Source organism: Brevundimonas sp. Root608 (assembly GCF_001427825.1).
GTDB lineage: Bacteria > Pseudomonadota > Alphaproteobacteria > Caulobacterales > Caulobacteraceae > Brevundimonas.
Genome location: NZ_LMGT01000001.1, coordinates 1,152,407 through 1,198,906, shown reverse-complemented (window position 1 = coordinate 1,198,906; position 46,500 = coordinate 1,152,407). Strand labels below are relative to the sequence as shown.

At 65.9% G+C, this 46,500-nt stretch carries 45 protein-coding genes and 1 tRNA gene (1 of these 46 running past the window's edge); 15 read left to right on the top strand and 31 right to left on the bottom strand.

Annotated features, from left to right (window positions below):
* The 6 genes from ASD59_RS14540 to ASD59_RS05705 form a co-directional block, all read right to left on the bottom strand.
* On the bottom strand, nt 1-99 hold a 99-nt coding region (locus ASD59_RS14540), incomplete at its 3' end, for a hypothetical protein (protein WP_235561733.1).
* Between the two features lie 153 nt (nt 100-252).
* The gene (gene mmsB, locus ASD59_RS05725; protein WP_082560088.1) at nt 253-1,296 is read right to left on the bottom strand and encodes a 3-hydroxyisobutyrate dehydrogenase; all 1,044 of its coding nucleotides are present in this window, start codon (nt 1,294-1,296) and stop codon (nt 253-255) included.
* The gene (locus tag ASD59_RS05720) at nt 1,238-1,999 is read right to left on the bottom strand and encodes a class I SAM-dependent methyltransferase (RefSeq protein WP_055829534.1); all 762 of its coding nucleotides are present in this window, start codon (nt 1,997-1,999) and stop codon (nt 1,238-1,240) included. The genes mmsB and ASD59_RS05720 overlap by 59 nt, the downstream gene beginning before the upstream one ends.
* 63 nt (nt 2,000-2,062) lie before the next feature.
* Complete coding sequence (locus ASD59_RS05715; RefSeq protein WP_235561723.1) at nt 2,063-2,824, bottom strand: class I SAM-dependent methyltransferase; 762 nt, start codon at nt 2,822-2,824, stop codon at nt 2,063-2,065.
* A gap of 85 nt (nt 2,825-2,909) precedes the next feature.
* Entirely contained in the window at nt 2,910-3,959 is a 1,050-nt protein-coding gene (locus ASD59_RS05710; protein ID WP_055829530.1) for an enoyl-CoA hydratase/isomerase family protein, read from the bottom strand.
* Nucleotides 3,960-3,983: 24 nt separating this feature from the next.
* Nucleotides 3,984-5,123, bottom strand: coding sequence for an isobutyryl-CoA dehydrogenase (locus tag ASD59_RS05705; protein WP_055829527.1), 1,140 nt, complete (start codon nt 5,121-5,123; stop codon nt 3,984-3,986).
* 305 nt (nt 5,124-5,428) lie between these two features.
* Here ASD59_RS05705 and hemB point away from each other — a divergent pair, with 305 nt between their 5' ends.
* Both hemB and ASD59_RS05695 read left to right on the top strand, forming a co-directional pair.
* Entirely contained in the window at nt 5,429-6,433 is a 1,005-nt protein-coding gene (gene hemB / locus ASD59_RS05700) for a porphobilinogen synthase (RefSeq protein WP_055829524.1), read from the top strand.
* Nucleotides 6,430-6,759: an MmcQ/YjbR family DNA-binding protein gene (locus tag ASD59_RS05695; RefSeq protein WP_055829522.1), complete on the top strand. Its 330-nt coding sequence runs from the start codon at nt 6,430-6,432 to the stop codon at nt 6,757-6,759. Before hemB ends, ASD59_RS05695 begins: the two co-directional genes overlap by 4 nt.
* Here ASD59_RS05695 and ASD59_RS05690 read toward each other — a convergent pair.
* The 6 genes from ASD59_RS05690 to ASD59_RS05665 are packed head-to-tail and all read right to left on the bottom strand — an operon-like array spanning nt 6,756 to nt 11,895.
* Nucleotides 6,756-7,829: an alpha/beta fold hydrolase gene (locus ASD59_RS05690; RefSeq protein ID WP_055829519.1), complete on the bottom strand. Its 1,074-nt coding sequence runs from the start codon at nt 7,827-7,829 to the stop codon at nt 6,756-6,758. The two genes, ASD59_RS05695 and ASD59_RS05690, sit on opposite strands and share 4 nt — an antisense overlap.
* Before the next feature lie 18 nt (nt 7,830-7,847).
* Nucleotides 7,848-8,660: an MBL fold metallo-hydrolase gene (locus tag ASD59_RS05685; protein WP_055829518.1), complete on the bottom strand. Its 813-nt coding sequence runs from the start codon at nt 8,658-8,660 to the stop codon at nt 7,848-7,850.
* Nucleotides 8,657-9,445, bottom strand: coding sequence for a TatD family hydrolase (locus tag ASD59_RS05680; RefSeq protein ID WP_055829515.1), 789 nt, complete (start codon nt 9,443-9,445; stop codon nt 8,657-8,659). Before ASD59_RS05680 ends, ASD59_RS05685 begins: the two co-directional genes overlap by 4 nt.
* The gene (locus ASD59_RS05675) at nt 9,442-10,422 is read right to left on the bottom strand and encodes a DNA polymerase III subunit delta' (RefSeq protein ID WP_055829512.1); all 981 of its coding nucleotides are present in this window, start codon (nt 10,420-10,422) and stop codon (nt 9,442-9,444) included. The genes ASD59_RS05680 and ASD59_RS05675 overlap by 4 nt, the downstream gene beginning before the upstream one ends.
* Nucleotides 10,419-11,045: a dTMP kinase gene (gene tmk, locus ASD59_RS05670; protein WP_055829510.1), complete on the bottom strand. Its 627-nt coding sequence runs from the start codon at nt 11,043-11,045 to the stop codon at nt 10,419-10,421. The genes ASD59_RS05675 and tmk overlap by 4 nt, the downstream gene beginning before the upstream one ends.
* Before the next feature lie 37 nt (nt 11,046-11,082).
* Entirely contained in the window at nt 11,083-11,895 is an 813-nt protein-coding gene (locus ASD59_RS05665) for a septal ring lytic transglycosylase RlpA family protein (RefSeq protein WP_055829507.1), read from the bottom strand.
* Between the two features lie 95 nt (nt 11,896-11,990).
* Between ASD59_RS05665 and ASD59_RS05660 the strand changes: the two genes are divergently transcribed.
* Nucleotides 11,991-12,080 (top strand) — tRNA-Ser (locus ASD59_RS05660).
* A 384-nt stretch (nt 12,081-12,464) separates the two neighbouring features.
* Here the strand turns inward: ASD59_RS05660 and ASD59_RS14195 are convergent.
* The 6 genes from ASD59_RS14195 to ASD59_RS05640 all read right to left on the bottom strand — a co-directional run bounded on the left by ASD59_RS14195 (nt 12,465) and on the right by ASD59_RS05640 (nt 17,510).
* Nucleotides 12,465-12,938: a hypothetical protein gene (locus ASD59_RS14195; protein WP_055829503.1), complete on the bottom strand. Its 474-nt coding sequence runs from the start codon at nt 12,936-12,938 to the stop codon at nt 12,465-12,467.
* 202 nt (nt 12,939-13,140) lie between these two features.
* Nucleotides 13,141-13,920 carry a recombinase family protein gene (locus ASD59_RS13865; RefSeq protein ID WP_235561732.1) on the bottom strand — a complete coding sequence of 260 codons (780 nt, stop codon included), beginning with the start codon at nt 13,918-13,920 and terminating at the stop codon, nt 13,141-13,143.
* On the bottom strand, nt 13,917-14,048 hold the full coding sequence (locus ASD59_RS14535) for a recombinase family protein (protein WP_235561734.1): 132 nt from the start codon (nt 14,046-14,048) through the stop codon (nt 13,917-13,919). The genes ASD59_RS13865 and ASD59_RS14535 overlap by 4 nt, the downstream gene beginning before the upstream one ends.
* Nucleotides 14,045-14,215 (bottom strand): DUF2924 domain-containing protein, encoded by a 171-nt coding sequence (locus ASD59_RS14530; RefSeq protein WP_082560087.1) that lies wholly within the window; start codon nt 14,213-14,215, stop codon nt 14,045-14,047. Before ASD59_RS14530 ends, ASD59_RS14535 begins: the two co-directional genes overlap by 4 nt.
* Before the next feature lie 284 nt (nt 14,216-14,499).
* Nucleotides 14,500-17,019 (bottom strand): ATP-binding protein, encoded by a 2,520-nt coding sequence (locus ASD59_RS05645; protein WP_055829496.1) that lies wholly within the window; start codon nt 17,017-17,019, stop codon nt 14,500-14,502.
* Between the two features lie 167 nt (nt 17,020-17,186).
* Entirely contained in the window at nt 17,187-17,510 is a 324-nt protein-coding gene (locus ASD59_RS05640) for a hypothetical protein (RefSeq protein ID WP_055829493.1), read from the bottom strand.
* 33 nt (nt 17,511-17,543) lie between these two features.
* Between ASD59_RS05640 and ASD59_RS05635 the strand changes: the two genes are divergently transcribed.
* Entirely contained in the window at nt 17,544-19,409 is a 1,866-nt protein-coding gene (locus tag ASD59_RS05635; RefSeq protein WP_235561722.1) for a flavin-containing monooxygenase, read from the top strand.
* Nucleotides 19,396-20,289, top strand: a complete 894-nt coding sequence (locus ASD59_RS05630) for an alpha/beta hydrolase (RefSeq protein WP_055829487.1) — start codon at nt 19,396-19,398, stop codon at nt 20,287-20,289. The genes ASD59_RS05635 and ASD59_RS05630 overlap by 14 nt, the downstream gene beginning before the upstream one ends.
* A 6-nt stretch (nt 20,290-20,295) precedes the next feature.
* On the opposite strand, the gene ASD59_RS05625 is transcribed toward ASD59_RS05630, so the two are convergent.
* From ASD59_RS05625 to ASD59_RS05605, 5 genes are all read right to left on the bottom strand, one after another.
* Nucleotides 20,296-21,081 carry an enoyl-CoA hydratase/isomerase family protein gene (locus ASD59_RS05625; RefSeq protein WP_055829478.1) on the bottom strand — a complete coding sequence of 262 codons (786 nt, stop codon included), beginning with the start codon at nt 21,079-21,081 and terminating at the stop codon, nt 20,296-20,298.
* The gene (locus ASD59_RS05620) at nt 21,078-22,268 is read right to left on the bottom strand and encodes a lipid-transfer protein (RefSeq protein WP_055829475.1); all 1,191 of its coding nucleotides are present in this window, start codon (nt 22,266-22,268) and stop codon (nt 21,078-21,080) included. Before ASD59_RS05620 ends, ASD59_RS05625 begins: the two co-directional genes overlap by 4 nt.
* Nucleotides 22,265-22,702: a Zn-ribbon domain-containing OB-fold protein gene (locus ASD59_RS05615; RefSeq protein ID WP_055829471.1), complete on the bottom strand. Its 438-nt coding sequence runs from the start codon at nt 22,700-22,702 to the stop codon at nt 22,265-22,267. Before ASD59_RS05615 ends, ASD59_RS05620 begins: the two co-directional genes overlap by 4 nt.
* Before the next feature lie 10 nt (nt 22,703-22,712).
* Nucleotides 22,713-23,210 carry a MaoC family dehydratase gene (locus tag ASD59_RS05610; protein WP_235561721.1) on the bottom strand — a complete coding sequence of 166 codons (498 nt, stop codon included), beginning with the start codon at nt 23,208-23,210 and terminating at the stop codon, nt 22,713-22,715.
* A 78-nt stretch (nt 23,211-23,288) separates the two neighbouring features.
* Entirely contained in the window at nt 23,289-23,756 is a 468-nt protein-coding gene (locus ASD59_RS05605) for a MaoC family dehydratase (RefSeq protein WP_235561720.1), read from the bottom strand.
* Nucleotides 23,757-24,036: 280 nt separating this feature from the next.
* On the opposite strand from ASD59_RS05605, the gene ASD59_RS05600 reads away from it, so the two are divergent.
* From ASD59_RS05600 to ASD59_RS05555, 10 genes are all read left to right on the top strand, one after another.
* Complete coding sequence (locus tag ASD59_RS05600; protein ID WP_055829464.1) at nt 24,037-26,514, top strand: TonB-dependent receptor; 2,478 nt, start codon at nt 24,037-24,039, stop codon at nt 26,512-26,514.
* Complete coding sequence (locus ASD59_RS05595; RefSeq protein WP_055829461.1) at nt 26,514-27,857, top strand: MFS transporter; 1,344 nt, start codon at nt 26,514-26,516, stop codon at nt 27,855-27,857. Before ASD59_RS05600 ends, ASD59_RS05595 begins: the two co-directional genes overlap by 1 nt.
* Nucleotides 27,858-27,882: 25 nt before the next feature.
* A complete protein-coding gene (locus tag ASD59_RS05590) occupies nt 27,883-29,586 on the top strand; it encodes a class I adenylate-forming enzyme family protein (protein WP_055829460.1) in 1,704 nt (567 codons plus the stop codon).
* Nucleotides 29,583-30,341, top strand: a complete 759-nt coding sequence (fabG, locus tag ASD59_RS05585) for a 3-oxoacyl-ACP reductase FabG (RefSeq protein WP_055829457.1) — start codon at nt 29,583-29,585, stop codon at nt 30,339-30,341. Before ASD59_RS05590 ends, fabG begins: the two co-directional genes overlap by 4 nt.
* Before the next feature lie 51 nt (nt 30,342-30,392).
* A complete protein-coding gene (locus tag ASD59_RS05580; protein WP_055829452.1) occupies nt 30,393-31,058 on the top strand; it encodes a TetR/AcrR family transcriptional regulator in 666 nt (221 codons plus the stop codon).
* Nucleotides 31,059-31,657: 599 nt separating this feature from the next.
* Nucleotides 31,658-32,998, top strand: coding sequence for a type II secretion system protein GspD (locus tag ASD59_RS05575; protein WP_082560058.1), 1,341 nt, complete (start codon nt 31,658-31,660; stop codon nt 32,996-32,998).
* Between the two features lie 245 nt (nt 32,999-33,243).
* Entirely contained in the window at nt 33,244-34,323 is a 1,080-nt protein-coding gene (locus tag ASD59_RS05570; RefSeq protein ID WP_055829445.1) for a S8 family serine peptidase, read from the top strand.
* 1,549 nt (nt 34,324-35,872) lie between these two features.
* Entirely contained in the window at nt 35,873-37,822 is a 1,950-nt protein-coding gene (locus ASD59_RS05565) for a potassium transporter Kup (protein ID WP_055829442.1), read from the top strand.
* Between the two features lie 289 nt (nt 37,823-38,111).
* Entirely contained in the window at nt 38,112-38,609 is a 498-nt protein-coding gene (locus ASD59_RS05560) for a CorA family divalent cation transporter (RefSeq protein ID WP_055829439.1), read from the top strand.
* 2 nt (nt 38,610-38,611) lie between these two features.
* Nucleotides 38,612-39,088 carry a hypothetical protein gene (locus tag ASD59_RS05555; protein ID WP_055829438.1) on the top strand — a complete coding sequence of 159 codons (477 nt, stop codon included), beginning with the start codon at nt 38,612-38,614 and terminating at the stop codon, nt 39,086-39,088.
* A gap of 94 nt (nt 39,089-39,182) precedes the next feature.
* Here ASD59_RS05555 and ASD59_RS05550 read toward each other — a convergent pair whose 3' ends face one another.
* From ASD59_RS05550 to ASD59_RS05515, 8 genes are all read right to left on the bottom strand, one after another.
* Nucleotides 39,183-39,494 (bottom strand): Hpt domain-containing protein, encoded by a 312-nt coding sequence (locus ASD59_RS05550; protein WP_055829435.1) that lies wholly within the window; start codon nt 39,492-39,494, stop codon nt 39,183-39,185.
* A complete protein-coding gene (locus ASD59_RS05545) occupies nt 39,491-39,868 on the bottom strand; it encodes a response regulator (protein WP_055829431.1) in 378 nt (125 codons plus the stop codon). Before ASD59_RS05545 ends, ASD59_RS05550 begins: the two co-directional genes overlap by 4 nt.
* Nucleotides 39,862-41,913 (bottom strand): ATP-binding protein, encoded by a 2,052-nt coding sequence (locus ASD59_RS14190; protein WP_055829428.1) that lies wholly within the window; start codon nt 41,911-41,913, stop codon nt 39,862-39,864. Before ASD59_RS14190 ends, ASD59_RS05545 begins: the two co-directional genes overlap by 7 nt.
* On the bottom strand, nt 41,910-43,358 hold the full coding sequence (locus ASD59_RS05535; protein WP_055829425.1) for a glycosyltransferase family 2 protein: 1,449 nt from the start codon (nt 43,356-43,358) through the stop codon (nt 41,910-41,912). Before ASD59_RS05535 ends, ASD59_RS14190 begins: the two co-directional genes overlap by 4 nt.
* Nucleotides 43,355-44,416, bottom strand: coding sequence for a HEAT repeat domain-containing protein (locus ASD59_RS05530; RefSeq protein ID WP_055829421.1), 1,062 nt, complete (start codon nt 44,414-44,416; stop codon nt 43,355-43,357). Before ASD59_RS05530 ends, ASD59_RS05535 begins: the two co-directional genes overlap by 4 nt.
* Nucleotides 44,416-45,480, bottom strand: coding sequence for a YaiO family outer membrane beta-barrel protein (locus ASD59_RS05525; RefSeq protein WP_055829418.1), 1,065 nt, complete (start codon nt 45,478-45,480; stop codon nt 44,416-44,418). Before ASD59_RS05525 ends, ASD59_RS05530 begins: the two co-directional genes overlap by 1 nt.
* On the bottom strand, nt 45,461-45,874 hold the full coding sequence (locus ASD59_RS05520) for a response regulator transcription factor (protein WP_055829414.1): 414 nt from the start codon (nt 45,872-45,874) through the stop codon (nt 45,461-45,463). The genes ASD59_RS05525 and ASD59_RS05520 overlap by 20 nt, the downstream gene beginning before the upstream one ends.
* Nucleotides 45,875-46,123: 249 nt before the next feature.
* Nucleotides 46,124-46,500: the 3' end of a M16 family metallopeptidase gene (locus tag ASD59_RS05515; protein ID WP_055829411.1), read on the bottom strand. The gene runs 2,467 nt beyond the window's last position; 377 of the gene's 2,844 nt are visible here — the last part of the coding sequence; the start codon falls outside the window, past its right edge; the stop codon is at nt 46,124-46,126.

The window sequence follows — 46,500 nt, the reverse complement described above, 5'->3', positions numbered from 1 at the left end:
CTGGCCGCGCACGCGCTTGAGGTCGGCGAAGACGCGATAGCGCCCCTCGCCCCTGACCTGCTCCACGGCGGTCCCGAATGCGGCCTTGTAGTCGTACAAAACGAACAGCTCTGCGCGGTAAAAATGCCCCCGTCTGATGCGCCTTGACGGTGGATTTGTCCACGCGAACGGCCCGACAAATCGCCGCAAGACCTTAATTGATAACGGTTCGCAGAATTTGCCCCATGGGGTCCGGCGGCTCCTGCGGCTCCGTCACCCCTTCGGCAGATCGTCCAGCTTGCCGCGCAGCATCTGCAGGATGGCCGAGAAGTCGCGGCCGCCGTAGCCGAGGCCGTTGAACATCTGGAACAGCGCCTCGGTCTGGGCCCCCAGCGGCGTGGTCGCCCCGACCTTGGCCGCCGCGTCCTGCGCCAATTTCAGGTCCTTCAGCATCATGGCCGTGGCGAAGCCGCCGTCATAGTTGCGGTTCGACGGCGCCGTCGGCACCGGGCCGGGCCACGGGTAGTAGGTGGTCGTCGACCAGCTCTGGCCCGAAGACTTGGCGACGATGTCGAACATCTTCACCGGATCGAGGCCCAGCTTCTCGGCCAGGCCGATGGCTTCGCAGGTCCCCAGCATGGTGATGCCGAGGATCATGTTGTTGCAGATCTTGGCCGCCTGCCCCGCCCCGTGGTCGCCGGCGCGGAAGGTCGCGCGGCTCATCGGCTCCAGCGCCGCCTCGATGCGGGCGAAGTCCGGCTCGTCGCAGCCGACCATGAAGGCCAGGGTGCCGGCGTCGGCCGCCATGGTGCCGCCCGAGACGGGGGCGTCGGCGAAGGCGTAGCCGGCGTCCTTCCCGAGACCGGCGACCTTGCGGGCCGTGTCGACGTCGATGGTGGAGCAGTCGAGCAGCAGGGCGCTGGTCGGCGCGGCGCCGATCACCTGTTCCGAATAGACCTTCAGCACATGCGGACCGGCGGGCAGCATGGTGATGACGACGTCGGCGTCCCTGACCGCCTCGGCCACGGACCCGACCGGGGTGCAGCCCGCGGCGGCGGCGCGATCCAGAGCGTCCTGCGACAGATCGAAGGCGGAGACGGCGTTGCCGGCCTTCGCCTGGTTGGCCGCCATGCCTCCGCCCATGTTGCCGAGGCCGATGAAGGCGATCCTGAGGGTCATGGCGTGGTCTCCCGAATGATTTTCGGGAGCGTTAGCCCGTCCCCTGCCCTGTCGCCAGCGGCGCCGGGCGGATTTTCGCTCAGCCCGGCTTTCTGAATCGCAGCATGAACTGGCTGGTCCGGCCCCGGATCGCCGGATTGAAGACGTTCGCCGTTCGCGGATCTTCCGGATTGGCCAGAACCCCGCTCTCGCCGTCCAGCACGAAGCCGGCTGCCTGGACCTCCTGCTTGACCGCCTCGATGTCGATCCGGTGCAGGGTGTGGGCCGCGCCGAGGCCCGAACCGGCCGCCGCGTCATGGTCGATGATCACATAGCGGCCGCCCGGCTTCAGCGCCGCGAAGGCCGCCGCGTTGATCCTGGCCGCCGTGTCCGTCGGGAACGGCTGCAGGTGCAGGTCGTGGTAGTTCTGGGCGGTGAAGATCAGATCCAGCCCCGCCGGAAAGCCGGGCGCGCCGATCGGCGAGCGGACGCCGTCCACATTCGGCAGGGCGTCCGCCGCGCTCAGGCTGTCGCCATAACTGGCCTGGAAGGCGATGAACTCCTCGGGTTGCCAGGCGGTGACATGGCCCTCGGGCCCCACGGCCGCCGAAAGGAGTCGGGTGAAATAGCCGCCGCCGATGATCATGTCGGCGACCTTCTCGCCTGGCTTCACTCCGGCGAAGTCCAGCGTATAGGCCGCATGACGCGACTCATCCCTCGCGCGATCCGCGTCAGTGCGGATCGGATCGGCCAGGGCGGCCGCATAGCTATGGGGGAAGAAGTCGACCGCTGGAGCGACCGTCCAGCCGGCGGAAGACAGGGCGACGACCGCCACGGCGGCCATGAACAGGGAACGACGCATGGGAAATCCTCCTGACGCGCTATGGCGGCGCTGGCCGGAAGCTAGACCTTGAAGCGTCCCCCGTCAGCCCGGTTTGCGGAAGCGATAGACGAACCGGTCGGTGCGGCCGCGGATGCTTTCGTCGAACACGCTCAGGGAATGATCGTCGCCCGGAACGCGAACCGCGTCGCTCTCGCCGTCGAAGACGAAGCCGGCGGCCTCGACCTGTCGACGCAACTCGGCCGCCTCGATCCGGTGCAGGGTTCCGGCGACGCTGATTCCCGCCCCGTCGGCGGCCTGATGATCGAGGATGACGTAGAGGCCGCCGGGCTTCAGGGCCGCGAACACCGCCGCATTCATGCGCGCCACGTCCACGCCGAACCGGGGGATGGTGAAGTCATGGTACTCCTCGCCCATGAAGACGACGTCCAGGGGCCGGTCGAAGGTCATCGTCTCCAGCGCGCCCGTCACCCGGCTGACGTTCGGATAGGTCGATGCCAGGGTGTCGGCGAAGGCGTTCTCGCGTTGCGCCGTCTGATTGGGCACGAAGGCGTAGACTCGGCCGCCGGGACCGACGGCCGGCGCGAACAGACGAGTGAAATATCCCTCCTCCGGGCGGATGTCGGCGATCGCCTGCCCCGGCGCCAGCCGCATCAGGGCGAGCATGTCGGCGGGTTTGCGCAGCGGATCCCGCGCGACCTCGGCCGGCAGACGCCGGGGGTCGGCGACGGCCGCGGCGTGGCCGGCTTCCAGCCCCGCCCGGGCCTCGCCGCCGGGGAAGACGGTCTGGCCGTCCGTCAACGCGCAGCCGCCCAGGGCCGCCGAGGCCGCAAGCGCAATAGCCAAGGTCCTGATCATCACGATCCCTCCTGTTCCCGCGCCAAGCTACGCCCCGGAACCGGCGCGGATGCAAGACCTCACAGCCGGCGGCTCAGGGCAGCGGCGACCATTCCTCCGCCGCCGGCAGGGGCGCGAACAGGGCGTCCAGCGTCGCTTCGGTCACCCCGGCCAGATCGGCCGGCGACCAGTTCGGCGTATTGTCCTTGTCGACGATGACGGCGCGCACCCCCTCCTGGAAGTCGTGGCTGCGCACCACCCGGCCGCCGAGCCGGTATTCCATGGCCATGTTGTCGGCGAAGGTTCCCAGCGTCGCCCCGGTGCGCAGCTGGCGCAGGGTGATCTTCATCGACTGCGGCGACTTGGTCTTCAGAACGGCCAGCTGGGCCAGCGCCCATTCGGACCCGTCCGCCTCGAGCGCCGCGAAGATGGCCTCGACCGTGTCGAAGGCGAACAGCCGGTCGATGGCCTGGCGATGGGCCGCCGTCGGCGCGGCGCCGGGATCGGAGGCCAGAGTGTCCGCGACGGTTTTCGGTGCGGCGGGATGGGCGATCAGGGCGCTCTTCAGCGCCTCGACCCGGTCAGAAGGTACGAAGTGCGTATGGATGCCCAGGGCCACCGTGTCCGCCGCCTTCAGCCGCGCCCCGGTCAGGGCCAGCCAGACGCCGGTCCGGCCCGGCAACCGCGGCAGGAACCAGCCGCCGCCGACGTCGGGGAACAGGCCGATGCCGGTTTCGGGCATGGCGTAGGTCGTGCGCTCGGTGGCGATCCGCACCTCGGCCGGCTCGGAGATGCCGACCCCGCCGCCCATGACGATGCCGTCGACGATCGCGGTGATCGGCTTCGGATATTCGAACATCAGGTGGTTCAGCCGGTACTCGGTCCGGAAGAAAGCCATGGCCTCCGACGCATCCCCCGCCCCGCTCTCGGCGATCATGCGGATGTCGCCGCCGGCGCAGAAGCCTCGCTCGCCCGAATGGTCGATCATGACGGACTGCACGGCCGCGTCCTCGCGCCACGCCAGCAGCGCGGCCGTCATCGCCTCGCACATGTCCCGGTTCAGCGCATGCAGCGCCTTGGGTCGGTTCAGGGTGATGCGGCCCACGCCGGATTCGACGCGGGTCAGGACTTCGGAATCGCTCATGGGGGCCGCTCTACGGGCGCCGGGTCACTGCCGCAACATCTCTCGCGCCGTGATCACCCGCATGATCTCGTTCGTCCCCTCGAGAATGCGATGGACCCGCAGGTCGCGGACGATCCGTTCCAGCGGATAGTCCTTCAGATAGCCGTAGCCGCCGTGCAGCTGCAGGGCCTCGTCCGCGATCTCGAAACAGGCGTCCGTGGCGAACCGCTTGGCCATGGCGCACCATTTCGTCGCCTCTGGGTGGCGGGCGTCCAGGGCCCAGGCGCCGCGAAGGACCAGCAGGCGCGCCGCCTCCAGCTGGGTCGCCATATCGGCCAGCTTGAACTGGACATTCTGGAAATCAGACAACGGCTTGTTGAATTGTTTTCGCGTGGTGACGTAGGCCTGCGCCGCCTCCAGCGCCAGCCGCGCCCCGCCCAGCGAACAGGCGGCGATATTCAGCCGGCCGCCGTCCAGGCCCATCATGGCGTAGCGGAAGCCGTCGCCTTCCTTGCCCAGCAGATTCGCCGCCGGGATGCGGCAGTCGTCGAAGGCGACGATGGCCGTGGGCTGGCTGTTCCAGCCCATCTTCTTCTCCTGTGCCCCGAAGCTCAGGCCCGGCGCGTCCTTGTCGACGACGAAGGTCGAAATGCCCTTGGGCCCGTCCTGCCCCGTGCGGGCCATGACCACATAGACGTCCGATGTCCCCGCCCCCGAGATGAAGGCCTTGGATCCGTTCAGCACCCAGTGGTCGCCGTCCAGCCGGGCCGTGGTGCGCAGGCCCGCCGCGTCAGACCCTGAACCCGGCTCGGTCAGGCAGTAGCTGGCGATCCGCTCCATCGACACCAGCGAGGGCACATAGCGGCCGCGCAGATCGTCGGAGCCGAATTTGTCGATCATCCACGTGGCCATGTTGTGGATCGAGATGAAGGCCGCCGTCGACACGTCGCCCCGCGACAGCTCCTCGAAGATGAGCGCCGCCTCCACGCGGCCCAGAGCCATGCCGCCGTGCTCCTCGCCGGTGTAGATGCCGCAGAAGCCCATCTCGGCGGCCTGGCGCATGACGTCGACCGGGAAATGCTTGGTCTCGTCCCATTCGGCGCTGTGCGGAGCCAGCTCCGCCTCGGCGAACTGGCGGGCGGCGTCCTGGATGGCGCGCTGGTCGTCGTTGAGGGCGAAGTCCATGAAAGCTCCTGGGTCGTGGTCGGCCTCTGCCGGGCCGCTCGCGGTGCTTCTATCCAACCCCTGCCGCGGCGTCACCCTCGGCCTACGTCCGTTTCTGACGCAGGGCGTGCCAGATTGCCTGCGAGGGCGGCTGTGACCGGCGGGGAATGAACGGATGAGACGCATGAGACTCTTGAGACGCCACGCTCGCAGCGCACGGTTCGCACGCCTTGCACCGCGTTTTCGCGCGGGGACCCACCGCTCCGGACCCGCCAAACGCTTCGGCCCCTGTTTTCCCCGGCCGCCAAGCCGCCTATGACCGCTGCATGACCCAGCCGTTCGCCCCCGCCGCCTTCCCCTACGCCCGCCCCCGCCGCCTGCGCAGCAGCCCCTGGGTCCGCCGGCTGGTCGCCGAGACGACGCTGACGCCCGCCGATCTCGTCTGGCCGCTGATCGTCCATGACGGCGCCGAGGACCGGGTTCCGGTCGCCTCCATGCCCGGCGTCTTCCGCCTGTCGCCGAAAGCCGCCGCCGCCGCCGCCGTCGAGGCGCGCGATCTCGGCATCCCCGCCGTGGCCCTGTTCCCCAATGTCGACGGGGCCCTCAAGGACGCGATCGGCACGGGCGCGACCGACCCCGACGGCCTGATCCCCGCCTGCATCAGGGCCATCAAGGACGCCGCCCCCGAGATCGGCGTCATCACCGACGTGGCGCTGGACTGCTACACCGACCACGGCCACGACGGCGTGGTCGAGGACGGTCGCATCCTCAATGACGCCAGCCTCGAGCGGCTGGCCGAACAGGCCTTCATCCACGCCCACGCCGGGGCCGACGTGGTCGCCCCCTCGGACATGATGGACGGCCGCGTCCAGGCCATCCGCGAGGCGCTGGAGGCCAACGGCTTCCACGACACCATGATCCTGTCCTACGCCGCCAAATACGCCTCGGCCTTCTACGGCCCCTACCGCGACGCCGTGGGGTCGGCGAAGGCCCTGACCGGCGACAAGAAGACCTACCAGATGGACTACGCCAATTCCGACGAGGCCCTGCGCGAGGTGGCCATGGACATCGCCGAAGGCGCCGATGCCGTCATGGTCAAGCCGGGGATGCTGTATCTCGATATTATTCAGCAGGTTAGAGAGACTTTCAAAATTCCGACCTTCGCCTATCAGGTGTCCGGCGAGTACGCGATGATGCGGGCCGCCATGGCCAATGGCTGGCTCGACGAGGACCGCGCCATCCTCGAATCCCTGCATGCTTTCAAGCGCGCCGGGTGCGCCGGGATGCTGAGCTATTTCGCCCCGCAGGCGGCGCGGCTGCTGGGCGGATGACGCTCGACGACTTCACGCGCGTCGCCCTCAGCCTGCCCGAGGCGGTTCAGGGCGCGCACATGGGTCGCACCGACTTCCGGGTGGGCAATCGCATCTTCGCCAGCCTGCATCCGGACAAGGACGCCGGCATGGTGCTCCTCAAGCCCGAGGAACAGGCGATGCTGGTGGAGGCGGAACCGGCGATCTTCGCCCCGGTCCCCGGCGGCTGGGGCAAGAGCGGCGCAACGCTGGTGTTCGTGGCCGGGGTGGACGAGGCGACCCTGCGCGACGCCCTCACCCGGGCGTGGCGTCACCGCGCCCCGCGGTCGGCGATCGCGGCGCTCTAGGGTTCCGACCGCCCCAGCAGGTCGACCAGGTCGTCCTTCCAGAACACCGCCCAGGTGTGGGTCCCGTGCCCCTTCCCCCCGGCGCTGTTGGGGATCAGCCGGTAGCGGACGCCGGCGATGCGCGGCATGAACTGCTCCGCCAGGCCCAGCTCCGGCGGATTGATGAAGTCGTCGGCCGAGTTGATCCAGGTCATGGGCGCGGTGATTCGCTCCAGCCCGGCAGAGGGATCGTAATCGAATGAGGCGTTGACCTGATACCAGAGGTCGTTGGCGTCCAGCGCCGGGATGCGTCGCGCCTGCTGCGCCGCCAGCCACTCATCGACAGCGGCCGGGGTCGCCAGATCCTGCTGCATCGCCATCGGCGCCGAGCCCGCCAGCAGCAGCAGGTCGACCGCGGCGCGCAGCCCCTCGACGGGCTGGGCGGCATAGTCGCCGCCGGCCCAGACCGGGTCGCTGCGGATCGCATCCTTCAGCATGGTGCGCCACAGCCGGTTGCGGCCGACGATGGCGGTCGGCTGGCAGGCCATGGGCATCAGGGCCTGAGCGAAGTCCGGATGGGTTTCGGCCCAGACGAAGATGTGCATACAGCCCATCGAGGTTCCGAGGATGAGTCGCAGGCGATCGACGCCGAGGCCCTCGGTCAGCAAGCGGCGCTGCGCCTCGACCATGTCCGCGTAGCCGTACTCCGGAAAGCGGGCGCGCGAGCCGTCCGACGGCTTCGACGAGCCGCCGTGGCCGAGGTTGTCGGGCATGACGATGTAGTAGCGCGCGATGTCCAGCGGCTGGCCGGGCCCGAACAGCTCGCCGGCGAACTGGGGCGACAGGAACTGAGCGCCTGTCCCGCCCGTCCCATGCAACAGCAGCACGGCGTTCTCGACCCGCCCGTCGGCGCCGCGGCGCGGCTGGCCCAGAGTCCGGTAATGCATGCGCAGTTCGGGCAGGGCCTGGCCGGAGGCGAGGACGAAGTCGGCGACGCTGAAATGCCCCTCCGCCGGCGCAGGCTGGGCCGCCGCCACCGAGGACAGCAGCAGGGCGGCGAGGCCGCACAGGGCCGGAACCAGGCGTTTCATCGCGTCAGGTCTCCATCGTCAAAGCGAAAGCCGCGCCGACCAGCCGTCATGGGCGACGTCGACGTGCCCGGGCACAGCAGCCTTCAGGGCGTTGTAGTCCAGATCAAGGTGCAGGTTGGTCAGAACGGCGCGTTTCACGCCCGACCGCGCGATCCAGTCCAGCGCCTTCTCGACATGAGCGTGGGTCGGGTGCGGGGTCCAGCGCAGGGCGTCGACGATCCACAGAGCGCAACCCCGCACCGCCCCGATCGCCGCCTCGTCGAGGTCGGACACGTCGCTGGAATAGGCCACCGGCCCGATGCGGTAGCCGACGGAGCGGATCGGCCCGTGGGCCTGGTCGAAGGTCAGGACCGGGATGGCGCCGCCTGCGCCCTCGACCGACCAGGCCTCGCCATGCGGCGGGATTAGCTTGTCGTCGAGGATGGCCGGATAGCCTTCCACGCTTTCGAAAATGTAGCGGAACCGTTCGTGGAGGGCGGCGTAGGTGGCCGCATCCATCCAGGCCGGGAGCCGCCGACGGGCCCGCTGGGCGAAGACCCGCAGGTCGTCGATGCCGTGGGTCTGGTCGGCGTGGTCGTGTGTGTAGAGCACCGCATCGATGTGGCGGACGTCGGCGGCCAGCACCTGGGCCCGCAGGTCGGGCGACGTGTCGATCAGCACGCTCGTCACGCCGTCCGGCCCGTGGCGGCGGACCAGCAGCGAACAGCGGGTGCGGGCGTTCCTCGGCTCGGCCGGATCGCAGGCGCCCCAGTCGCCGTCCCCGCGCGGCACGCCCCCCGACGAACCGCAGCCGAGGATCACCACCTCCAGCTCGCCCGTCGCCCCGGTCATGCCCCCTCCGGTCGCGGGATGCGGTCGAACAGGGCGAAGAAGGCGTCGGTCGTGCGGGCCTCGGCCTCGTCCCGGCTCCAGCCGCGGATCTCCGCCAGCTTGTCCAGCACATGAACCACCCAAGCCGGCTCGTTGCGCCGCCCCCGGTGCGGCATGGGCGCCAGATAGGGGCAGTCGGTCTCGACGATGATCCGGTCCGCCGGCATGGCCGCCACGATCTCGCGCACATCGCTGGCCGCCTTGAAGGTGGCGATCCCGGACACGGAAAACCATGCCCCCAGCTCCGCCGCCTTTTCCGCCAGTTCCGGGCCACTGGTATAGCAGTGCATGAGGAACCGGAACGGTCCCTCGGCCTGTTCCTCGGCCAGGATGGCGGCCATGACGTCGTCGGCCTCGCGCGTGTGCACCACCAGCGGCAGGCCGGTCCGGCGCGCGGCGGCGATATGGGTCCGGAACACCGCCGCCTGAACGTCGCGGGGGCTGAGGTCGTAGTGGAAATCCAGCCCGCATTCGCCGATCCCGACCACCCGCGGACGCCCCGCCAGCTCGACCAGCCGGTCGGCGGTCAGGTCGACGTGATCCTTGGCCTCGTGCGGGTGGGCCCCGACCGTGCACCAGATGTCGTCATGGGCCATGGCCAGGCCGTGGGTGGCCTCGAAGGTCGACAGCTTGTCGGAAATCTCGACCATCAGGCCGACCCCGGCCGCGCGGGCCCGGGTGATGACCGCGTCGCGATCCTCGTCGAACTGCGGGGCGTGCAGATTGACGTGACTGTCGATGATCATCCGCCGCCCGCCTTGGTGCGCTGCAGGTCGGCCAGGGCTCCGGCCAGGACGTCTCCCCGATCCAGATTGATGGCGGCGGTCCGGTCCGGCAGTTCGGACAGGCGGCTCCACAGCTCGGCCCAACGCGCCCCCGAGGCCCCCTCCTCCAGAGCCCGCACCTTCACGGCCGCGATCAGCCGGTCCATCAGAGTTTCGAACCGCTCCTGCCCTTCCGCCCCGCGGAACCGGTCGGCCACGGCCAGGGCCTCGGCCCGGTCCACGGCCGGCGCCGCGACCCAGGCCTGGGCCAGTTGGTCTGCCTCCAGCGTGGCCCCGGAGGCCAAGGCCAGCGCCTGTCCCGGCGAGCCGGCCGCCATGGCGGCGATGCGCGCGGCCTCGGCCGAAGACACGCCGGTCTGGTTGCGGACCAGTTCCTCCAGCGCATGCAGGGGCCAGACCGGGAAGGCCAGACGGCGACAGCGTGAGCGGAGGGTCGACAGCAGACGCCCCGGCGCATGGGTCACCAGGAACAGCACCCCGCGCTCCGGCGGCTCTTCAAGAACCTTGAGCAAGGCATTGGCCGCATTCAGATTCAGGTCATCGGCGGCGTCGATGATCGCCACCCGATAATGGGCCTGCGAGGGACTCTTGGAAAAGAACTCCGGCAGGTCGCGGGCCTGATCGACCGAGATGGACTTCTTCGTCTTGCCGCCCTCGACGGCGCGTTCCAGCACCAGCAGGTCGGGATGGGACTGGGCCGTGACCAGACGGGCGACCGGATCGTCCGGCCGGGTCCCCAGCAAGCCGCGCGATGGATCCGGCGCCGCTCCCAGCAGACGGCGGGCGGCGCGGTAGGCGAACGTCGCCTTGCCGGACCCCTCGACGCCGCAGAGCAGCCAGGCGTGGTGGAGCCGACCCTTGTCGAAGGCGTCCAGAAACGCCGCCTCGGCCGCGGCGTCCGGAATCAGGTCGAACCGGTCGCGCGGATGCTCGCTCACAGCAGCCGCGCCTCTATCGCCGCCCACACGCGGGCCGCAACGGCGTCCTGATCCCCGTCGGCGTCGATGACGACGCAGCGCTCGGGATGGCGCGCGGCGATGTCGAGGAAGCCGCGCCGCAGACGCTCGTGGAATTCCAGCCCCTTTGACTCGAAGCGCGTTTCGAACAGCCCCCGTCCGAAGGCGCGCTCCAGACCGATACTGACCGGCAGGTCGAAGATCAGGGTAAGGTCCGGCTGGGTGTCGCCGACAATGGCGGCATCGAGCGTTTCGATGAACGCCGCGGGCGTTCCGCCGCCGACGCCCTGGTAGGCGCGGCTGGAATCGGCGAAGCGGTCGCAGACCACCCAGCGTCCCGCTTCCAGCGCGGGCCGGATGGTTCGCTCCAGATGGTCGCTTCGGGCGGCGAACATCAGCAGCGTCTCGGTCATGGGCGACCAGCGGCCAGCGTCGCCATTCAGGGCGATGTTGCGGATGTCCTCGGCCCCCGCCGACCCTCCCGGTTCGCGCGTCTGGACCACCTCGAGATCACGCGCGCGCAGGCGTTCCACCAGGCGCGCGACCTGGGTCGACTTGCCGGTCCCCTCACCGCCTTCGAATGTAATGAATCTGCCCTGGGTCACCGGCGCACAATGGCGGCGCCGGCCCGGTTCGCAAGCCTCAGCGCGCCGATATCAACAGGGCGTCGGCGTATCCGCGCGCGATGACCGCCTGGCGGGCGTGTTCCGCGGCGTTGGCGTCGGGCCACGGCCCCACCAGAACGCGGAACAGCCCTTCGCCGCCGCCGGACGAGACATCGACAGTGGCGCGATGTCCCAGCCGATCGGCGACGCGTCGCGCCGCCCGGCGGTCCGGAAAGGCGCCGGCCTGGATCCAGTAGGCGTCGTCGCCGGGCGCGGGTTCAGAAGGCGGAGCCGCAATTGGCCGCGGCGCCGGCGTCGCGGCGTATTGCAGCGCTGTCCCGCCACCGATGCGGGGGGCCCGACCCAGATAACGCACCCTCACCTCGCCCACCCCCGCCGACAGCAGGCCCAACGCCGAGGCCGAGCCGCGCGACAGGTCGATAATCCGGCCGTCGACGAACGGGCCGCGATCGTTGACCCGCGCAACGATGCGGCGGCCGTTGGCCAGGTTGGTGACCTCCACCAGTCCGGGCAGCGGCAGCGTCTTGTGCGCGGCCGTCAGCGCATGCATGTCGAATCGCTCGCCGGTCGCGGTCGGTCGGCCGTTGAACTGGTCTCCGTACCAGGACGCCATGCCGGTCTCGTCGTAGCGGGGTTGTTCTTCCGGCTGATACCAGCGTCCGCGGATCTGATAGGGGCGCATGGTCCCCGCGACAATCGGCGCGGGATCCGTCACGACCGGGAGACGGCCGGCATCCGGTCGCGCGCCGCCGGCGCAGGCGGCCAGAAGCGACAGCAGCGCAACGGCCAGGGCGCCCCTGACCAGCTTGATGGTGAGTTTCGTCCTCATCGCCCCGTCCCTGAACGCCGGAAGGATGCCCCGAGACATTTCCGCTTTGGTTAACAGGACGTTTGGCGCTATGCGGCCCATGCGCTCGATACGACGGACAGGTGGCCGAGTGGTTTAAGGCAGCGGTCTTGAAAACCGCCGCAGGTGAAAGCCTGCCGTGGGTTCGAATCCCACCCTGTCCGCCACCGTTTCGCCGAGCCGGCTCTGAAGGGTAGTTGGCCCTCCAAGCCACGGTATTGCCGCGCCAAAAGCCTGCGCATGGGTGAGCTGCGCCGCCGTTCCTGCGCTGGATAGCCCGTACCAGGCGCGTATTCGCGCTTCCGTCTCTGCCGGTCCGCGGCCGCACACCCTTTGAGCAATGCGAGTTCCGCCTGTTCTGACGAAAAGCACGCTCAGGATCGCCGGCCTAAAGTCGCGGATTCCGGCGGAAAGCGCCTGACTGCCGGCCCGCAGCAAGGTTGCGTCGCTCGAGGAGTCGCAAAATTAACAGGTGATAACAGGTCCAGTTTGGGCGGAAAACACGTCCTGCAACGCTCAAAACCACGCCCAGTTTCGCATCAAGCAGGCGGCTAAGCTGGCTGGCCGAAGCCCAGCAGACGTCGTTGTGCATCCCAGCTGCAAGGCACTTCGCTCTCTCGAAGAACCTCGAGCGTGAGACCGACGGGCTGCTGGCCATCCATGATGGCCTGCTGGATGTCGGGGGAGAGGAAGGCGAGGCGGACCAATTTGCGGATATAGGGATCGTTGATCCCGGCCATCTCCCGCCATGCAGGCCTCCGGAGCATCACGTCAGCGCCCGCTTGTCGGAGTTCACGGTGTCCCCGCCGCAGTCCGGCGACCAGCACCTTGTCGATTCTCCTGCGGTTCGTCGGCGCGTCGATGGATGCGGTAGTCCATGATCTTCCGCCTCGCATGGCCAGATTCACAGGGAGCGTCAGCATCAACCCGTCGGAGGTCTCGATGAGCTCATGGCGCGACCGGCGACACAGCCGGCTTTCGAGTCCGGGCGCAAACAGGAGCCGGACGGAGTGATCGATGAGCATGACGGATGTGAGGAGTGGGCGCAGGGAGGACCATTCGCCGAGGCTGTTCCCGTGACCTCGCGGAGCGCCTCCACAATCGTTGTCTCAACCAGAAGAGCCGATACGCGAGGATGGCTTTGACCGGATCGAGTTTCCCCGCGCTGAACGGCCGTCGATACATAGTACCGGTAGGTCCGCTCCTCCTGCCGCGTCGCCACGGGGCTCATCGGCCGCCGGTGGCATCTTTCAGCAGGCCGGTTAGCAGCGCCGGTGATGACTGACGCCTGGCGCGCCTCGCACCCCCATTGGCAGCAAGCGTAACGCCTACGGCGTCAAACGTTGGCCGATTGATGATCGGCTCGTGCAAGCCGGCAAACACCTTCTCGCGGTGCTTGATGTCGCCGACGTAGATCGGATTGCGCAGCATGTGGAACAGGGCCCCGCGGTTGATCGGCAGCCCGCCGGTCCGGTTGCCCTTCCCGGAAACCCTGACCTTCGATGTGACCCCCTGCTGTTCGAGTTCCAACTTGAGCTGATGCACCGAGCCGAGCTCGAGATAGCGCGCGAAGATGCGGCGCACGGTGGTCGCCTCGTCGGGCACGATCTTCAAGGTCCGCTCGTGGCCGGCGTAGCCAAGGGGTGGTGCGCCCCCCATCCACATGCCCTTGGCCTTGGACTGGGCGATCTTGTCCCGGATCCGCTCGCCTGTGACCTCGCGTTCGAACTGAGCGAATGACATCAGCGCGTTCAGAGTCAGCCGGCCCATGCTGGTCGTGGTGTTGAACGCCTGGGTCACCGAGACGAACGAAACCCCCTTGCGGTCGAACTGGTCGACGATCCGGGCAAAATCCGGCAGCGACCGCGTCAGGCGGTCCACCTTGTAGACCACCACGACATCGATCAGGCCGGAGCCGATGTCGCGAAGCAGGCTGACCAGACCCGGGCGTTCCATGTTCCCGCCGGAGAAGCCGCCATCGTCGTAGACGGTCCGGACCGGCTTCAGCCCTCGCCCTTCTGCGAGACGATGTAGGCGGCGCAGGCCTCGCGCTGGGCATCCAGCGAGTTGAAGCTCTGCTCCAGACCCCCCTCGGAGCTTTTGCGGGTGTAGATGGCGCAGCGCAGCGCCTTCAACGCACTGCCTCCTTGCCCAGTCCGAAGAAGCGAGGCCCGTTCCAGCGGCTTCCCGTAATCTGGCGAGCGATTTCGGAAAGGCTTTTCCAGCGCTGGCCTGCGTAGAGAAACCCGCCGGCGCCATCGATCTGACCGGAGCGCTCTACCTGCCCAGCCAACAACTGCATCTGACCGGCGGCGGGCGGCTGGGTGCCCAATTGATGACCTGCGGATGATTGTCGTGAATCGGCTTGATCTGAACGGTAACCGCCGCATTTGGCTCAATGGGGGGGGGGGGGGCGCGGGCGGGGGTGTGCCTGATAGAATAGGCGAGGCAGGTGTTAGACTTGGGGTGGAACCCGTAGCCAAATCTGCTACGGAAACGTGTCGGGCCGATAGGGGTGCATCCGCGCGCGGGCAGCACGCCGTCCATGGCGCTAGCCTGTCTAACGGCCCGGCCCATGCCACGTTTTCACACCGCTGACGCCGATGGTTGGGATTTAAGAGCGGCGCCCAGAGTTGGCGAAGGCGACGCTTCATGATCGGAAACGCGGGTCGCCGCGGCCTCGATGCTTTCGAACAACGCCCGAACGTTGAGGGGCTTCGCGAGGTGGCCGTCCGCACCCGCTTTCGTGCCCGCGGTCACATGCTCCGGCAACACGTTGGCCGTCAGCATGATGATCGGGGTGCGCGGCCGGGTGCGTGACGCCTCTTCCCGGCGAATTTCATGGACCGCCGTGAGGCCGTCCATGACGGGCATCTGCATATCCATGAGGATCACGTCGAAGCACTGCGCCCGGAAGAGTTCAAGCGCCTGGCATCCATCCTCCGCCATCGTCAGTTCGATCCCGGTGTCGGCGAGCATCAGCTCCACCACCCGGCGGTTGGTGGGATGGTCATCGGCCAGCAGCACCCGTAGCGGGATCTCCCGAATGGTAACCTCGGGGGAAGCTTGCGGCGCTGGCGAGATGGCCGCCACCTCCTCGAACGGAAGGGAGAGCCAGAACCGCGATCCGCGACCCGGCTCGCTGGCGCAGTCAAGCTCGCCTCCCATGAGCATGGCCAGTTCGCGACTGATCGCCAGACCCAGCCCGGTGCCCCCGAAACGCCGTGTGATGGTGCCGTCGGCCTGCTGGAAGCGCCCGAACAGTTGCGCCTTCATGGCGGGATCAAAGCCGATGCCGGAGTCCTCGATATCGATCCGCAGCAGTCCAGGGCCGTCAACGCTCAGCGAAACCTTGACCGCACCGTCCTCGGTGAACTTGATGGCGTTCGACACCAGATTCCCGACGACTTGGCGAAGACGGACGCCGTCGCCCCAGACGCACAGATCGCGGACATCTCCGCTATCAAAAGCCAGATCGACGCCCTTGGCCGCTGCCTGGAGACGATAGAGCCCGACAACCGAACGTATTAGGTCGACGATGTCCACCTCGACCCGCTCGATCTGAAGCTTGCCGGACTCGATACGGGCGGAATCGAGGATGTCTGCCAGCAGATGACTGAGCATCTGGCCGGACGTGCCGATGATCTCCACCATCTCCTTTTGCGCCGACGCCAGGTCCGTGGCGCCGAGCAGATCGGCCATCGCCACGACCCCGTTGAGCGGGGTCCGGATTTCATGGCTCATGTTCGCAAGGAATTCGGTCTTGGCGAGATTCGCCGATTCCGCGGCGTCCCGGGCAACCCGTTCCCGCTCCGCGGTCGCAAGCAGTTGCCTTTCTGCCTCCATCTGCGCGGTAACGTCGATAAGCGCTCCGATAAGCGCCGCCCTTCCCTCGAATTCTGTGGCGACGATATAAGGCGCGATGAGCAGTTCACGACCCTCCGCGGTAAAGTGCCGCCACACCCGCTCGGCCGAATAAACCTTCCCTAATCCTTCCGACTTCAACGCCAGGAACGCCTCCCACTCCTCGATCGGAAGGATATCCGCCAAGGACATCCCGACGAAGTCGTCTCGCGCGTAGCCGTATTGTCTTACAGCCGCCTCGTTTACGTCGATGAAAGTACCCGTTGACCTCTCGATGATGGCGAGAGGGACCGGGTTTGCGGAGAACAGCAGTTCGAAGGACAACTCGCGCCGTTTCAACTCCGTAATGTCGATGACGCTGCTCAGAACGCCCCCCGACGTAAGGTTGCGATCCTGCACTTGGAACCAGCGACCGTCGCTCTGGAGCTGTTCGTGCGGGTCCGCGTCGGCCATTCGTCGCCCCCTCACCCGCTCCTCGATCCACGCAGTTTCGCGCCCAACGATCTCGGGTTTGCCTCCTTCCGCTAGCACCCCCTGCAAGAGCTGTCGGTACGGTCGCCCCTTCTTCAGGTGCATGGCGAACGAGCCCGCTGACCCGGCATATCCACTGTTCCACGCGGCCAGCCGGTCCTCTCCGTCGTACAAGGCCACTCCCACGGGCAGAGCCTCCACCATCTCGCTCATCAGCACGCTGGCGCTAACCGCTTTGGCTGACGACCGCTCAGCTCGCCGGCGGGCCGCCTCCAGGCTGCGGCGGGCCGCCAGCAGCTCGATCTCGTCACCAACCAGTCCCGCAACGTCGGCCAAGGCGGCCGCGAGCGAGGCGTCGAATGGCCGCGGCGCCGGGTCCACAATCGTTACGCAGCCGATGCGATATCCCTGAATTGTGATCGGGGCGCCCGCGAAAAAGCGGATGTAAGGCGGACCGACGACCATGGAGCCATCGGCAAAGCGCTGATCCTTGCGGCAATCCTCAATCCAGAGGACGTCCGGCGAGAGGATCACCCAAGCCGAGGCGGTCTCGTGGCGCGGCTGGTCGCTCGCCGCAAGGCCTTCGGCAGCTGCGTACCAAACCGTATCGTCTTCGACGAAGGCGACGGATGCACTCAGGCTCGCCGTTAAGCGACGAGCGAGGCGGGTCGCGCGTTCCAGATGAAGCGATTGCTGGATGTCGCGAAGCTTCAGGCGCCGAAGCGCCTTGAGACGACCAGCCTCATCTTGAGGCTTGGGAGCGGGATGCACGCCATACTCCTGACAGTTGCTCCCGGATGGTGGCTGCATGCGGTGCACATGCCGTTAAAATTGGCGAGAATTCCGCATCTTCGTTGCAGGTCGGGCGGAGGACGTAGCACTCCCGCCTGACGCTAGCGTCGTCTATCGACCCGTAGACCATTGTCCGCTCCCGACCCTCAGGCGACATTCCGGTGATCCCGCGAAATGCTGCAAAACTGAAAGGCGTCTGCCACCCACAGGGCTGCCAACCCGGCGATCATGGTCACCATAAAGGTCACGTGTGACCCGTGGAGCGGGAGCAAAAGCAAGCACGCCCCGAAGCCCCCCGCTCCAATCCAGAGACGCCGTCGTTCGAGAACGCGGAACTGCCGCACAATCTCATGGCTCGGCAGGCCATCCCGTTCGAAATAAGATGCCAAGTGCGAAGGGAAAAGGAAAAACGCGATGGCGTAGACGGGGACCAAGAAAAGGATCAGCCGTCCGATTTCGACATAGGTCATCGCCACAGTAGCTCTGTAGGTGAGGCCGCGCCAATGTCCGCTTCCGGCAAAAGCTTTCTGCCCAAAAGCAGACGTTGGTCCCTCGCCTCGCCTAAACGCCATTCGCTGAACCGGGCCAGAGACTCGAACCTCACACGCATACCAGCTCTTCTGCCGCGCCCAGCGTCGAGACTGGTTGCCATCAGACTGACAGCACCCAAGCAGTCCTCCATAATCAACACCATCGTTGACGAGCATTGGTCACCGTGGCAACCTCGAAGGAGGGAGAGCGCTATGGTTGAAGCCGTTCATATCGACGTCGTCGTGATAGGGGCCGGACTGGCCGGCCTGCGCGCCCTTCACACCTTCCGGGCACAAGGGTTCGGGGTTCAGGTGCTGGAAGCGTCCGACGAGATCGGCGGCGTCTGGAACTTCAATCGCTATCCGGGAGCCCGCTGCGACGTCGAAAGCTTCGACTATTCGTACCGCTTTTCCGAAGAGCTGGAACAGGAATGGCGATGGACCGAGCGCTACGCGAAACAGCCGGAAATCCTGCGCTATATCAATCACGTTGCCGACCGTTTTGACCTGCGCCGCTCTGTCAGCCTGAACACGCGCGTTCGGCGCGCAGAGCTGGACGCTTCCACGGGCCGCTGGCTGATCGAGGCGGAAGACGGGCGGCGCTGGTCCGCCCAACGGTTCGTCATGGCCGTGGGTCAACTGTCCACACCCAAGGCGACGACCTATCCGGGACAGAAGGCGTTCGAGGGGCAGATTTTCTACAGCGCCCGCTGGCCACGCGAGCCGGTCGATCTGCGGGGCAAGCGGGTGGCCATTATCGGCACCGGTTCATCCGGGGTACAGATGACACCGATCATCGCAGCCCAGGCCGAGCACCTGACGGTCTTCCAGCGGACAGCGAACTATTCCATTCCCGCCGCCAATGCGCCCGTTTCGGACGAGGAAGATCGGGCGGTGAAGGCCAACTACCGCACACGCCGCGAGGCCGCGCGGAACTCCCCCAGCGGCCTCGGTTTTGCGCCCGATCCCCGGTCCGCCGCCGAGGTCGATCCGGACGAGCGCGAACGGGCCTTCGAGGCGGCCTGGAACCGTCTGGGGTTTGGCTTTGCCCTGACGTTCAAGGATATCCTGCTGAACCAGGCCGCCAACGACATCGCCTCGGCCTTCGTGCAGAGAAAGATCGGCGAGCAGATCGAGGACCCGGCGCTGCGCGACAAGCTGGTGCCAAAGGGCTTCCCTTTCGGAACGCGCCGGCCTTCCGTCGATGGAGGCTACTTTGCCACCTTCAACCGGCCAAACGTGTCTTTGGTGGACATCAGCGAGACGCCGATCGAGCGCTTCACCCCGACAGGTGTTCGCACGACGGCGCAGGATATACCGTTCGACGTGGTGATCTATGCCACGGGGTTCGACGTCTTCACCGGCTCGATCCTGAAGATCGATATCGTGGGCCGGGACGGCAAGACCCTGAAGGACGCCTGGGCCGGCGGTCCGGCCAGCTATCTGGGCATCGGGGTCCACGGCTTTCCCAACCTGTTCTTCGTCGGCGGACCCGGCAGCCCGTCCCTTCTGAGCAATGTCATACTGTCGAGCGAGGAACAGATCGACTGGCTGGCGGCCCTCTTCGACGCGGCGCGACAGCAGGGCGTATCGGAGATCGAGGCGACACAGGCGGCCCAGGCAGACTGGGTGGACCACGTCAACGCCCGCGCCCATGAGACCCTCTATATGAAGACGCCATCCTACTACATCGGGGCCGAGATGCCCGGTAAGCCCCGCGTCTTCATGCCCTACTCCGGCGGTGTCCGTGGCTATCGCCGCATCCTCGAAAAAGCGGCGGCGCAAGGCTACGAGGGCTTCGACCTGCGCGGCAGCGAGACGATGCGTGCCGCTTCCTGACGGGTCGCTGGACCCCGATCTGGCCAAGTGGCTCACGGACCCGCGCGTTGCCCTGAGCGTGCCCACGGATCTGACGGCGTTTCGGTCGGGAGCCAACGGCTATCTCGCGCGTGCGCCCAGACCGGACGTCCACGCCGTCGAGGACGTGGAGATCACCGGGCCGGGCGGACCCCTGGCTCTACGTGTCTATCGGCCAGCGCCGGGGCCGGATCGGGCTATCGTGGTCTTTCTGCATGGCGGAGCCTTCGTTTTCGGCAACCTCGAAACCCACGACGCCGTGTGCCGACGCCTTGCCTTGAGCAGCGGCCTGACCCTGGTCGCGGTCGATTACCGGCTGGCCCCGGAGCATCCGTACCCTGCGGGCATGGACGACGCGGTCGCCGCCCTGGACTGGGTCAGAACGCGCTTTGCCGGCCTCCCCGTCGAGCTGGCTGGAGACAGCGCAGGAGCCTGGCTGGCCCTGGCGACCGCGCTGGGGTCGGCGGCCGTCGGACAGCCGGTCAAGGGTCTGGCCTTGCTCTATCCGGCGGTGGACCCTGGCTGCGCCAGCGCATCCCAGTTGGCTCTTGGGCAGGACCACATGCTGACGCGGACGTTCATGCTGTGGGCATGGCAGGCCTACGCCAGGGACGGCATGGTCGACCTGATGGGTGGCGACCTGTCGACGCTGCCGTCCACCACGGTCATTACGGCTGGCTTCGATCCCTTACGGGACGAGGGACAAGCTTTGGTCGAGCGAGCACGGAAGGCGGGCGTAGAGGTCAAGGCCTACCATTATCCGGACATGATCCACGGGTTCGCGGGCCTCCCACAGGGCAGTAGACGCAGCGACGACGCAATCGCGCGCCTTGCGGAAGGGCTGGTCGCTGCCCTGACCTGAGCGAGGTCAGAGGCCGCCGAAGTCGGGCGGACGACGGGCGACAAAGGCGGTGATACCCTCCCGGCCCTCGGGCAGGCCGACGGCCTCTGCGATGCCTTGCGCCTCCAGTTCGAGCTGCGTCTCCAGCCCGTTGGACAGGGCCTGATGCAGCAGGGCCCGCGTGCGGGCGAAGGCGCGCCGCGGACCCTGTGCGAGCGTCTCGGCGAGTGTGAAGGCCTCGTCCTGCAAGGCCTCGTCGTCGATCGCCTGGGTGATCAGCCCGATCCGCTCGGCCTCCACGGCATCGATCCGCGCGCCGGTCAGCGCCAGCCGCTGCGACTGGCGGTATCCGACCAAGCGTGGCAGGAGCCAGGTCGCCCCGCCATCGGGCGTCAGGCCGATCGCGCCATAGGCCATAGCGAACTTCGCCGATCGGGCCCCCAAAGCGACGTCGCCCAGGATGGCCAGGCCAAAGCCGGCGCCGGCCGCTGCGCCGTTAATCGCCGTCACCAGAGGCTTGTCCATCCGCGCCAGTCGCGCAACCGCCATATGCAGGGACGCGGTCAGGCCTTGCACGAGAATCGACGCACCCGGACCGGCGGCCGCGAAGGCCTTCACGTCGCCGCCAACGCAGAATGACTTCCCCTGCCCGGTCAGCACCACCGCCCGTATGTCGTCGTCGGATGCACAGGCCAGGGCGGCTTTCAGCAGGCCGTCGGCCATCTCCTGGTCGATGGCGTTGCCGGTGTCGGGGCGCGAAAGAGTCAGGACCGCGACGCGATCCCGGACCTCGATCTGGACAGCCTCGCTCATCGTTTCAGGACAACGGAGCCGCCGTTGGCCCCCAGGCCCAGCACGGCGGACATGGCGATGCGGGCGTCCGGCACCTGGCGCCCCCCGGCCTGGCCGCGGAGTTGCCACCCCAGTTCGCAGACCTGCATCAGCGCCTGGGCCGTCGTGGCCTCGCCGAACGACAGGAAACCGCCGCTGGGGTTGATCGGGAGCGAACCGTCGATCTCGAACTCGCCATCCGCCAGTCTTCTGTCGCTTTCGCCCGGAGCGTGGAAACCGAAGAACTCCGGCCATGCCAGAATGTGCCAGGCGGTATTGTCGGCGATCTCGATCAGGTCGATGTCCCCGGGACCAACGCCGGCGATCTCCCAGCCGCGGCGCACGGCCGAGACCACCTCGCTCGTATGCGGCACGCCGGGCCTCGGCGTGGCGGACACTGTGGGAATTCGCGCCGCTGGATCGCCGAATGTCCCGGTGGCGATAGCGCTGGCGGCGACCTGGATCATGGGGCCGCCGGCGCGCCGCGCCTGGGCTTCCGTACCCAGGATGACCGCGGCCGCCCCGTCGCTCACGGCGCAGATTTCAAGCAGATGCAGCGGATCGCTGACGACCGGCGACGCCAGCACCTCGCCCACCGTCGAGGCCGTTCTGAAGCGGGCGTTCGGATTGTGCACCGCGTTGCGGCGCATCAGGACGGAAGCGGCCGCCAGGGTTTCGGCGCTGGTGCCGAAGTCATGCATGCGCCGGCGGGTCTCCATCGCCCAGTAGGCCGGATTGGTCGCCCCCATGGTGACCCAGCGCAGATAATCGCTGTCGCTGATGTCGTCGGCGCTGCCGGGCGGCCGCGGGATGAACCCCTTGGGCATCCGCTCGGCGCCCATCGCCGCCATCACGTCATACTGGCCGCTGGCGACCATCATGTGCGCTGTGTGGAAGGCAATGGCCCCCGCCGCACAGGCGCCGCCGACATTGACGCAGGCGATTCCTCGCTCGGCGACGGCCTGGACCGCCTCGTTGGCGTGAAGACCCCAGCCCATCCCGCCTTCGAACCGCGAACTGGCGGCGACCAGACCCTGAAGGTCTTTCCAGTCGAGGGCGGCGTCCTTGAGCGCAGCGCCCATGGCGTGGAGCGCGAGCGCGATCTGGGTCTTTTCAGGCCACTTGCCCCAGGGATGGGCCCCGACGCCGAGCAAATAGACCGGTCTCATGACACGGCTCCGCGCCCGAGGTCCGCTACGAAAACGTGCGTCGTGACTTCGCCGCTCTCATTCGTGTTGTACAGCGTCCGAACCGCGAGCCTGACGGGCATGCCGATATGGATGTCCTCGACGGGCACGGACAGCACCGCCATCAGGCGCAGGCCGTCCGCAAGATCCACCAGACCGATCGCATACGGCGCCCACGGTTCCATCTGGAACAGCGGAGGCGGGCGGTAATTCTGGACGGTGTAGCTGTAAAGCTCTCCAAGACCGCCGATCAGCGCGGGTGCGACGTGTGGGTCATGGCATTCGGGGTTCCGGCAGTTGGACGAAGAGGGGAAATAGACCGCCCCACACCCCACACAGCGGGAACCGTTCAGACGAGGGACCTCTGCCTCCACCTCGAACAGGCCTTCGACGACGGGGACGGCCGAGAAGGTCATTTCCGGAGCCTCACAGGGAAAGAATGTCGCGCGTTTCACGGAAGTAGAGGACGCCGGTTTTGACATCCTCGACCGTCACGGCATGGCGCACATAACGCCGCTCGCGCTTGACGTATTTGTCAGCCGCCCGCGTGGTGATGCGGACAGTAGCGCCGACAGGAATGGGCTCCAGGATTTCGGAGTCGTGGAAGGTGTGGATAGAGCCGATGGCGAACGGCCGAGCGGGATCGAACTGCACGGACAGCACGAAGTGGGACACCAGCAACGGGGGGACTATGGCCCCGCCGAAGGGCGATTCCCCCTCCGTCCGCCAGGTATTCATCTTCCAACCCTCGTACCAGGGATTGAAGTCCTCCACGCCGTCCGCATAGAGGATGACCAACTCGGGCGTGATCTCGAGTTCGCGGACCAGTTCGTCGCCGATCTCGACCATGTTCCAATAGGGCTCGGCGACGGAGGCCAGCCCGTCGATGAAGTCCCGTGTCTGCTCGATCTGGATCGGCGACATGGGCCGCAAGGCATCCGTTTGTGAAATGCTGCTCATTGTACTGCCTGTAAGACTTCGGTTGCGGCGAGGGTCCGCCGATCAGACCCCGACATCGACTTCGACCCAGCCGACGGTCTTCTTTTCACCGGCCTCATTCCGGGCCCAGGTGTCGACGACAAACCGGTAGCCGTCGCCTTTTGGAATCTTCTCGCGCACCACGCCGTGGGTGCTGATCACCTCGTCGGCCAAGGTCGAGGCGATGTATTTGCAAACCACGCGTGCGTTGCGGAACAGGTCCTCGCCGAAGTGGTTGACGCACATCTCGGCGATGTAGGCAGATGACATCTCGCCCGTCTGGATCGGGGCGGCCAGACCCGTCGACGCCGCATAGACCGGGTCCCAATGGTTGGGGTTGAAACGCCCCCACAGCCGCGACCCCATTAACTGGATCGCCGCCTTCTTCTTGAGGCTTTGCAGTTCAAAGCCTACGGGCGTTTCCGTCGTGATCCGATGCCGGAATGCGCTGCCGGGTGATCGGGAGGTCATGGGTAGGGTCTCCGAGAACATGCGTCACTCTTCAAACGGATTGGGCGGGCGAAGACTCCAGTCCCGCTGGCCTAGCCCGCGAAGCACGTCACGCTGCACCACTTCAAATCGTTCGTCAACGCATACGTTGATAACGTTCAAGCCGGGCGTCATTGGGCTTATCATGGCGATCAACGGCAATGTTGATTTTCGTCAACACCCCTATTGACACCTGCCGTATCATGGTTCCCTCTGACGTCGTCGCATACAGGCCGCGTCAGATGACCTGATCACGACAAGGGCAGGAAACCCGGGGAGAGACATGAACAGGACGACCATGAAGCTGGCGCTGCTGGGCGGGGCCGCGAGTTCAGTACTGATATGCACCGCAGGATCGGCCTTTGCACAAACGGCGCCCGCGACGCAAACCGCGGAACCTGAAACCACGTCGCAGATCGACGACGTCGTGGTCACGGCCCGGCGACGCACCGAGACGCTGGTCAGCGTCCCCGTCGTCGTCAACGTCCTGACCACCGAAGTCCTGGAGCGCAACCGGGCCGACAGTCTGGCCAGCATCGGCGAACTGACGCCGACAGTGATCGTCGGCGCCTACAAGTCCAACGGCGGCGGTTCCGTCGGCATCCGGGGCGTCAGCTCGCCGGCCAATCAGACCGGCTTCGAGCAGGCGGTGTCGGTCGCGATCGACGGCGTGCAGACCAGCGACGGCCGAATCACACAGGCCGGCTTCTTCGACCTGCAACAGGTAGAAGTGATGAAGGGGCCACAAGCCCTGTTCTTCGGAAAGAACAGTCCGGCGGGCGTCATCTCCGTCAAGTCGGCGGATCCCACCGCCGACTTCATGGCCTCGCTTCGCGCCGGCTATGAATTCGTCGGCGACGAGGCCAGTCTGGAAGGCGTGGTTTCGGGCCCGCTCAGCGAGATTTTCGGTGCCCGTATCGCCGTCAAATACCGCAATCTCGACGGATGGCTGCGCAATACGGCGCAGCCGATCGCCAATCCGTTCTACCTAGCGTCTACCGGAGCGCCGATCGGCGCCGCGCAGCTGCCGGGCGCCTCAGACAGCCGCCCGGGCGATGAGGAACTGCTGGGTCGGCTGACCCTCACGGCGGACTTCTCGCCCAATTTCGACGCCCGCCTGAAGCTGTTCGCAAGTTCATCGGAAGGCAGCGGCCCCGGCGTCGGGACCCAGAACATCGGCCCCTGCACGGGCCCCAACCCCCGTGTCTACGGCTTCGCCGATCCGTCCGGTGAATGCGTCGCGGACCGCAACACGTCCATAGGCGACCTGCCGGACGCCATCGCCCGCACTATGAGGGGCTATCAAGGAAGCGGAGCGCCTTACGACGAGCTCGACATCATGACCGGCGCGCTCGACCTGAACTGGCGGTTCGGCGACCTGAGCCTGGCCTCGACGACGGGTTACAATCGGACCGAATATCAGTTTCTTTCGGGACTGGATCAAACCGCCTATTCCCAACTGGCCTTCTACAATCTGCAGACCAACGAGGAGATCAGCCAGGAATTCCGCCTGACCAGCGACTTCCAGGGGCCGGTCAACTTCATGGTCGGCGCCTACTTCCAGAAGACCGACCTCTTCACCAACAACGATACCAAGCTGCGCGACAGCAACTATAGCGCGGCTTCGGGTCGGTTCTCGACCTATGAGGATCTGGCGACGCAGGAGGGCGACACCCAATCAGTCTTCGGCCAAGTGCTGTGGGACCTCACCGACACCGTCGAACTGGCGGGCGGCCTTCGCTGGACCCGCGAAAGCAAGGATTTCCGCAAGCGCAATCTATACGGCATCGGGACCTTCAATACGGCGGCCAGGGTCTACGCGGGCTCTGACACCGTCGGCGAGATCCAGGGGACTTTCGAGGACGAGAACGTCTCGCCCGAGGTCACGCTGACCTGGCGGCCTGACAGCACTCATACGGTCTTCCTGGCCTACAAGACTGGCTACAAGTCCGGCGGGTTCGGCCTGACCAGCCCCCTGCAGGTGACAACGGTCATCGGGGATATCGACTTTGGTCCGGAAACAGCCAAGGGCTTCGAGCTGGGCGGCAAGGGTATCTTCATGGACGGACAGCTGCGCCTGAACGCGGCAGCCTTCGCGTTCGATTTCAGTGATCTGCAGGTTAATACCTACGACCCGGCGCGCATCGCCTACACAATCAACAATGCGGGCACCCTGGAGCAGCGCGGCATAGAGGCCGACGCCAACTTCTCGGTGACAGACACCTTCTCGGTTCGGGGTGCGATCGCCTACGTCAACGCCCAGTTCAAGGACTTCGTCGGCCAGTGCTATAGCTACGCCTTCCCCACAGGTTCGACGCGAGCCACGGCGACCCCTCCGCCAAACTGCTCGTTCGTGAACACCACAAACCTGACCCTGCAGCAGGACTTCAACGGCCGCGCTCCGGCCCGCTCGCCGGAATGGGCGGGCAGCGCCGGCTTCACTTGGGACGTGCCGCTGGGCAGCTACAATCTCGGGGTCACGGGCGACACCTTTTACACCAGCGAATATTACGCCTCCGAAGCCATGTCGCCCGGGTCGATCCAGGACGCCTTCTGGCGCTTCAACGCTGGCCTGACCCTCAAACCCGCCGATGAAGCCTGGTCCCTGCAGCTGATCGGCCGCAATCTGACCGACGAATACTATCTCCAGTATGCGGCGGACCGGACCGGCGGCGCGAGCGTTCCGGGCGCGTTCGGCGAGCAGCGCGGCGTGGTCTCAAGAGGCCGCGAGATCGCACTCCAGTTCTCGTACACCTTCTGATGGCTGCGGAACCGAAACCGGCGTCCGCCGCAAGGCCCGATCTCGGCTATGCCTGGTACACGGTTTCGGTTCTGACGGTCTGCTACACGCTGTCCTTTATTGATCGGCAGATTTTCGGACTGCTGGTCGGTTCCATCAAGGCAGAGTTCGGCGTCTCCGACACCCAAATCGGCCTTCTGAGCGGCCTCGCCTTCTCGCTATTCTACACCTTGGTCAGCCTGCCGCTGGGCAGGCTGGTCGACCGATACAGCCGTCGCATCATCATCGGGGCCGGTGTGTTCTTCTGGAGCCTGATGACCGCCGCCTGTGCGATCGCCCCCGGTTATGGCGGCCTGTTCCTCGCCCGCATGGGCGTGGGAATCGGGGAGGCCACCTTGGCGCCTGCAGCGGTTTCCATGATCTCTGACTCCTTCCCGAACGATCGTCTGGGTTCCGCGATGAGCCTCTACGGTATCGGCATCTACCTGGGCTCCGGTCTGGCGCTTCTCCTTGGCGGTGCGGTAATCGCGGCCGTGTCACAGATACCGGCGATCACTCTGCCGGTGTTCGGAGAAATCGCCTCCTGGCGAGCGACCTTCATGATCGTCGGCCTACCGGGTCTGTTCATCGCGTTCTGGGCTCTGTCGCTGCGTGAACCCGCCCGCAAAAACACTCTGAAGGCGATGGACGGTCAGACTGCGCAACTGACAATCCAAGAAACGCTCGTGGAGGTCGGCAAGCGTTGGCAGGCCGTAGCCGGCATCGCGCTGGGCCTCATGTTCCAGGCCGTCGCGCTTTACTCCTACATGCTCTGGTCCCCTGCCACGCTTCAGCGCACCTTTGACTGGAGCCCACAGGTCACCGGCCTCGTTATGGGGATCGTAGTGCTGATTGGGGGCACGGCCGGCATGCTGGCGGGCGGCCGATTCAGCGATCGGGGTCTGCGCGGCGGACGTCGCGACGCGGCACTCCGGGTGGCGGCTCTCAGCTCGCTCGGAGGTTTCGCCGTCTTCGCTCTATTGGGGCTCGCTCTGCAAAATGACTGGGCCACAGTGAGCGTCTTCTTCCTCGGTGTGATCCTTTTGGCCATGCCCGCAGGTAGCTGTTACGCAGCGGCGCAGATGGTGTTTCCGAACCAGGTGCGGGGCCAGGTGATGGCGTTGATCCTGTTCATCGCCAACCTGGGTGGCCTGACAATGGGCCCGCTTCTGCCGGGCCTTCTCAACGACTATGTCTTTCGGGACGAAGGTGCGCTGGGCGTCTCCCTTGGCATCACCTTGGCCGCGTCGACGTTGGCAGCGGCTTTGGTGTTCGGCTGGGCACGGCCTGCCTACCGGCGGCACCACGAAGCTCTGAACCCCTAACCGTACCGGCAAAGCCCCCCATACAATGCCGCCCCCCCGCCCCCTTCCATCGGTTCAAGACCGCCAGGCGGCGCTGTCGCGGCGCTTCCCCGAATGGCGGCCGCTGACCTTGGCTGAGATGTTGGATGCCGCGGCAGAAGAATTCCCGGACCGTCCTTATCTGATCACCGACCAGCGGACCTGGACCTATCGGGAGATGGCGCAATGGGTGCGTCAACTCGCGGGCGGATTGGTCACCGCCGGCGTACGGCCGGGTGAGCACGTTGCCCTCGTCATGGCCAACTACCCCGCCTTCGCCGCATTGAAGTTCGCCATCGCAGCGGTCGGGGCCGTGGCTGTGCCCGTCAACATCCTGAACCGCCGCGACGAACTGGCCTATGTGCTGCGCCAGTCGCGGGCCGTCATGCTGGTCACGATGGACCGGTTTCGTGACCTCGATTACTTGGGGATGCTGGATGAGATCGCGCCGGGCTGGGAAACCGGGGGGCGCGGCACGGCCCTGCCCGACCTGCGCTCGGTCGCGGTCTTCAAGGCGGAGGGCGATGGACGAGTGGGCGCGACCACGTTTGAGAATCTTCAGGGCGGCGCGGTCGATCTGCCACGAGGCGACCCTGCGGCGCCCGCCGACATCATCTACACCTCCGGTACGACCGGTTCGCCCAAGGGCGTGGTGCTGACCCATGACATGCTGCTGCGCGCGGCCTTCGGCAGTGCCTATGCCCGTGCGTTTGAGGATGGGCGCCGCATCCATTTCAGCCTGCCGATGAACCACGTGTATGGCTATGTCGAAGGCCTTCTCGCGGCCCTGTTCGTAGGCGGGGCGATCGTGCCGCACCTGAAGTTCGATCCGTGCGAAACGCTGCGGGCCATCGAGCGCCACAGGGTGACCGACCTGCTGTTGATCCCGACGATGACGCTCGCCGTCCTGGATGCCCTGGCCGACACGCCGGTCGATACCGCGTCGCTCAAGGGGATGCTGTCCTCGGGAGGGCGCACCCCGCCCGGTCTGTGGGATCGTATTCTGGCGACCTTCGACAGCATCGAGATCACCACCGGCTATGGCATGAGCGAATGCACGGCCTCGACCACGGTAACCCGGCCGGATGATCCCAGCGACCGCCTGAAGACGACCAACGGTCGTCTGCGCGACGTAGGGTCGGCGGGCGATCCAGCCATCGGCAACCGCATCGTCGACTATCGCGTGGTCGACCCACAGTCCGGCGCGGTGCTGGCGCCCGGTGAGGTCGGCGAGCTGATGGCCAGAGGTCCCGGCGTCACCACAGGATATTTCGACAAGCCCGAGGCGACCGCCGAAGCCTTCGATGCCGAGGGCTGGCTGCACACCGGCGACCTCGGCCGGATCGATGCGGACGGCTACCTGAGCCTGGTCGGCCGGGTGAAGGAAAGCTATCGCTGCGGCGGCGAACAGGTCACCCCCTCCGAGATCGAGGACGTGCTGATGGGGCACCCTTCAGTCTTGCAGGCTTACGTGGCACCCGTGCCAGACGACCGCATGGGCGAGATAGGCATTGCCTTCATCGTGACGCGCCCGGGAAGCGGGCTGGAGCCTCAGGTCCTGATCAACTGGTGCGCCGAACGGCTCGCACGCTTCAAGGTGCCGCGCCATATCCTGGCGATCAAGGTAGAAGACGTGCCGCTAACGCCGTCAGGGCGACCCCGCAAATTCCTGCTGTCGCGCCTGGCCATCGAACGTCTGGGCCTGTCATGAGCGAACCCTCCCGCGTCGCCCTCGTGACCGGAGCCGCGCGCGGCATCGGCGCCGCCATCGCCGAACGCCTGGCCCGGGACGGCTGCGATGTCGCCGTAATGGATCTTCAGACGCAAGCCTGCGCTGACACCGTTCAGCGAATCCAGGCGCTCGGGCGTCGGGCCATGGCCGTGGCCGTCGATGTCTCCGATGAAACTTCCGTCCAGGCCGCTGTCGCAACTGCCGAAGCCGCGCTGGGGCCGCCCGCCGTTCTGGTCAACAACGCCGGCGTCCTGCGCGAGAAGACCTTGGCCAAGATGACGCTGGATGACTGGCAGGTTGTCCAGGATGTCAACCTGCGCGGGGCGTTCCTGATGTGCCGCGCGGTCCAGCCCGCGATGCGCCGCGAAGGCCACGGGCGGATCGTCAACCTCGCCAGCATTGCCGCCTTGGGCGCTTACGGACAGGCCAACTATGCCGCAGCCAAGGCCGGGCTGATCGGCCTGACCAAGACCTTGGCGCTGGAAATGGGCAAGTCCGGCATCACCGCCAACGTCGTCGCACCCGGCTTTGTCGTAACCCCGATGACGACTGCTGTAGCCGAACGGCTGGGGGTGACCTTCGAGGCGATGGTCGCAGACATTGTGCGCGATATCCCCGCCGGTCGCCCGGGCCAGCCCGAAGACATCGCTAATGCCGTCTCCTTCTTCGCCGACGCACGCTCGGGGTTTGTGTCAGGTCAGGTGCTGTTCGTGGCGGGCGGTCCACGTGGTTGACGACCTGAACGGTTTGGACTTTCGGCAAGCACTCGCTAATCAATCCCCGACATGAGTCCGACAAGCGACAAGACCAGCGGCATCGGCAAACGCCGGAAGGCGGCAAAGGAAGAAAGCTCCGACGCTTACAAGCGGCGTCGCCGCGAGATCGCGGAGGCGGCCGTTCGCGTCTTTGACCGCTTGGGTCTGCAGGGCGCGAGCATCAGCGCTGTGGCTGCCGAACTCGGCATCGATCGCGCTTCGGTCTACTACTACATCTCGTCCAAGGAAGAGTTGTTCGACGAAGTGCTGAGGGCCGTTGCGGAACGGAACTCCCAGATCGCCACCGATATAGCGGGCAGCACGCTGCCAGCGCCTGACAAGCTGTGGAATCTGATCGTCGCGATCATGGAATCGTACGGCGAGCACTATCCCCTCCTGTTCATCTACATCCGCGAGAACCTCAGCCGTGTGTCCGGAGCCCGTTCGAAATGGTCCTCGGACATGCGCCAGGTGAACCGCATCATCGAGAATGCTTTCATCGAGATCATCGAAGAGGGCTATACTGACGGAACCTTGCGCGACGTCGGCCCCTCGCGCATCGTCGCCTACGGGATGTTGGGCGTCGTCGGCTGGACCCACCGCTGGTTCCGCCCTGAGACCTCACCCCAGACTGCCCGCGAAATCGGCGAAACCTATGCCAACATGATGGTCTCCGGGATGCGGGCCGAGCCTTAGGTTTGCGCGGCTCTGTCGGCCCAATCATAACCGCTCAGTGTTCCGGGGCACATGGTGCTGTCAGTTTAACCGCGCCAAGCCGAAAGCCGCCCTACCCCGCCTGAAGTCAGGCAACCGCGGTCGCCGCGTCGGCGCGGAAACGTCGCGGCCAAGACCAGACACAGAGCCAGCTAGCGAACGTCCGCTTTGGGTCGAAAGCGGAAGGTCGGGCCGGGGTGGCCAAGCAGCCAGTAAACCCTCGCCCCTGATCGCCGCTGGGTGCTCTCCCAGATTACGCGTTCGCTACCGTACTAACCCTAGAGATTTACGGGTATCGGGTTGCGCTTGGTCCTGCGTGCCATAAGGTGAAACCCTGAGGGATCGGGTAACAGCATTTGCAACAGTACGTCTTGGTAGTTTCCCGCTGGGCAGCCAGTCTCATTTTGGCGCTCAGCGTGCTCTTCTGCACGACTTTAAGTTCAGCGCAGACGCCATCTGTGCTTGAAGAGCTAACGCTTGTCACCCAGAGCGCAGACAGGGCGGCGTTCCTGCTACGCTTTTCCCCCGCCGAACCCCAACACGCGCCAACAAGTACTAACCTGCGGCGGCCAGAACTTCGGATGCGCGCGACTTTGAAAGCGCCGCGAGTGGTTTCGCCGCGCCTGCCGAACGGCCTTGTTCGACAGGCGAGCTTCGAAACGGCGAACGGCGACCTGCTCCTGCGATTTGACACGGCCGAGCCCTCCAGGGTTCGAACTGAACCGGCCGGCGAGGGACGGCTTCAAGTTACCATCACGCGGATAAGCGACGAGGAAGCGACCGGCACGCGCCCGCTTGGATCGACCGGTGAAGCCGTCGTGCCGGCGACGGACCTCCCAGCCTATGTGGCCAGCGGGAGCTTGGTTTCGGGCGAAGCCTCGGAACTGGTGCCCCTGCGTTATGCGGACGTCAGCGAGGTGATTGGCCTGCTTGTCGAGGGCCAGACAATCGAGCCGAACAACGTTTTCATCCGACGGGAGCCCGGCTTCGGGTCCATCGCCTCGACCACCCAGCAAGGCTTCAACAACAACGGAAATCAGGGAGAGCGGGAAGCCGTTCCTCTGGGCGAATCCTTCCCCGGCCAGGGATTGGCGATCGACCGCCGGCTTAACGCCATATGGATCACCGGGTCGCCGGAACGGATCGAACGGGTCAAGGCGCAGATCGAACTGATCGACATCCCGGTCGACTCCGTGATCTTGGAGACCCAGTTCGTCGAACTAACCGAGCAGGGGGTGCGCAACCTCGGCATCGACCTCAACAACCCCGCCGGGCAGATTGCCGTCGCCACCCTCCAGACCGGCGCAAACCTCCCCTTCGGGACGGATCCTGAGCTGGTTCTGGCCTCGGGTCAGCTTCAAGCGACCATTTATGCGCAGGTTCTCGCCGGCGAAGGACGCATCGTCTCGCGGCCGCGCATCGCGGCTCAGAGCGGGGCTACTGCGAAGATCATCACCGGCGACGCCCTACCGATCCTGACCTCGATCGCGCTTTCCGGAGTCAATGCCGTCTCACAACAGGTCCAGTATGTGAACGTCGGCGTCACCCTCCAGATCGCGCCGCGGGTCAGCTCCGACGGATTCGTGACCTCGCAAATCTACTGCGTGGTCTCGTCAGTGACAGGGTTCTCGCAGGGCTATCCGACCATCAGTCAGCGAGAGGCCGAAACGTCCGCCTCTGTACGGGACGGCGAGACCTTCGTGATTGGCGGCCTGACCCAGGAAAACACGCTCACCACCACCTCAAGCGTTCCGGTGCTCGGATCCGTCCCGATTCTCGGCAGCCTGTTCCGCGTCAACAGGTCCACGCGGTCGAAAACCGAGCTCTACATCATCATCACGCCTCGCATCGTCCGGCACCGCCGGTTCGATGCTCAATCCGAGCCGGCGCCCAGCTTCAGAGAGATTTCACCGACCTCGTAGTGCTGCTCCGTGCGTATCTGACTCATCACGAAGCGTACCCGCTTCGTGATGACTCTCGACTATTCAGGAATGGGTTGTGTAGTTGAGGGTTTTTACTCTTCACCGATGAAATTAGAGTCGACAGACGAGAACGTCCTTCCTAGCATCGACTTGATTGCACAGGCATTTGGCCGCGATCATTAACGCTGAGAGGGAGTTCAGGGGTGATTAAACTTACAGTACTCGGTATTGCTGGCGTCTCGCTGATGGCTTTGGCCTTGCCGGCCCAGGCGCAGGTGGCGGGAGACGCAATCCCCGGCAGCTACGTTTGCGTCTTCAATAAGGGATCGGTTTCCCGCGGGAACGCGCAGGCGGAAGCCAACAGAGCGGTTCAGGCCGGCGGCGGCCGGGTGAAACATGTCTACAGCGTCGCCCTGCAAGGGTTCTCGGCGGACCTGCCCCCGCAGGCCCTTGAGCGTGTCCGCGCCGCAAATCCGAACATCGCCTACTGCGAACAGGACCAGGTCTTCACCATTCCGCCGGTGCGCGCCGAAGCTAGACCCGGCGGCGGCGGCGGCGTCCAGCCGGCTCAGGAAACGCCTTGGGGTATCGCTCGGGTCAACGGCGGCGCCGCAGGGACTTTCGCCACCGCTTGGGTGATCGACACCGGGATCGACCTCGATCACCCGGATCTGCGTGTCGACGTGACGCGCAGCCGCAGCTTCCTGTCCAATGACGCCTCGCCCGATGATTTGAACGGCCACGGCAGCCATGTCGCCGGAACGATCGCGGCGCTCGACAACGCCATCGGTGTGATCGGTGTCGCGCCCGGCGCTTCTGTTGTCGCGGTGCGGGTCCTCGATCGTCGCGGCAGCGGCAGCACCTCGGGCGTGATTGCCGGGGTCGATTACGTGGCCCAGTACGGTCGTGCTGGCGATGTCGCCAACATGAGCCTCGGCGGCGGCGTCAGCCAGGCGCTGGACGATGCCGTGGTTTCTGCTTCCGCGGGCGGCGTGCGCTTTGCCCTTGCGGCCGGGAACGAGAGTGACAACGCCAACAACCACTCGCCTGCACGAGCCAATGGCCCGAATGTCTTCACGGTTTCCGCGTTCGCCGTAGGGGACCGGTGGGCGTCCTATTCGAACTTCGGCAATCCGCCCATCGACTACGCCGAACCGGGTTCCTCGATCAAATCGACGTGGAAGGACGGCGGCTACAACACCATCAGCGGAACCTCGATGGCGACGCCGCATCTCGCGGGCCTTCTGCTGGCGGGTGCGGTGCGCAATGGCGGCCCTGTTGCCGGGGACCCGGACGGAAATCCGGACCCGATCGGGGTTCGATAGTCGTTACACCTGAGTTCTGATCTAAAGGAGGGGCGGTCTCGCGACCGCCCCTTCGCGTTTGGTTGATCCCTGGAGAAGGTGAATGCCTCGCCAATGCATCATCCTCGCAATGACGGCGGGTGTGCGGCTAAGCCAACAGAGTCAGGCGCTGGAGGAAGGCTTGCCCGACGTTTGCTGTTACGAGCTTGCGAAACGAGAGCCGTCGTCTGTTCGCCAGTCTCGCGGACGCGAAATGTGCTTTCCAGGAGGAGGTCGAGGCGTCCCGTGCGGACCCGCGCGTAGGGCCCTATGTGCGCTGACAGTCCGTGTCAGGCGCGCTTGGAGTAAAGCCGATGTCCCGTCCCTTCATCACCCCACGAGCGGACGTCGAACCTCGACACTTTCCAACTGGAACGGCCGTGAGGTGGAGGCCTATGGCGGACCTTCGCCTGAACGGTAGTCAGAGCGGAGTTCGGGAATGACGCAGCTGAAGTCCGCAATGGGTCGGAAGCCGACTGCTGCTTGAGGGCGGGAAGCGGACATTCAGCTGTGGTAGAAGCGGCCCTTGCACATCGTCGTTCCCTTTGAGGGGGTCTGGATGATCACCTATCTTCTGCTGGGCCTCCTGGTCGTCTCAGCCATCCTCTGTGGGGGTGGAACCCTCCGGCTGGTTGAACCCGAGAAGCGATTTCCAAGCCCTATCTTCATGTTTGAACTGATAGGTAGATGGTGGTCTGTTCCGAGCGACGGGCGGACCCTTTCGTTTCCAGCGCGGTGGCCGGTTTCGTCATGTTTTTCGCAACGTGGATACCGCTGGTCTTCTTCCTCTGACGACCGACGGACTTGGAACGTCCACAACGGGTCGAGACCGGACTGTTGCCTAAGGGTGGTTAGCGGACATCGTTCTGCGATAGCGTGACCGCTATGAGCAGATTTGGCTTCTTCCCGGGAGAGGGCCCATGTGGGCCGGTCTCAGTGCCTCCCAGCTACGGATCGGCAACGGTGCACTTGGGTGATGCGGTCGAGACCGTCTTGTTCGGCCTCGCGGCCTGGAATACCGGCGACTACGTCGATCATTGGCAGCAGGGGGCGCCGAAGTGCCTACGGGAAAGACAACCGTTCCTGTTTTGCACTGACCTGACGAAACAGAATGCGTCAGTCTTTGCCGCATTCCCCGAGGCGAGACTATGTCTTCGAGGAATGGGTGATCCCACGCCGCACCTTCACGGTTATTGGGAGAGAGATTGTCCTCGTTAGCCAAAGCGACATGGTGCGCGCGGGCGGCGACACGTCTTCTTGGCCGGTGGATAGGGCAGCAATCGCGGACTTCGCTGACGCAGTCCGAAACGTCCGCTATGGGTCGGGAGCAGACGGTCGCATAAGGAGGGAAAGCGGACAAAACAACAAGGCAGACAGCTACTGCAAGACGTGAGGTCAATCTCCCGGCGGAGAGTGTTCTTGCTTAAAGCGACGTCTCAGCGGATCGCTGATCGCGGATGTGCATTATGCGCGTGATCCGGAAGGGTGCGGTGACGCCAGCTCCACCCTAAAAATTGCATTGAGGGACCGAATGGGCCGCGACGAAAACGGGACGGCGTCAGACAGTCCTGAAGATGTCACACCGAGCGGTGGCATGCTGGGGCCGCACACGGTCGGCAAGCATAGCGGCTTCTTGGCCTTGGCTATCGGATCCATCGGGGTCGTCTTCGGGGACATCGGGACCAGCCCTCTCTACGCGATGCGAGAAGCGCTCCATCGGTCCGATACCGGTGGCGGGCTCGAGCTGTCCGTTCTCGGTGTCGTGTCCCTGATCTTCTGGGCGCTGATCCTCGTGGTCACCGTGAAATATGTGTTCTTCATGATGCGCGCCGACAACAAGGGCGAAGGTGGCACCTTGGCGCTCATGGCCCTCGCACAACGCGCCATGGTCAAACACTCAAGGATCGTGTTCCTCCTCGGAGCGTGCGGCGCGGCCTTGTTCTACGGCGATGGGATCGTCACCCCGGCTTCGTCTGTCATGGGAGCCTTGGAGGGCCTCAAGGAAGCGCCTGGAATCGGCCCCCAGCTTGCAAAGTTCGCGTTGCCAAGCGCCATCGTCATCCTGATCGCGCTCTTCATGGTTCAGTCTCGCGGGACCGCCGCCATGGGCCGGTTCTTCGGCCCGGTGACCATTCTCTGGTTCTTGGTCATCGCCACGCTCGGCCTGATCAACATCGGCAGTGACCTGTCGATCTTCCGGGCGCTTTCCCCGCACTATGGCGTGTGGTTCCTCTTCAACAGCGGAGCCATCGGCTTCATCATTCTCGGAAGCGTCTTCCTCGCCGTGACGGGCGCTGAAGCGCTCTATGCGGACATGGGCCACTTCGGACGGGGACCGATACGCGCGGCATGGTTCGTCCTGGTCTTCCCCTGCCTCATGCTGAACTACTTGGGTCAGGGCGCCCTCGTGCTGTCCGATCCGACAGCTGCGCAAAACCCCTTCTTCCGAATGATCCCCGAACTCGCGTACTGGCCCGTGGTGGCGCTCGCCATCGCCGCAGCCATCATCGCGAGCCAGGCTGTCATCAGCGGAGCTTTCTCCCTTACCCAGCAGGCTGTGCAACTGGGCCTGCTGCCCCGGCTTCGCATCCTGCGAACCTCGGAGACCCAAGCGGGTCAAATCTATGTGCCCGCCGTCAACGCGGCTCTGGCGATCGGCGTCGTCATTCTGCTTGTCGCGCTGCGCACATCGACCAACCTTAACGCCGCCTACGGGATCGCAGTCACCGGAGCCATGCTGGTCGATACCCTGCTATTCTTCGTCATCATCCGCTTCCGCTGGAAGCGGCCCCTCTGGCAGGCGATCGCCGCGGTGTCTCTATTCGCGCTCCTCGATATCGTCTTCCTGACCTCGAACCTGCTGAAAATCCCGAATGGCGCTTGGATCCCGCTGGTTCTCGGAGCGGCCGTAGTTCTGATCATGGAGACCTGGTCGCGCGGGGTGGCGCTCCTTAGCCAGCACTCGGCGAAGACCGCTGTCCCCCTGACCGACACAATGGCCGCCTTGAGCCGAAGGCCCTGCAATCGCACCAAGGGCACAGCGATCTTCCTGACATCCGACCCGGACAAGACGCCAGCGGCGCTTCTGCACAATCTCAAGCACAATGGCGTGCTGCATGAGCGGAACGTCATCCTCAACGTGCACGTCGCGGAGGTTCCGCGGGTGGCGGAGAGCGACAGGATCAAGGTCGAGACGCTCAGCAAGGACTTCGAGCGGCTGACGGTGAACTACGGCTTCATGGAACAACCCCACATCCCGCGCGCGTTGGCGTTGGCGCGTCGGAAGGGATTGAAGTTCGACATCATGACGACGTCGTTCTTCCTGAGCCGGCGGACCGCCGTCCCGTCGAAAAACTTCGGTATGCCGCTATGGCAAGACCACCTGTTCGTCACGATGCTTCGCAATGCTGGCAACCCGACCGAGTTCTTCCAACTCCCGCCTGCGCGCGTGATCGAGATGGGCGCACAGGTGAAGATTTGAGTCACCCGGATGACATGACGCTCCGGTTCGGGCACCGGCCTAAGCAGCTAGCTTGCGGGGTTGAGATCGTGCGGACTCAACCGCCGACCTGAAGGTGTACTCTAACAAACACTTCTGATCGGGCAGGCTCTCGTGGAGGGGCGCGTTCTTATCGATTTAAGGGTCTGTCGATTGGCTGGCGCTGAGCGCAGCCAGCTGCCCATCAGCCTTCAAGAGGAAGATCTGACCGCAGCATCGCGTGTCGTCAAGCTCCTTCGCCTGATCCTACGACAGCCATGAGCCGATCAGCATGAGCGTTGTTGCCGCCTATCTCTACCAGAGCGGTATTCGGGTTCGCCCGGTCGCGATTGATGAGCGGATCGACTGTCCGGAGGACAAGTCGCAGTTCGTCTGGATCGGCCTCGTTGATCCGACGCTGGACGAACTGAAAACGCTAGAGCAGAATTACAGCCTTCACCCTTTGGCAGTCGCGGACGCTGCCAAAGGCGATCAACTGCCGAAGCTTGATGTGTTCGGCAATCAGCTATTTGTCGTCGCCAAAACGGCTTGGCTAGAGGAAGGTAACATCCGCTACGGCGAGACCGCGATCTTCCTCGGCCACAGCCATATCATCTCGGTTCGGCGCGCGTCTGGGCGCGGCCACGCAGCGCTTCGGGAACAGCTGGAAGCATCGTCAATACTACTCGGCCATGGGGTCGACTACGTTCTTCATGCGATCCTCGACTTCATCGTTGATGGTTACCTGCCGCTCGGCGAGACGCTTGAGGATGAAGTCCTGGAGGTGTGAAAATGAGATCCATCGACAACCGGCGTGTGATCCTTTCGTCGATGATTGTGGCGTCTGCCGGGTCATTGTGGGCGAACGGGCTCTTCACGATCACAGACCGGGCTTGGGTGATCATGGGCACGCCGCCTGAGGTGCATCCAGAGTGGCTCTACCTGCTTGCAGGCTTACCCCTCGCCCTTACCGCCCTGACGGGTTTCTCCTGTTCTCTTTGGGCCCGGTTTGTCGGTCGTCCGGGACGGGGACTAGAGCTTGTTGTTCTGGCTTTGAGTACAACCGCCCTCGCCGCGTCCATCCAGTTGCTCTGCGTTCCGTTCCTAGAAAAGGGTCAACAACCAGCACGAACGGTTCCCCAGATCATCGCCAATGTGATCTTCCTAGGTCCCGGCCTCCTCTTGCTGATCCAGATCGTTCTCGGGCTATGGTTAGTCTTGCAGGCTGCGAAGATGGCGCCCAGACGCTCTCCGGCAAATGTCCGCTAAGGGTCGAAAGCCGACCTCCCCTGCCTTTGGAATGGCTCTTGGGGGCGTGAGAAGGTGGAGACAAGTTCGCGGATGACTGCGCCCACCGCCACGCCTACCCGATGCCGGTCGAAGGCCCCTTGACGGGAGGCGACGCGGTTGCGGTCGAGAGCTCGACCAGGAGCGCCAGCAACCGCTCCATATCCGCCTCCGGGATTTCGTGGTCGTACCGGATGTGTTGATCCACGATGAGCGCGGCCCGGCTGATGTCCGGAAATCCGAATGAGCCCGCCGCGCCGGCGAGGCGGTGCACGATCGCGCACAACCCGTCCATATCGGACCGCTCGCGAAGGCGCCGGATGTCGCGAACGTCATCCCGGCAACGCTCCACGAAGAGCGACCTTAGCGTGGCGATGGGGTCCGTCACGGGGGACTGTCCCCCAACATCCCCCTGACGCGCTCCGCCAGCGTCAAGGGGTCGAATGGCTTGATGATGACGCCGATGCTGCCGAGGGCGACGAGGCGGTTCAGTTCGTGGTCCTGGGTTTGCGCGGTCATGAAGATCACGGGCGTCTCACCGTGATCGGCCAGCGTCCGGATCTGCGCCAGGACGCCGGGCCCGTCGAGTTCTGGCATCATGACATCCAGCAGGATCACGTCCGGCCTTGTCCCGGACTCCAGAACCGAGATCGCCTCGGCTCCAGAGGCGGCCGAGCGCACGGTTCCGTGGCCGCCAAGGGAGAAGGCCAGTTCGGTGAGGGCGCGGATGCCCTCGTCGTCATCGACGTGGAGGATCAGCATGGCGTGGCTCCTTCCGCCGGATCGGGCTGCAGGGGGAATTCGAACCAGAACTCCGACCCTTGTCCGGGCCTGCTGTGGACGCCGATCGCACCGCCCATCATCTCGACCAGCTGGCGCGATATGGCGAGACCCAGACCGGTCCCGCCGAACCGGCGCGTGGTCGATTCGTCAGCCTGGACGAACCGTTCAAAGAGCGTGGCCGCCACCTCCGGCGCGATCCCGATTCCGGTATCGGTCACAGCCACCCGGACCCTGGGTCGACCGTTCGGTCCGGTGTTCGATCGCACGGAGACGCTCACCCCGCCGTGTTCCGTGAATTTGATGGCGTTGCTCATCAGGTTCAGCAGGACCTGCCGTAACCGGACGGAGTCGCCGACGAGGACGGCGGGCACATCCTCGCCCACGTCCTCGGCGTACGAGAGTCCCTTGTCCTCGATCTGACCGAGTACGATCTCGGCGGTCTCGCGGATGAGGGCGCGTATCTCGAACGGCTGGGCTGCGAGCACCATGGCTCCGGCCTCAAGCTTGGAATAGTCCAGCACGTCGTTGATGACGTTGAGCAGGGCCTCTCCCGATACGCTGATCCGGTCGGCGCACTGCCGCTCGACCGCGCCCAGACCCTCACGCGCCTGGAGCAGTTTCGAGAAGCCGATGATGCTGGTCAGGGGGGTCCGGACCTCGTGGCTGATATTGGCCAGGAAGCGGGTCTTGGCCTCCGACGCCGCCTCGGCCTTGTCACGCGCGTCGCGAAGCTCTTCCTCGAGCGTGTGACGCTCGGATACGTCGCGGATCACGGCGATCACCTCGGCCGGCCGGCCCTCGCTGTCGAGCACCGCCTGGAAGGTGGTTTCCACCCAGACCACGTGACCGTCGCGGTGCAGGGCGCGAAGCTGGAGAATGGACCGGCGCTCGCCGCCGGCAATCCGGGCGAACGCATTGAGCAGCCCGGACCGGTCGTCGGGATGCAGGAAAGCCTGGGCGGACCGCCCCTCCATCTCCTCGGGGGTGTAGCCCAACAACCCCCGGATGGCGGGCGAGATGTAGCGGCTCGACCCGTCCAGCTGCAATCGGGTGACGACATCGCCCATATGGTCCGCCAGCAGACGGAATTGCGCCTCGCTGCGGCGGACCCGTTCCTGCGCCCTGTGGCGGTCGGTCACGTCCTGCACCACGCCGAACAGGGCCTCGACCCGCCCTCCCTCGTCCAACTGGCGTCGCGCGCTGACCACCACTTGGCGCAGCTTGCCGTCCGGCCGGGTGATGGACGTCTGGAACTCGCCGGTCGCGTCCTGGTCCATCGCCCGATCCAGGAAGTCATCCAGCCGCGCCCTCTGGTCGGCGCCGTAGGCGGAACGGACGACGTCCATGGCGACCGGCGTGCCGGGCTTCCGGGGAGGCAGGCCGAAGATCCGGTAGACTTCCGCCGACCAGGTCGTCTCGCCCGCCGCCGTCCGGCGCCAGTGACCGACATGGGAGACCGTCTCGGCCAGTTCGAGCAGCCGCCGCTTCTCCTCGGCCTCCAGCCGCTCGGTGCTCAACTCGAGTTGTTCGGTGATCAGGTCGCCCAGTTCGCGCAGCAAGGCGCGCTCCGCCTCCGAGAATCGCCGCGGTTCGGTATCCACGATGCAGAGCGTGCCCAGGTTGTGGCCGGACGCGGTGGTCAGCAGGGCGCCGGCGTAGAACCGCACATGATCAGTCCCGGTAACGTGCGGATTGCGGGCGAAGAGCGGGTCTTTCGTCGCATCCTCGACGACCATCACGCTGCCGCCGGGCAACAGGAGGGCGCTGCTGCAGAAGGCGTCGCCGCGTGGAGTCTCGCAGGCATTGAACCCGTGCCGCGACTTGAACCATTGCCGCTCGGCGTCGATCAGCGAAATCAGCGCCGTCGGCGCGTTGAACAGGGTCGCGGCCAGGCGGGTGAGCCGGTCGAACCGTGGTTCGGGCGGCGTATCGAGCACCCTCAACGCGCGGAGGGCCTCAAGACGCGCCTGTTCGTTTTCGGGCAGGACGGTTTCGGCGATCGATGGCACGGGATCCTCGCTCACGGGACGCTCGCTCCCTGCCTCGCCGCAGGCGCGCCGAAGCCCTTCCGGGTCATGGCACCCCAGGACTGGCTGCGCCGGAGGTACTGCCACACTCCGCGCAGTCGCCAGAAATTGTTGAGCTGCCGGTAGCCGAAGTTTTCAAGGATCGCGACCAGGGTCAGTTGCATCAGATCGCGGGCCCGCGGGAAGCGACGCAGGCTGGATTCCTCCAGCGCCAGCGACCCGACCGAGATGACCACGCCAAAGATGAAGGTGACGGCGATAAAGGCCAGCAGATATTCGCTCGAAAGCAGGCCGGTCAGCCAGAACAGCGGGATCAGGAAATATCCCAGCAATTCCACGATGGGACCCAGGACATCGACGAGGAAGATGTAGCCGAAACCGACGACTCCCACCCGCCCGTACTTCCGCCGGAAGATCATGTCCCAATGGCGCTCGAAAGTCTCGAGCGAGCCCCGGTGCCAGCGGGCGCGCTGGCGACCGAGGACCCGGAGCGTCTCGGGCGCCTCGGTCCAGCATACGGGCTCGGGCACGAAGGCGACCCGATAGGGCAGGCCCTTGTCACGCATCAGCCGGTGAAGTTTGACCACCAGCTCCATGTCCTCGCCGACCGTGCCGCGCGTGTAGCCGCCGGCCTCGATCACGCGGTTGCGGCGGAACAGGCCGAAGGCGCCCGAAATGATGGTCAGGGTGTTGATCCGGCTCCAGGCCAGGCGGGCCATCAGGAAGGCGCGCAGATATTCCACGGTCTGCAGCTGGGCCAGGAGGTTTCGCGGGGGCCGGATCTCCAGCACGCGGCCGTGCTCGATGCGGCAGCCGTTGGCGATACGGACGGTGCCGCCAACGGCCACCGTCCGTTCGGGGTCCTCGACGAAGGGCCTGACCGCCCGCAGCAGCGCGTCCGGCTCCAGCAGCGAGTCGGCGTCCATCGAGCAGAAGATCGGCGCGCGTGAGACGTTGATGCCCGCGTTCAGGGCATCGGCCTTTCCGCCGTTTTCCTTGTCCACGATGATCAGCCGTGGCTGGTGTTCCCCGCCGTAGACGCCGCGGACCGGCTTGTGGTCGATCGACAGGTCATAGTGCCGTTCGATGGGCCGCAGACCGAAGCTGTCGATCAGGACCTGTAGGGTGCCGTCGCTGGATCCGTCATTGATGACGATCACCTCGAAACTCGGATAATGCAGCGACAGCAGCGAATGGACGCTTTCGGCGATGGTCATGGCCTCGTTGTAGGCGGGGGCCAGCAGGGCGATCGGCGGAGAGGCGTCCGCATAGCGTCGCCACAGCAGCCCGCCGGAGGGCGTCGGCGGAGTCTGGATCAGCGCCGCCGCCGCCAGGGCCAGCTGAACGAGATAGACGAGGTTCTGAAGCAGGCCGGTCACGACGACAAAGGCTGCAATCGACTGCGCGAAGACCGTCAGTCCATGGATGACCGGGTCGCTCATGCGGCTTCCTTCGCAAGACCGCGTTCCGCAAGCGCCAGGGACGCGGCCCGGCGAGGAAGATCGCCCTGCCCCGCAGCCGCCGCCTGCAGGCCTTGCACGCCGATCGGGCCGAGGACTGACAAGGCTCCCCCGGCGCGGAAGCGGACCCACCAGACGGGATCGGACAGTTGGGCGATGAGCAGAGGCACGGCCGCCTGCAGACCTATCCGGCCCGCTGCCTCGCAGGCGGCCGACCGAACCATCCAGACGGGGTCCTCGAGGGCCGCGAGAATATGCGCCTCGGCGACCGGGTGGCCCATGGCGGCGAGCCCCCGCACGGAGGCGATTCTCAGTTCGATATCGGGCGCGCGGGTCGCGATGCAAAGCGGCTTCAGGGCGCGAAAGTCCCCGCTGGCGCCGAGCGCCTCGGCGAGGATGACGCGCGCCCGCGCCGGAGTTTCCGGATCGCCGAAGGCGCGCAGGGCCGCCCTCGTGTCGCCGTTCACGAGCCGGCCCATCAGGGGAAGGTACAGCAGGGACTCCGAGCCACGACTGCGATGGATGTCCCGCAGCACCTGCGCGAGCGGCGGCGCGGCGTCGAGTTCAATCAGCGACCGCATGAGCGCCACCCGCAAATTCCCGTTGCGCGCCTGATCGAGGGCCTCGCGGAGGGCGTTCACCGTTTCCGGGCCCGGGAATATCGACAGGGCTTCCGCAGCCACCATACGGCCCGCGAGCCGGCCCCTGAACAGGCGCCGGCGCCATCGATCGTCCATATTGATCGAGCGCAGGGCGGTTATCAGCCGGTCCCGCTCGACGCCCCGCACCATGGCCAGCAGTTCGAGAAGGACCTCCCCCATCAGCCGCGCACGATGATCGATGCCGCGCAACCGCCCCAGGGCGTCTCCCGAGCCATTCATCACGTCGAGAAAGGCGTCGCAGGCTCGATCCCGGTCGCGGCCCCGCCGGGCGTCCCTTTGCTCCCGGAACAGCCGGCCAATGACCAGGGCGGATATCCAGGCGAGCGCCCCTGCGGCAAGGGTGATCGACGTCCACCACAGGAGCAGCAGGCCGCTCATCAGAACCGCAGGCCGAGCCCGACGGAGCCTTCCTGGCGGTCATAGGCGCCACGATCCTCCGAGACCGCGCCGAGACGCAGCACGAGCCGATCCGTCAGGCTGACATCGGCGCCGACGTTCCACGCGGTCACGTCGACGGTGAAACCTTCCGAGCTTTCGGGCGCGGCGGCATAGCCCAGCCTCAGGCCGAGCCGGTTCACGATCTGCCAGCGCGACTGGATCGAATAGCCCTGCCGATCGTCGCCGGTCTCGTCGCGGACGATGATCCAGCGGGCCGCGAGCTGCAGCCGATCGGGCACGACCTCGATGATCGCGCCGGGTTGGAGCGTGGTCACGCGTCCGGCCGCATAGCGGGCCGCCGAGCCGTCCAGCGTCGCCGACAACCGGTCCGTCAGGCGTATCTCTCCGCCGAGGCCGAGAGACGACTCCGGCCGATAGTCGGCATCCGGCGCGCCGCCCAGGGAGGCGTAGACGCCGCCCCGCCGGAGCCGGTGATCCAGACGGGCCTCGACATAGGTGTCGTGATGGTCGAACCGTTCGGTCGCCTCGACCGCCAGTGCGCCGTTCCAGCGGTCGCCCAGGGATCTCGACACAGCGATCCGGGCCTCGGACCAGTCCGGGAGGCCGCCCGACAACGCGCTGCGGGAGGTGTGGATATCCAGCCCCCATCGAGGCTCCGTCGCGAGCGAGCGGGCCAGGGCCGCCGCCTCCGCATCAGCGGGAGCAAGCCGTGAGGCTTCGGCCGACTCGCGGCGCGCGGTGGCCGGATCGCCGCGCCGTTGAGCAACGCGCGCGAGGCCCGCATGAGCGTCCGCATAGTCCGGCGACCGGGCGATGACCGCGGCGAACGCCGCCTCGGCCTGGTCGAGCCTGCCAAGCGCCAGCAAGGCCAGACCAAGGTTGAGCCGGGCGTCGACATTGTCGGGACGGGCCGCCAGAACGACCTCCAGTTTCGCGACCGCGTCGGCGGGTCGACCCGCCCGGCGGTCCGCCACGGCCGCCTCATAGAGCGCCTGCGGATCGGCCTGTACGATGGCGGGGGTTTCAGGCGCGATCGCGATCATTGCGGTCCCCCCGCGCGCGGGAGGAAGCCACAAGCAACAGACGCCGCACGCGTTCGCTCAATTCGTCGGGGATAAAGGGCTTCACCAGATAATCGGCGGCCCCGAGTTGCAGGGCCCCGACGATGTCCTTTTCACGCTTCAGCGCCGTGAGCATGATGACGGGGGCATTGGACAGGTGACCGCCCTTCAGCCGACGCAGCACTTCGAAGCCGTCCATGACCGGCATCAGCGCGTCGAGAACGATCAGGTCGGGGTTCTGCTCCTGGATCGCCGCGAGGGCCTGCGCGCCGTCCTCGGCGACCAGGACATGGTGGCCGTCAGCCGACAGCTTGTGGACCAGCAATGATCTCAGCAAGGGATCGTCGTCGGCGATCAGGACGCGACTCGCATTCATGGGACGTCGGAACTCCAACCGCTACGCCCCCCCTTAGCAGGGTGGCCCCGCGGAGTGAATCAAACGCTACCGACCATGAGTTTATAGGGGTCGCGCACGATGGGGCGACATCGGTGAGTCTAAACGACGCCGCCCCCGGTTGGTTCATATTGAACCGTGTCGCGGGCGACAGGCCGACACCGGCCGGCCGCTCACGAAAAAGGCGCGCCGCGAAACGGCGCGCCTCGTTCGGCCGAGAGGGTTGCGAGCTTATTGCGTTGTGGACCGGACCTCGACCGGCAGGCCCAGCGTATCCAGCTGGGGTTTCACGACGGCGGCGTCGCCCACCACGACCCAGACGAAGCCTTCCGGACGGATCGCGCCGCGCGCGGCCGCGTCGAGATCGGCCGCGGACAGCGCGCGGGTGCGGCTGGCGATGGTGTCGTAATAGTCGTCCGGACGGCCGTACAGGGCGTTGCTGCGAAGCGCCCCCAGCAGCTGGGCCGAGGTTTCGAACCCACCGGCCAGGGACCGGGTGTTGCCGTTGATCGTCCGTTCCAGCTCGGGCGGGGTGACGCCGTCCGTCGTCAGGAAGGCATTGTACTGCTGCATCAGGGCGGTGATGGATTCCCCCGTACGGTTGGCCT

Excerpts from the sequence above, each read along its gene's own strand:
- ASD59_RS05720 (WP_055829534.1), bottom strand. The coding sequence starts at position 1,999 with ATGCGTCGTTCCCTGTTCATGGCCGCCGTGGCGGTCGTCGCCCTGTCT.
- ASD59_RS05710 (WP_055829530.1), bottom strand. The coding sequence starts at position 3,959 with ATGAGCGATTCCGAAGTCCTGACCCGCGTCGAATCCGGCGTGGGCCGC.
- ASD59_RS05705 (WP_055829527.1), bottom strand. The coding sequence starts at position 5,123 with ATGGACTTCGCCCTCAACGACGACCAGCGCGCCATCCAGGACGCCGCC.
- hemB (WP_055829524.1), top strand. The coding sequence starts at position 5,429 with ATGACCCAGCCGTTCGCCCCCGCCGCCTTCCCCTACGCCCGCCCCCGC.
- ASD59_RS05695 (WP_055829522.1), top strand. The coding sequence starts at position 6,430 with ATGACGCTCGACGACTTCACGCGCGTCGCCCTCAGCCTGCCCGAGGCG.
- ASD59_RS05690 (WP_055829519.1), bottom strand. The coding sequence starts at position 7,829 with ATGAAACGCCTGGTTCCGGCCCTGTGCGGCCTCGCCGCCCTGCTGCTG.
- ASD59_RS05685 (WP_055829518.1), bottom strand. The coding sequence starts at position 8,660 with ATGACCGGGGCGACGGGCGAGCTGGAGGTGGTGATCCTCGGCTGCGGT.
- ASD59_RS05680 (WP_055829515.1), bottom strand. The coding sequence starts at position 9,445 with ATGATCATCGACAGTCACGTCAATCTGCACGCCCCGCAGTTCGACGAG.
- ASD59_RS05665 (WP_055829507.1), bottom strand. The coding sequence starts at position 11,895 with ATGAGGACGAAACTCACCATCAAGCTGGTCAGGGGCGCCCTGGCCGTT.
- ASD59_RS14195 (WP_055829503.1), bottom strand. The coding sequence starts at position 12,938 with ATGCTCATCGATCACTCCGTCCGGCTCCTGTTTGCGCCCGGACTCGAA.
- ASD59_RS14530 (WP_082560087.1), bottom strand. The coding sequence starts at position 14,215 with ATGCAGTTGTTGGCTGGGCAGGTAGAGCGCTCCGGTCAGATCGATGGC.
- ASD59_RS05640 (WP_055829493.1), bottom strand. The coding sequence starts at position 17,510 with ATGACCTATGTCGAAATCGGACGGCTGATCCTTTTCTTGGTCCCCGTC.
- ASD59_RS05635 (WP_235561722.1), top strand. The coding sequence starts at position 17,544 with ATGTCCGCTTCCGGCAAAAGCTTTCTGCCCAAAAGCAGACGTTGGTCC.
- ASD59_RS05625 (WP_055829478.1), bottom strand. The coding sequence starts at position 21,081 with ATGAGCGAGGCTGTCCAGATCGAGGTCCGGGATCGCGTCGCGGTCCTG.
- ASD59_RS05620 (WP_055829475.1), bottom strand. The coding sequence starts at position 22,268 with ATGAGACCGGTCTATTTGCTCGGCGTCGGGGCCCATCCCTGGGGCAAG.
- ASD59_RS05615 (WP_055829471.1), bottom strand. The coding sequence starts at position 22,702 with ATGACCTTCTCGGCCGTCCCCGTCGTCGAAGGCCTGTTCGAGGTGGAG.
- ASD59_RS05610 (WP_235561721.1), bottom strand. The coding sequence starts at position 23,210 with ATGTCGCCGATCCAGATCGAGCAGACACGGGACTTCATCGACGGGCTG.
- ASD59_RS05605 (WP_235561720.1), bottom strand. The coding sequence starts at position 23,756 with ATGTTCTCGGAGACCCTACCCATGACCTCCCGATCACCCGGCAGCGCA.
- ASD59_RS05600 (WP_055829464.1), top strand. The coding sequence starts at position 24,037 with ATGAACAGGACGACCATGAAGCTGGCGCTGCTGGGCGGGGCCGCGAGT.
- ASD59_RS05595 (WP_055829461.1), top strand. The coding sequence starts at position 26,514 with ATGGCTGCGGAACCGAAACCGGCGTCCGCCGCAAGGCCCGATCTCGGC.
- ASD59_RS05590 (WP_055829460.1), top strand. The coding sequence starts at position 27,883 with ATGCCGCCCCCCCGCCCCCTTCCATCGGTTCAAGACCGCCAGGCGGCG.
- fabG (WP_055829457.1), top strand. The coding sequence starts at position 29,583 with ATGAGCGAACCCTCCCGCGTCGCCCTCGTGACCGGAGCCGCGCGCGGC.
- ASD59_RS05580 (WP_055829452.1), top strand. The coding sequence starts at position 30,393 with ATGAGTCCGACAAGCGACAAGACCAGCGGCATCGGCAAACGCCGGAAG.
- ASD59_RS05575 (WP_082560058.1), top strand. The coding sequence starts at position 31,658 with ATGCGCGCGACTTTGAAAGCGCCGCGAGTGGTTTCGCCGCGCCTGCCG.
- ASD59_RS05570 (WP_055829445.1), top strand. The coding sequence starts at position 33,244 with ATGGCTTTGGCCTTGCCGGCCCAGGCGCAGGTGGCGGGAGACGCAATC.
- ASD59_RS05565 (WP_055829442.1), top strand. The coding sequence starts at position 35,873 with ATGGGCCGCGACGAAAACGGGACGGCGTCAGACAGTCCTGAAGATGTC.
- ASD59_RS05560 (WP_055829439.1), top strand. The coding sequence starts at position 38,112 with ATGAGCGTTGTTGCCGCCTATCTCTACCAGAGCGGTATTCGGGTTCGC.
- ASD59_RS05555 (WP_055829438.1), top strand. The coding sequence starts at position 38,612 with ATGAGATCCATCGACAACCGGCGTGTGATCCTTTCGTCGATGATTGTG.
- ASD59_RS05545 (WP_055829431.1), bottom strand. The coding sequence starts at position 39,868 with ATGCTGATCCTCCACGTCGATGACGACGAGGGCATCCGCGCCCTCACC.
- ASD59_RS05535 (WP_055829425.1), bottom strand. The coding sequence starts at position 43,358 with ATGAGCGACCCGGTCATCCATGGACTGACGGTCTTCGCGCAGTCGATT.
- ASD59_RS05530 (WP_055829421.1), bottom strand. The coding sequence starts at position 44,416 with ATGAGCGGCCTGCTGCTCCTGTGGTGGACGTCGATCACCCTTGCCGCA.
- ASD59_RS05525 (WP_055829418.1), bottom strand. The coding sequence starts at position 45,480 with ATGATCGCGATCGCGCCTGAAACCCCCGCCATCGTACAGGCCGATCCG.
- ASD59_RS05520 (WP_055829414.1), bottom strand. The coding sequence starts at position 45,874 with ATGAATGCGAGTCGCGTCCTGATCGCCGACGACGATCCCTTGCTGAGA.